Genomic DNA, 57,671 nt, shown 5'->3' with positions numbered 1-57,671 from the left:
GCCGCTCAAGTTCTTCTACCGCGACGACGCCGGCGACCTGCGGTTCGGGATGCATGTCGACGGCTATTCCTTCGAGCGCGACCCGAACACGCTGCGCAAGGTCTTCGTGCGCGATCCGGAGAACCGTGTCGACGTGGGCCTCTTCGTCAGGGGCGAGCCCTACACGCTCCTCGGCGTCATCCGCAGCGACCGGCACCTGATCGGCCCGGTGGACGCCTCAGAGCCCTTTTACCTGCTCGGCTCCGACCGGCTCGGGCGCGACGTGTTGAGCCGGCTGATCTTCGGCACCCAGATCTCCACCTCGATCGGCCTCGTCGGCGTGACGGTCAGCCTTGTGCTCGGCATCGTGATCGGCGGCGTGTCCGGCTATTTCGGGGGCGCCATCGACACCGCGATCCAGCGGCTGATCGAATTCATCATCTCCATCCCCACGATCCCGCTCTGGATGGGGCTCGCGGCGGCTATTCCCGTCACCTGGTCGCCGGTGCTCGTCTATTTCATCGTCACGATCATCATTTCGCTGATCGGCTGGACCTCGCTCGCGCGCGAGGTGCGCGGGCGCTTCATGTCGTGGCGCAACGAGGCCTTCGTGCTTGCCGCGCGGCTCGACGGGACGAGCGAGTTCCGCGTCATCCTGCGCCACCTCCTGCCGGGTTTCGTGAGCCATATCATCGCCTCGGTGACGCTGGCGATCCCGGTGATGATCATCGCCGAGACCTCGCTCTCCTTCCTCGGGATCGGCCTGCGGCCGCCCATCGTGAGCTGGGGCGTGCTGCTGCGCGAGGCGCAGAACATCCGTTCGCTGGCCGAAGCGCCGTGGCTCCTCGCGCCGGGGGTCATGGTGATCGTCACCGTGCTCGCCATGAACTTCCTCGGAGACGGTCTGCGCGACGCGGCCGATCCCTATACGACCTGACTGCCATGACCACACCCATTCTCACCATATCCGGGCTGAAAACCCATTTCGCGCTCCGTGCCGGCACGGTGAAGGCCGTCGACGGGGTCAATCTCGAAGTGCCGCGCGGCAAGACGCTGTGTATCGTCGGCGAGAGCGGCTCCGGCAAGTCCATCACCGCGCGCTCCGTGCTTCAGATCGTGGCCGAGCCGGGCAGGGTCGTCGGCGGCGAGATCCTGTTCCGTCCCAAGGGCGCGCCGCCGGTCGATCTCGCGACGCTCGACCCGAGGGGCAGGCAGATCCGTGCGATCCGCGGCCGCGACATCGCGATGATCTTCCAGGAGCCGATGAACTCGCTCTCGCCGGTGCATACGGTGGGCGCGCAGATTGTGGAGAAGATCCGCCTGCACGAGAAGGTCAGCGTCCGCACCGCGAAGAAGATGACCATCGAGGCGCTCGACCGCGTCGGCATCCCGGACGCGGCGCGCAATTTCAACAGCTATCCGATCGAGATGTCGGGCGGGATGCGGCAGCGGGCGATGATCGGCATGGCGCTGGCCTGCCGGCCGGAGTTGCTGATCGCGGACGAACCGACCACCGCGCTCGACGTCTCGACCCAGGCCAATATCCTCGACCTGATCCGCGGCTTGCAGGACGAGACGCAGATGTCGGTGATCTTCATCACCCATGATCTCGGCGTCGTGGCGGAAATCGCGGACGAGGTCGCGGTGATGTATCTCGGCCGGATCGTCGAGCGCGGCGATGTCGACGCGATCTTCTACGACCCGCAGCACCCCTATACCCAGGCGCTGCTCAATTCCATCCCGCGTCTCGGCGCCCGGCGCGCGGCGGGCAAGCGGCTCTTCGCCATTCCCGGCATGGTGCCCCATCCGCTCGCCCGGCCGAGCGGCTGCCCCTTCCGGACGCGCTGTCCCGAGGCGCGGGCGGGTCTGTGCGACGTGCTCGAGCCGCCGCAAGTGACGTTCGGGGACGGGCATGTCGCCTATTGCCATCTCCGGACGCCGGCGGCGGTGAAGGAAAAAGAGGAGGCATTGACGAAATGACCATGACGGACACGCTTTCGCCGGCCTCCGCCGCAGCCGTTCCCGCCGCGCCCGAGGTGCTTCTCGAGGTCCGCGATCTCAAGGTGCATTTCCCGGTCAAGCGCGGGATTCTCCAGCGCGAGGTCAACCGCGTGAAGGCGGTCGACGGCATCAGCCTGACGGTCCATGCCGGCGAGACGCTGAGCGTCGTGGGTGAGTCGGGCTGCGGCAAGTCCACGCTGGGCCAGGCGCTCGTGCGCATCCTGGAACCGACCGAGGGAGAAATCGTCTTCCACACCCGCGGCGGCCGCGAATTCGACGTGGCGCATCTGGAAGCCGGGGATCTCAGGACCTATCGCGACGACGTGCGCATGGTGTTCCAGGATCCCTTCGCCTCGCTCAACCCGCGGCGGCGCGTGCTCGACCTGATCGGGGAGAGCCTGCGCAACGCCGGGATGAGGAAGGGGCGCGAGGTCCGCGAAAAGGTGGCGGAACTGCTGCGCAAGGTCGGGCTGAGGCCCGAATACATCGACCGCTATCCCTATGCCTTCTCCGGCGGGGAGCGGCAGCGGATCTGCATCGCGCGGGCGCTGTCGCTCGACCCGCGGCTGGTGATCGCGGACGAATGTATCTCCGCGCTCGACGTCTCCATCCAGGCGCAGATCCTGAACCTGCTGCTCGACCTGCGCGACCAGCTCAACCTGTCCTACCTGTTCATCTCCCACGACATGAGCGTGGTGGAATATATCTCCGACCGCGTGGCGGTGATGTATGCCGGGCGGGTGGTCGAGCTAGCCGAGACCGAGGCGCTCTTCAGCGCGCCGAAACATCCCTATACCGCCGCGCTCCTGGCCTCGGTGCCGCGCCCCGATCCGCGGACCGCGCGGCGGGAGAAGCCGCGGCGGCTGACGGGCGAGGTGGCGAATCCCGCCAACCGCCCCTCCGGCTGCGCCTTCCACCCGCGCTGTCCCTTCGCCACCGACCGCTGCAAGGCCGAGGATCCGGCGCCGCGCACTGTCGCGGGGCACGAGGTGGCCTGTCACTACGCCGAAACTCTCGAACTAGAAGGAACCCGAGCCAGTGCTTGACAACACAGCGACTTCGACAGCCCTGTCCTTCAAGGACTGGTACAGGAAGCCGTATCGCCTGATCCAGACGAACCTGCGCCAGATGGACGTGCTCTACGACCAGCGGGCGCTGGCGCGGGAGGCACGGGAGTTCGGGGCGACCGCTCTGCTCTACAACATCGGCGGGATCTATGCCTTCTATCCCTCGAAGCTCGAGCTGCAACTCGTCAATCCGGTGATGGAGGGCGATGCGCTGGGCGCGGCGATCGAGGCCGCCCATGCCGAGGGCCTGTCGCTGATCGGCCGCTTCGACGTGTCCAAGGCGTCGAAGAAGGCGTATGACGCGCATCCCGAATGGTTCGCGCGAGGCCAGAAGGGCGAGCCGCTGGAATATAACGGCACCTACCAGGCCTGCGTGAACGGCGGGTGGTATCAGGATTACGCCTTCCGCATCATCGAGGAGGCGCTGTCGCAATATGACGTGGACGGCGTGTTCTTCAACATGTTCGGCTACCGCAATTCGAACTATTCGGGCCAGAGCTTCGGCCTCTGCCGCTGCGAGAACTGCCAGCGGCGGTTCCGCGAGATGTACGGGCAGGAGTTGCCGAAGACCGCGGATTTCTCCGACCCGGCCTATGCCGATTATCTCGAATTCCAGGACCGCACCGCCCTCGATCTCCAGGTCCGCATTTATGAACACGTCCACAAGGTCTCTCCGCAGACCGCGATGTTCGGGCGGCGCGGCAAGCGCGATGTGCTGCGCTGGGAGGTGCAGCGCGCCATCGAGCGGCCGCTGCCGGAATGGCCCTACCAGTCGGGCGAGCAGGCGCGCTACCTGCGCGCGCTCGGCCCGGATCAGATGGCGGCCTCCACCTCCGCGAATTTCATCGACTTCGCCTGGCGCTTCCATTCGGAGACGGCCGCCTATAACGAGCTGCGCTTCGCCCAGCAGCTCGGGGTCGGCGCGACGCTCGATCTCTATCTGCTCGGCGTGCTCGACCAGGCGGACAAGAGCGCGCTGCCGCGGATCAGCGAGCTGTTCCACTGGCACAGGGGGGTCGAGGGGCATTACGAGAACCTGCGCTCCGCGGCGACGGTCGGCCTCTACCATTCGTTCAAGACCGAGCGGTTCCGCAGCCGCAACGGCACGCCGGACCCGCGGAACACCGCGTTTCGCGGGGCCTACCGCGCGCTTCTGGAGGCGCGGATCCCGTTCGATTTCGTGCTCGACGAAAAGGTCGAGGCCGAGGGCGGGGGAGAGCTGCTCGACCGCTACGACGCGCTCGTGCTGCCCTCGGTCACCTGCCTGTCAGACGCGGAGGCGGCGGTGCTCGACGCCTTCGTGCGCGGGGGCGGCACGCTGCTGACCACGGGCGACAGCGCGCTCTGCGGGCCGAAGGGTGAATTGCGCGAGGCGCCGGCGCTCGACTGCCTCCCGATCGCGGGGATGCCGGTGCGCCATGCGCCGATGAAGGGCGCCTACCTGACCTTCGGGGAAGGCGATCTGCCGCTGCCCGGCACGCGGCTGATGATGCTCGACGGCGAATTTCTCGAGGCGCCGGAAAAGGCGGGGGCGGAGCGGCTCATGCGCCTGCTGCCGCCGCAACGTTTCGGCCCGCCGGAGCTGTGCTTTCCGGAGGAGGAAAGCGATCTGCCGGGCGTGCTGTCGCAGGACTACGGCGCGGGGCGGGCGGTGTGGCTGCCCTGGAACCCGGACCGCCAGTATTACCGCGACAGCCTTCCGGCGCATCGCACCCTGATCGCCGATCTCGTCACCCGCAACAGCCCGCCCATGCCGGCGCGGCTCACCGGGCTCGGCCATGCCGAGGTGACCGTGCAGGCGCAGCCGGCGACGGGAACGCTCAAGGTCCATGTCATCAACTACGCCGGCCAGCGCGGCAACCTCTACGAGGACCCGCCGAAGCTGACCGGCCTGAAGCTCGGCCTGCGCGGCGTGGCGGGAGAGGCCGCCGCGCTCGTCTCCGGGCAGACCGTCGCGAGCAGCGGCCCGGCGGATGCCGACGGCTACCTGTGGTTCGACCTGCCGCCCGTCGGCGCCTTCGAGGTGCTCAGCATCGCGACCGCATGACATGCGTGCGGCTCCGGCGGCAGGCCGGGTCCGCGCAAGACAACGGAGGAGGAGTAAAATGGAGGAGAAAATGACCAGTTCTCACAAGATGCCCGCCTGGCGGCTGTCGCTCATCGGCATGGCCGGCGCGTCCGTCTTCGCGGCCGCAGCGGCATTCGCCCAGGCGGAGCCGCCGATGCTTCAGGACCGGGTGGATGCCGGGGAGCTTCCGCCGCTGGCCGAACGCCTGCCCGACGCGCCGATGGTGGTCGAGCCGCTGAACGAGGTGGGTCAGTACGGCGGAACGTTCGACATCCTGATGATCGGGGCGAGCGACACCGGAACGCTTCAGACCACGATCGGCTACGAATTCCTGACCCGCTTCGACACCTGGACGCCGGAGAACACCGGCACCGGCATCGCGCCGGACGTGAAGCCGAACGTGGCCGAGAGCATCGACGTCAACGACGACGCCACCGAATTCGTGTTCCACCTGCGCCCCGGCATGAAATGGTCGGACGGCGAGGATTTCGATGCCGACGACATCATGTTCTGGTATGAACATGTGATGGCGAACCGCGACCTGTTCGGCGGTCCGCCGCGCTGGGCGCAGGCGCCGGGCGGCGGCACGATGACGGTGGAAAAGATCGACCAGTATACCGTCAGCTTCAATTTCGACCAGCCCAACGGTCTGTTGCTGACCTGGCTCGCGGCCCCGACCACGCCGCGCCTGCCTTCGCCGAACCTGCCGACCTCCTATCCCGAGCATTATCTTTCCCAGTTCCACAAGGACACCGGCGAGGAGGCGGACACGCTCGCGCAGCGGGCGGGGTTCCAGGGCTGGGTGGATTATTTCCACTATCAGGCCGATCCCTGGCGCAACCCGGATCTGCCGGTGCTGAGCCCCTGGGTCATCACCGAAGGCATCGGGCAGGGCACGGGCGAGCACCTGAGCGCCGTGCGCAATCCCTATTACTTCAAGGTCGATCCCGAGGGGAACCAGCTGCCCTATATCGACGAGGCGGCCGTGTCCGTCATCAGCGATCCGCAGGTGGCCCTGCTCGAGGCGGCGAGCGGGACCTTCGATCTCGTGGACAACTACATCGGCAACATCACGACGCCGGAGAACCGCGGAACCTTCTACGAAAACCAGGAACGCGGCAATTACCACTTCTACGAGGTGCTGCCGAACCGCGCGAACCTCAACATCGTGTCGTTCAACCTCAATCACCGCGATCCGGTGAGGCGCGAGCTCTACCGGAACAAGGATTTCCGCATCGCGATGAGCCATGCGATCAATCGCGAGGAAATCATTGATCTCGTCTATCTCGGGCAGGGCGAGCCCTACCAGGTCGTCGAACGCCCGGAGAGCCCGCTGTTCGACGAGGAGATGGCGACGCAATACACGGAGTTCGATCTCGAGAAGGCCAACCGGATGCTCGACGATCTCGGCCTGACCGAGCGCAACGGCGCGGGCATCCGCCTGCTGTCCGACGGCCGGCCGCTTCAGATCACCATGGACATCGCGGTGATCCGGCCGGAATGGATCGACGCGGCCGAACTGATGCGCGGCTACTGGCAGGACGCGGGCGTCGGTCTCGTCATCAACACGATGGAACTGACCGCGCTCATCGAGCGGGCCGCGAGCGCGTCGCATGACGCGTCGATCTTCTCGGCCTCCTCGGGTGTCGATACGCTGTTCCAGCCGCGCTACTACGTGCCGACCGACGGGTTCAACCTCTATGCGCCGGACTGGGGCCAGTGGTATGGCAACGGCCGCATCGAGGAGAACCGTCCCGAGGACATCCCCGATGCGATCGTCCGGCAGATGGACCTCTACGACGAGGCGCTCTCCACGCCCGACGACGCCCGCCGCACCGAACTCATGACCGAGCTCATGCAGATCACCAAGGAGAACCTCTGGAACATCGGGGTCATGCAGCCGGGCGCGGATTACGGTCTCATCAACAACGCCCTGCACAACGTGCCGGAGACGATGATGGCGAGCACCAACTTCCCGCATCCCGGCTCCACCAACCCCGAGCAGTATTACTTCTCGGAAGAGTGATCTCCCAACAGCCCCCGTGCGGCCGGCCCCCGGCCGCACGCCCCCAAGACCGGAGCTTCTGACAGTGTTGGCTTTCATCACAAGACGTCTGATCTACATGGTGTTCACCCTGATCGCCATCTCGATCATGTCCTTCGCAATCATCCAGCTTCCGCCCGGCGACTTCGTCACCTCCATGGCGGCCAAGCTCAGCCTCGAGGGCGACAGCGTCGATCCCGCCTTCATGCAGGCGATGCGGGCGCGCTACGGCCTCGATCAGGGCTTCTTCGTCCAGTATTGGAAATGGGTGTCCAACATCGTGCTCTACGGCGATTTCGGCTTCTCCCTCGAATGGCGCCGGCCGGTAGCCGATCTCGTGTGGAACCGCATCGGCATGACCTTCCTGCTCGCGCTTTTCACCCTCGGCTTCATGTGGCTGCTCGCGATCCCGATCGGCATCTATTCGGCGGTGCGCAAGAATTCCCTGGGCGACTATCTCGCGACCTTCATCGGCATGATCGGCCTCGCGATCCCGAATTTCCTCTTCGCGCTCGTGCTGCTCTTCATCGGCTTCGATTTCTTCCAGGCCGACTGGAGCGGCATGTTCTCCGACCGTTTCCAGAACGCGCCATGGTCCTTTGCCCGGTTGCTCGATTTCCTCCAGCACATGATCCTGCCCATCGTCGTGCTCGGCACGGCGGGCACCGCGGCGCTGATCCGGGTGCTGCGCGCCAACCTGCTCGACGAACTGCACAAGCCCTATGTCGTCACCGCGCGCGCCTACGGCCTGTCGGAAAGCCGGCTGCTGTTCAAATATCCCGTCCGCGTCGCGATGAACCCGCTCATCTCCACGATCGGCTGGCTGCTGCCCACGCTGATCTCCGGGGCGACGATCACCGCCGTGGTGCTGAACCTGCCGCTGACCGGTCCGCTGCTGCTGAACGCGCTGCTGACGCAGGACATGTATCTGGCGGGCAGTTTCATCATGCTCATGAGCGCGCTCACGGTGATCGGCACGCTGATCTCCGACCTTCTGCTCGCCTGGGCGGACCCGCGGATCCGCTATGCCTGAGCCGGGGACGGAGACCGCCGCGCGCCGGACCGCGCGCGCCGACCGCGACCTGCTCGCGCGCCTGTTCGGGGCGGCGGTGGCGGCGGCCGATCCGCGGCGCTGTCTTGCCGCCCATCTGCCGCAAAAGCCGCGCGGGCGCACGGTGGTGATCGGTGCGGGGAAGGGCGCGGCCCAGATGGCGGCGGCGCTCGAGGAGCTGTGGGACGGCCCGCTCGGCGGCGTGGTCGTGACCCGCTACGGCTATGCGGCGCCCTGCCGGCAGATCCGGGTGCTCGAAGCCGGCCATCCTGTGCCGGATGCCGCCGGCGCGCGGGCGACGGAGGCGCTGTTCGGCGCGGTGTCCGGTCTCGGCGAGGACGACCTGGTGATCGCGCTGATCTGCGGCGGCGGCTCGGCACTTCTGCCGGGGGCGCCGGAGCCGCTGACGCTCGCCGACGAGATCGAGCTGAACACCTGCCTTCTCGCCTCCGGTGCGCCGATCTCCGCAATGAACGCGATCCGCAGGCAGGTGAGCCGCGTCAAGGGCGGACGGCTCGCGCAGGCCGCCCATCCCGCGCGGGTGGTGAGCCTCGTGGTCTCCGACGTGCCGGGCGACGATCCGGCAGAGGTTGCCTCCGGCCCGACCGTGCCCGGCACCTCCGGCCTCGCCGCCGCCCGTGCCGCCATCGACGGCTGGAGGATCGACCTGCCGCCCCGCATCCGCGCCTGTCTCGACCGCGCGCCGGCGCCGGCCCCCTTGCCGGACGATCCGGCCTTCGCGCGCGACGAGGTGCATCTCGTGGCCTCGTCGGCGCTCTCCCTGGCGGCGGCGCACCGCCGCGCCCTCGCGGAAGGGATCGGTGCGGTCATCCTGTCCGACGCCCTCGAAGGCGAGGCGCGGGAGGTGGGCAAGGTGCTCGCCGCCATCGCCACCGGCTGCCGCGCGCCGGGCGGCGCCTTCGCGCGGCCCGTGGTGCTGCTGTCGGGCGGGGAGACGACCGTGACGCTCGGGCAGGCAACGGGGCCGGACACCGGGCAGGGCAGGGCGCGGGGCGGGCGCAACGGCGAATTCCTGCTCTCCTTCGCGCTCGGCATCGAGGGGCAGCCGATCACCGCGCTCGCCGCCGACACGGACGGCATCGACGGGTCGGAGACCAACGCCGGCGCCTTTTGCGACGGCGACACCGCCCGGCGGCTGCGCGCGCTCGAACACGATCCCGCCGCGCTCCTTGCCCGGCACGACAGCTGGGGCGCCTTCTCTGCCGCCGGCGAACTCTTCGAACCGGGGCCGACGGGCACGAACGTGAACGATTTCCGCGCGATCCTCGTCCGCTGAGGCGAAGCTCGCGCCCCACATCAACCGGCACCCGTGACGCATCCGGCGCAGCGGGGCCCAGACAGGAGGTTTTGCCACCATGCCGCGTTATTCCGCGAACCTGTCGATGCTCTACACGGAGCACGACTTTCTCGACCGTTTCGCCGCCGCCGCCGCGGACGGGTTCACCGGGGTCGAATATCTCGGACCCTACGACGTCCCGGAGGCCGATGTCGCCGATGCGCTTTCCTCCGCCGGGCTGACGCAGGTGCTGTTCAACCTGCCCTCCGGCGACTGGGCCGGCGGGGAGCGCGGGATCGCCGCGCTGCCGGGCCGCGAGGAGGAATTCCGCGACGGCGTCGGGGCGGCGCTGCGCTATGCGCAGGCGCTCGGCTGCCGGCAGATCAACTGCCTCTGCGGCAAGCTCCCCGAGGGTGTCGCGCGAGCGGAGGCGGAGGAGGTGCTGGTCGCCAACCTCGCCCATGCCGCGCCGCGCCTCGCCGAGGCGGGCATCCGCCTGCTGGTGGAGCCGATCAACAGCTTCGACATTCCCGGCTTCCTGCTGACCCGGCCCGACGAGACGCTGGCGCTTTTCGATCGGGTGGGCGCGGACAATCTCTGGCTGCAATACGACCTCTACCACATGCAGCGCATGCAGGGTGAGCTGATGGCCACCTTCGAGCGCCTGCAACCGCGGATCGCCCATGTGCAGATCGCGGACAATCCGGGCCGGCACGAGCCGGGCACCGGGGAAATCAACTATGGCTACGTGCTGCCGCGGCTCGACGCCCTCGGCTACGAGGGCTGGGTGGGCTGCGAATACGTCCCCGCCGCGGGCACCAGCGCGGGCCTGACCTGGCGCAACGACATCTGAAGGAGAAAACAGCATGAATATCGGTTTCATCGGTCTCGGCGTGATGGGACGCCCCATGGCGCGGCATCTCATCGACGCGGGTCACACGCTTTACGTCAACCGCGTGAAGGCGGCGTCGCAAGCGCTGGTGGAGGCCGGGGCGATCGCCTGCGACACGCCCGCCGAGGTGGCGCGCCGGTCCGAGATCGTCATCACCATCGTGCCCGACACCCCCGATGTGGAGGCCGTCCTCTTCGGCCCGGAGGGCGTGAGCGAGGGATTGCAGCAGGGCGCGCTCGTCATCGACATGAGCTCGATCTCGCCGGTCGCGACGAAGGCCTTTGCCGAGCGCATCCGCGCGGGCGGCGGCGGCTATGTCGATGCGCCGGTCTCCGGCGGCGAGGTCGGCGCGAAGGCCGGCACGCTGACGATCATGGCCGGCGGGTCGGAGGCGGATTTCGCCCGCGCCAGACCGCTGTTCGAGATCATGGGCAAGACGATCACCCATGTCGGCGAGGTGGGCGACGGGCAGACCACCAAGGTCGCCAACCAGATCATCGTCGGCCTCAACATCCAGGCCGTGGCCGAGGCGCTCGTCTTCGCGAAGGCCTCCGGCGCCGACCCGGCGAAGGTCCGCGAGGCGCTGATGGGCGGTTTCGCGGACAGCACGATCCTCAAGGTGCATGGCGAGCGGATGATCAACCGGACCTTCGATCCCGGCTTCCGGCTGCGGCTGCACCAGAAGGATCTCGATCTCGCGGTGAATGCCGCGCGCAACCTCAACCTGGGTCTTCCGAATACGTCGACCGTCGCGCAGCTGATGAACGCCGCCGTGGGCCACGGCGAAGGCGAGCGCGACCATTCGGCGTTGATCGAGGTGGTCGAACGGCTGTCCCGGCCCTGAGACCCCTCAGCGGACGGACCGGTCCCGCGGCCTTCCTCCCCTGGGGCCGGTCCCGACGTGACGGAAACAGGAGATCTTTGGAAAATGCGACAGACGGCCTCTCCCACTGTCCTGTTCACGGATGAAATCGACGACACGCATCTTGCGGAACTGCGGGAGGTCGCGCCGCGGGCACGGCTTTGGCGCTGTGCCGATGCGACGGAGATCTCCGCCCGGATCGGGGAGGCGGATGTCGTGGCGGGGTTCGTCGACCGCGCGGCGCTGGCGCGGGCCGGGCGGCTCGCATGGGTCCATAGCTGGGCGGCGGGGCCGAACCGGCAGCTCTATCCCGAATTCGTCGCCCATGGCGCGATGCTGACGAGCAGCAAGGGCAACGGCGCGATCCCGCTGGCCGAACATGCGATGATGCTGATGCTGATGCTCAACCGCGGCGCGCTGCGCTGGCTCGACGGCCAGCGGGAGCGCCGCTGGGCGCCGTTCCTCCATGGCGAGCTCACCGGTCTGACGGCGGGGCTTCTGGGCGTCGGCCACGCGGGCACGGAACTCGCCCGGCGATGCCGGGCCTTCGGCATGGAGGTGATCGGGCTGCGGCGGAGCGGCCGTCCCGCCGAAGGCGTCGGGCGCCTCTATCCGCAGGCGCAGCTTCACGACTTTCTCGCGGCCTCCGATTTCGTCGTCGTGACCGCACCGTTGACGCCGGAGACGCAATCCATGCTGGGCGAGGCGGAGTTCCGCGCGATGAAGCCGTCGGCGCATTACATCTGCGTCTCGCGCGGGGGCATCGCGGAGGATGCCGTGCTCCTGCGCGCGCTGCGCGAGGGCTGGATCGCGGGGGCGGGGCTTGATGCCCACGGCACCGAACCGCTTCCGCCCGACAGCCCGTTCTGGTCCCTGCCCAATACCATCGTCACGCCGCATAACGGCGCGACCACCGCGCTGACCAGGATGCGGGGGCGGGAGATCTTTCGCGACAACCTCGCGCGCTTCGTGTCCGGCGGGCCGCTTTTCAACCTGGTCGACACGCGGGCGGGATACTGAGCCGGCGGCCGGGAGTGCCGGCGAGCGCGCGCGTTGCGGTTGCCCTCGCGCTCCCGAGCGGTTTCAATGCGAGGCATGCGCCGGGGCGATCCCGGCCGCCCCCGACCGACGCCTTCCGGACCCGCCGCCACCATGACCTGCGAGACGCCCGACATCCCCGAGATCCTGCCCGCCGGCCCGGACGGGCTCGTGCTGCGCTTTTCGCTGCGCCCCGAGCCGGAGGCGATGGCGGCGAAGGAGGCCCTTCTCGCCGCGCTGGCGGAGACACCGCCCGACGGCGTGGTGGAGATCTGTCCCGCGCTCGTCTCCGTCTTCCTGCGGTTCGATCCCGCGCGGGTGCGCCGCGCCGGGCTGGCATCGGAGCTGCGCCGCCGTGCGCGCGCCGTGCTTGCCGCGGGCGCGCCCGCGCCTGTGCCGGCGCGCCGCTGGAGGATCCCGGTGGCCTTCGGCGGCGACAACGGGCCGGAGCTCGCGGAGGTGGCGGCGCGGACCGGCCAGCGGCCGGAGGCGGCGGTTGCGGAGATCTGCGCGGCGGACCTGCGCGTCCTGGCCATCGGTTTCGCGCCGGGCCAGCCCTATCTCGGGCTCCTGCCCGAGCGCTGGGACGTGCCGCGCCTCTCCGAGCTCGCGCCGGAGGTGCCGCAGGGCGCGGTGACGGTCGCGGTGCGCCAGATCGTGATGTTCACCGCGGCGGGCACGACCGGCTGGCGCATGGTGGGGCGTGCCGCCTTCCGCAATTTCATGCCCGAACGGGAGGAGCCGATCCTGCTGCGCGCAGGCGATGCGATCCGGTTCGTACCCGCCTCGGCGGAGGAGATCGCGGCGCTTCGGGACGCGCCGGACGGGCTCGGCGGTGCGCGGCTGGAGGTGCTCGGATGACGGTGCTGGCGGTCGAGCGGGCGGAGGGGCTCTTGAGCGTGCAGGATCTCGGCCGGCCCGGCCATCTTGCGCAGGGGGTCGCGCGCGGCGGGGCGATGGACCGGCAGGCGCTGATCGAGGCGGCCGCGCTGCTCGGCGCGGAGACGGCGCTTGCGGCGGTGGAACTGGCGGGCGCGGGCGGCAGGTTCCGGGTGGAGGCGCCGACTCGGATCGCGCTCACCGGCGCGCCGATGCAGGCGACGCTCGATGGTCAGCCGCTCGAATGGAACCGCACGCATCTTATGGCGCCGGGCCAGACCCTCCGCCTGGCGCGGATGGAGGCGGGGCTCTATGCCTATCTCACCCCCGCGGGCGGCATCGCGACGCCGCCCTGGCTCGGGAGCCGCGCCGCCCATCTCGCGATCGGGATCGGCGCGCGGCTCGGGGCGGGGGACCGGCTCCCCTGCGGCGACGATCCCGATCCGCAGGCGCCGGCCCGCGCGATCGCGGTCGCCCCGCGCTTCTCCGGCGGCACGGTGCGGATCATGGACGGACCGCAGAGCGGGCTTTTCGACGCGCAGACCCGCGCGCGTTTCCTCTCCACGCCTTTCCTGCGTGCGCCCGAGGGCAACCGGCAGGGCCTGCGGCTCGAGGCGCCGGAGCCGTTCCGCTCCGACCATGCGGCAGGGCTCGCCTCCGACGTGATCGGGCCGGGCGACATCCAGATGACGGGCGAGGGCGTGCCCTATGTGCTGATGGCGGAATGCCAGACCATCGGTGGCTATCCCCGGATCGGCACGGTCCTGCCCGCCGATCTTCCCGTCGTGGCGCAGGCGCGGCCGGGCGCGCCGCTGTCCTTCCGGCATGTCGCGCTTGCGGAGGCCGATGCGCTCTGGCGCGACGGGGCGGCGGCGCTGCGCGAGGCCGCGGGCCGGTGCCGCCCGGTGATCCGCGATCCGGCGACGATCAAAGACCTCTTGTCTTATCAGCTCATAGGCGGTGTAACCGCAGGCGACGATCTCGACCGCGAGACATGAGCCGCGCGCGGTCCTGCGACCTGAAGGAGTGACCCATATGGCCCCGACCCTCGATCTCAACTGCGACATGGGCGAAAGCTTCGGCGCCTGGCGGATGGGCGAGGATGCGGCGATGCTGGAGCTCGTCACCTCCGCCAATGTCGCCTGCGGCTTCCATGCCGGCGATCCGGTGGTGATGCGGCGCACGATCCGCGATGCGCGCGCCGCCGGAGTGCGTGTCGGTGCGCATCCCTCCTTCGCCGATCTCTACGGGTTCGGGCGGCGGCGGATCTCGGGCGAGCGGCCCGAGGATCTCGAGACCCAGCTGATCTACCAGATCGTCGCGATGCAGGGCATCTGCGCACTCGAGGGCCATGCGATGACCCATGTGAAATTCCACGGCGCGCTCAACAACATGGCCGCCGAGGACGCGGATCTCGCCGCGCTCTGCGCCCGCGCGGTGAAAGCGGTCGATCCCGCGCTCGCGCTCGTGGCCATGCCCCATACCGAGGCCGAGCGCGCCGCGCTCCGGGCCGGGCTTCGCGTCGCGCGGGAGATCTATGCCGACCGCAGCTACACGCCCGAGGGGCGGCTCACCGCGCGCAGCCTGCCGGGTGCCGTGATCCATGATCCGGAGGCGAGCGCGGCGCAGGTGCTCGCGATGGTGCTCGAGGGCCATATCCCGTGCAGCGACGGCAGCCGCCTGCCGGTCGAGGCGGACACGCTCTGCATCCATGGCGACACGCCCGGTGCGGTGGAGATCGCGCGCGCCCTGCGTGCCCGGCTGGAGGCGGCGGGGGTGGAGATCGCGCCCTTCGCGCCGTCCTGAGGGCCGCGGGGGAGACGCACGGAGGCCACAGAGTCGCGGCGCCCGCTCAACGTTGCCTTTCCTCCGCATGTGCGGCGCACTAGATTGGCGGCATGACCGTTTCGAATACCGCCATGCCGTCCACCTCTGCCGCGCCGCCTGCCGCCCGTTTCGCGGCGTCGGATCTGCACGAGCTTCTCGCCTGTCCGGCCTGCGACGCGCTGCTGCGCGAGCCGGATGTGGCGATCGGGGAGACCGCGCGCTGCCCGCGCTGCGGCGCGGTGATCGAGGCGCCGCGGGCGCTGGCGATGACGCGCATCATGATGCTGGCGCTTGCCGCGCTCATCCTGATGATCGCGGCCATCTTCTTTCCCTTCCTCGAACTCGAGGCGGCGGGAATGATCCGGCGCAGCTCGCTGCTCGACACGGTCATGGCCTTCTCGAGCGGGCTCACCGCGCCGCTCACGCTCGCGATGGCGGCGCTCATCGTGGTGCTGCCGACGGTCCGCTTCGCCGCGCTGATCTACGTGCTCGCGCCGATGGCGCTGGGCTATCACCCGGCGCGCCATGCCGCCCCCGCCTTCCGCATCGCCGAGGCGATGCGCCCCTGGGCGATGGCGGAGGTCTTCGTGGTCGGCGTCGCGGTGGCGCTGGTCAAGGTGGCGGGGCTCGCGCATATCTCCATCGGCCCGGCCTTCTGGGCCTTCGTGGCCCTCGTCATCGTGACGGTGATGAAGGACAATTTCATGAGCAGAGTGACGGTTTGGAAAACGCTGGACGCCCGACGCAGATCCTGACCGCGCACGAAGCCGGGCTCGTGGGGTGCACTCATTGCGGCAGGGTCTCCCCTCCGGGGGTCGGGATCTGCGACCGCTGCGGCGCGCGGATCGCGCCGCGCGACGGCTCGAGCCTGCAACGGGTCTGGGCGTGGTTCTTCGCCGGGCTCGTCGTCTACATCCCGGCCAACCTCTACCCGATGCTGCGCACCACGCAGCTCGGCAAGGAGGTGGACAGCACCATCTTCGGCGGCGTCGTGCAGCTCATGCATCACGGCGATATCGGCGTCGCGATCATTGTCTTCGTCGCCTCGATCGTAATCCCGGTGGGCAAGTTCATCGTCATCGCCTATCTCGCGCTCAGCGTGTCCCGCCGCGTCAGGCTTTCCGCGCATCGCCGTCATATGCTTTATGAGGTCGTGGAATTCATCGGTCGCTGGTCGATGATCGACGTCTTCGTCGTCGCGATCCTGTCGTCTCTCGTGCGGCTCGATTTCGCGGCGACGATCTCGCCGGGCATCGCGGCGGTGAGCTTTGCGCTGTCGGTGGCCTTCACGATGCTGGCCGCGCTGAGTTTCGATTCGCGCCTGATCTGGGACGCGGGGGACTGACACCGGACATGAACAGGAATGCACAACAAAGAGGACAACGGCCGCAATGACAGAGCCTGAGCCCGCAAGCACCGTGGTCGAGGGACCGAAGAGATCGTTCTGGCGCAACCTGTCGCTCGTCTGGCTCGTGCCGCTCGCCGCCCTGGCGGTGACGCTGTTCATCGCCTGGCAGAGCTGGGCGGAACGCGGCACGGTGATCGAGATCTCCTTCGAGAATGCCGCGGGCATCACGCCCGAGGAAACGCTGATCCGCTATCGCGACGTCAATATCGGCGTGGTCGAGGATGTGAGCTTTTCCTCCGACCTCGCCGCGGTCGTCGTCCATGCCCGGATCGACCGCACCGTCGCCGGCGTCCTGCCGGAGAACGCGCAGTTCTGGGTCGTGCGTCCCGAAGTGTCCGCAAGCGGCATTACCGGCCTCTCCACGGTGCTGTCGGGCGTCTATATCCAGGCCGCCTTCTCCCCGCAGGAGGATGCGCGGGCCGACCGGTTCGAGGGGATGGAGGAGGCGCCGCTGGTGCTGCCCGGCATGCGCGGCACGCGCGTCACGCTGCGCACGCGGGACGGCGGTCAGATCACCGCCGGCGCCCCGATCTATTACCGCGGCATCGAGGTGGGCAAGATCGAGGCGCCAAGGCTCGACCGCAACGGCGAGGAGGTGATCGTCGACGCCTTCATCAACGCGCCGCACGACCGCCGGCTCACCACCGCCACGCGCTTCTGGCAGACCTCCGGCTTCTCGGTGAATTTCGGGCCGCAGGGGCTCGACCTCTCGGTCGGATCCATCGCCGGGCTGATCCGGGGCGGGCTGTCGTTCGACACCGTCTTCTCCGGCGGGCAGCCGGTCGAGCCGGGGCAGATCTTCGATCTCTACGAAAGCGAGCAGGAGGCGCGGTCGTCCGTCTTCAACGAGGCGATCGAGAACCCGGTCGACCTCAGCGTCGAGTTCGAGCAATCGGTGGCGGGGCTGACCGTCGGCTCGCCCGTGGTCTACAAGGGGGTGCGGATCGGCGCGGTCTCGACCCTCGGCGCCTTCGTCGAGGGGGAGGGCGAGGATCAGACGGTGATCCTGCGCGCCGTGATCTCCATAGACCCCGGCCGGCTCGGCCTCGATCCCGAGGCGCCGCCAGCCGAGACCATCGCCTTCTTCGCCAATGCCGTCCATAACGGGCTGCGCGCGCGGCTCGTTTCCCAGAGCATCTTCTCGCGCACGCTCGCGGTGGAGCTCGCGGAGATCCCGGAGGCCGCACCCGAGACGCTCGGCATCTTCGCCGCCACGGCGCCGCTGCTGCCGTCGGTCGTCAGCAACCTGCCGGATGCCGCGGCCACGGCCGAGGGGCTGCTCAACCGCGTCGACAACCTGCCGGTGGAGGAGCTGATGGATCAGGCCATCGCCACGCTCGCTTCCATCGAAACCCTTGCCGGCGACGAAAACCTGCGTGCCGCGCCCGATGCCTTCGTCGGGCTGATGAACGATGCCCGCGGGATCGTGGGCAGCGACGATGCGCAGGCGCTTCCGGGCGAGTTGCGCGCTATCATCGGGGAATTGCGCGGCGTCGCCGAAGAGCTGCGCGCGGCCGAGGCGGTGAACAGGCTCGTCGCCGCGCTCGATGCTGCCTCCGAAGCCGCCGATACGGTGAGCGAGGTGGCCGGCTCCTTCGACGACAAGACCTCGGCCGTGCCGCAACTGCTCGAGGATCTCGACACGCTCACGCAAAAGGCCAATTCGCTCGAGGTCGAGCAGTTCCTCGCCATGGCTTCCGCCTTTCTCGACGGGGCGGACCGGCTGATCGACCAGGAAAGCACGCGGGCGCTGCCCGAGAGCCTGACCGGCGCGCTCGACGAGGCGCAGGCGGCACTGGCGGAATTGCGCGGCGGCGGCGTGGTCGAGAATGCCAACGCCACCTTCGCCTCCGCCCGCGAGGCCGCGCGCGCCGTCGAGGAGGCGGCCGCCGACCTGCCGGCGATCGCCACCCGGCTCGACGGTCTCGTGGGCGAGGCCGAGGGCGTGCTCTCGGGCTATGGCCAGAACTCGCGCTTCAACCGCGAGACGCTCGAGGCGCTGCGCGAGCTGCGGTCCGCGGCCCAGGCGCTCTCCAGCCTCGCGCGCACGCTCGAGCGCAATCCCAATTCCATTCTGTTCGGACGGTAACCATGACACGATTTGCTCCCCTGCTCCTTCTCGCCCTTGCCGCCTGCGGCGACAACGACCCGCGCTATCTCATCGCGACGCCGCCCGCGACGGAGGCGCCCGCCGCCCGTGCGGCGCTCCGTGTCGCGACGCTCGAGGTGCGGCAGGTGAGCCTGCCCGCCTATGCCGCGGCCGACCAGATCCTGCGCGAGGAGGAGGCGGGCGGGGCGCTCCGGCCGGTGAAGAGCGCGCTCTGGGCCGACGAGCCGTCGCGCGCGATGACCCAGCGCCTTGCCGACCGGATCGCCGCCACGAGCACGGCCGAGGTCGCCGCCGAGCCCTGGCCGCTCGCCCGCCCGGCACAGGCGGAGGTGGACGTGCGCGTCTCCGAGCTGGCCGCGCGCGCCGACGGGCGGCTGCACCTGAACGGCCAGTTCGCGATTTCCTCCTATGACATGGTGGTGCGCGAGCGTATCGTGCCTTTTGCCATCGCCGTGCCGATGAACTCCGACGCGCCGGGGGCGATCGCCCAGGCGACGGGGGCGGCGGTGAACGCGCTTGCCGCGCGGATCACCGGCACGCTGGCGCGCTGAAGCGGCGGCGGACAGGAACGGATGAAGCTACGGACATACGGGATTGAAAGGAGACGGAGATGAAGAAGAGACCACTCGGCACCACGGGATTCGAGATCGCACCCGTCGTCTTCGGGGGCAACGTGCTCGGTTGGACGGCGGACGAGGCGGAGAGCTTTCGCGTGCTCGACGCGTTCGTCGATCACGGTTTCGATGCCATCGACACGGCGGATGTCTATTCCGCCTGGATCGAGGGCAATTCCGGGGGCGAATCCGAAACCATGCTCGGCAAATGGCTCGCGGCGCGTCCCGGCATGCGCGAGCGGGTGACGATCTTCACCAAGGTCGGCTCGGACATGGGCGGGCCCGACCGCAGGGGGCTGTCGAAGCGGTGGATCGCGGAGGCGATCGACGCGTCGCTCGACAGGCTCGGGATCGGGGAGGTCGACGTCTATTTCTCGCATCGGCCGGACCCGGAGACGGATCAGGCCGAAACGCTTTCCGCCTATGACAGGCTCATCCGGGAGGGCAAGGTGCGGAGCATCGGCGCGTCGAATTTCGACGCGGATCTCCTCGGCACCGCCTTCGACATCGCCGAGCGGGAGGGCCTGCCCGCCTATCAGGTGATCCAGCCGGAATACAATCTCTACGACCGGGACGAATTCGAGGGACCGCTGCGCGACCTGTCGCTTCAGCGGGATCTCGGCGTCGTCACCTATTTCAGCCTCGCCTCGGGTTTCCTGTCCGGCAAATACCGCAGCAAGGACGACCTGAAGGGGCGCAAGCGCGGCAATTTCGTCGAAAAATATCTCGATGCGCGCGGTCTGCGCCTGCTCGATGCGCTCGGGGAGGTCGCGGCGGAGAAGGGGGTCGAACCGGCGGAGGTCGCACTGGCCTGGATCCTGCACCGCGACGGCGTCACCGCCCCGATCGCGAGTGCGACGAGCGTCGCGCAGGTGGAGAGTTTCGCCACGGCCGCCACGCTCGCCCTGAGCGAGGAGGACATGGCACGGCTGACGGGGGCGGGCGACTGAGCGCCGCCGCCCGCCGGTCCGCCGGGGGCATCAGCCCTTCCGGGCGAAATTCGCCTTGATCCGCATGTCGAGATAGTCGCCCGCCGTCATCGGCGGGTACTTTCCGAGCGGCCCTTCCATCAGCACGTCGCGGTTCGCCTGGCAGAAGAAGGGCAGGGACAGGCGCCGGCCCATGTATTCGCCCTCCCGCGGCATCCGCACGCGGTGCAGGGTCGACTGGAGCTGGTCGTCCGACCAGCGCATCAGCATGTCGCCGATATTGCAGGTGATATGCCCGGCCTTCGGCGGCACCTCGGTCCATGCCCCGCTTTCGGCATCCTTTCCGGGGCAGACCTGCAACCCGCCTTCGCCCTCCTTCTGGTGCAGGATGGTGAGGCAGTCGAAATCCGAATGCGCCCCGGCGCGCCAGAAGGTGAAATCCTCCGGCTTCGCCTCCTCCATCGACATGTAGTGCAACAGCCGCAGCGTGGACTGGTATTGCGGCGAGGCGCGGTCATGGGCGCGGGTGAAGAAATCCTCGTCGAACCCGAGCTTCAGCGCGAAACAGGACAGGATCCTCATTCCGAGTTCCCAGTTCAGCCGCTCGAAGCGCAGCGCCCTGTCGCGAAAGCCCGGCAGCGCCGTCTCCGCCGGCCAGAGCCCGTCCATCTTCGGCAGCGTGATCTGGTAGCTTTCCTTGTTGTCCGGCGTGCCGGTGGAGGGGCGCACCTGCGCCTTGAATTCCCAGCCCGCGTTCACGCCCTTCGGCATCGCGACGGTCGCCTTCACCTCCTGCGGCAGGTTGAAGAAATCCCAGGCGGTGTCGAAGGCGGCCTCGATCTCCGCCTCGGGAATGCCGTGGTTGGTCACCTGGAAAAACCCGCTGCCGGTCGCCGCCTCCCAGAGTGCCTCGGCGATCTCCGCCTTGCGCGTCTCGAAATCCGACAGGTCGATCACCGGCACGTCGCGTGCGATATCGGTGCCGTCGCCGCCTATGGTGCTCTCGCGGGTCAGTTCGGCCAGTGCGTAAGGATCTTTGGTCATGGATGTCTCCTGTGCGAAACGGCGCTCTCCGCCTGCGGGATGCGCAGCGGGAGCGGGGTGTCATGGCTTTGGTCAGGGATGTGAGAAAGGGTCTGCGACATGGCGGTGTGCACTCGACTGGATCAGGGACTGTCCGTCGAGCAATGCCCAGGCCCCGTGGCCCGACCGCTTCTACTCGCTCTCAAAGCCTAGCCCGCCCCGCGCCGGAGGCGAAGCGTCACGAGGGGGGCGGGACGCGGTCTTTCCCGGTCTGCGGATAAAACGGGCGGAAATCCCGCCCGATGACGCCGAAAGGATCAGAGTGGGAACGGGGAGGAGAGCCAGAGCCGCCGCTCCGGCCGAAAAGGGCCGAAAAACGGCCATGCCGGGGCGAGAGGGTGAGGGCCTCAGGACGACGTGCGCTCTCCGATCCAGTCGCGCGTCCCGGTGGCGACGGCGTCATGGACGGCACGGCCGAGCGCCTCGCCCTGGGCGGTATGAAGCCCGGCAAAACGCATCTCCCCCTCGGGCGCGGCGACGGCAATGCAATCCGTGCCGGTGCCGGTGATCCGCCCGGTCTCCAGATCCGGGCCCAGCTCCACGAGCGCCGCGGTGCGTGCCTCGGCCACGAGGCTCAGCGCCTCGATCAGCGCCGGCCGGGCAAGCGGCAGATCAAGCTCCACGGCGATGTTGATCGTGCCCCAGCTCGCCGGATCGTAGACCCGCCGCGCGCCGATCCGTTCGCCGTTTGACAGGCCGACCGTGGCCACGCAGCGCGCGGTAACCTGGTCGACGGTGACGCGGGTCTCGACCATGCGGCGGATGTCGCGCGAGGTGAGAAAGCAGGGCGCATCCGTCATGTCCTGCGCGGCGAGCTCGCCCGCGAGCCAGTCCGCCACATCGAGCTCCGGCGTCAGGTCGGCATTGCACACCTCGCGCCAGAGGAGGCGGTCGGCGGTGACGAAGCCGGGGCGGTTCAGCGTCCAGCTCAGCACCTCGCGCGGCGCGGCGAAGCGCATTTCGAGCCAGGGCCGGGCGAGGCGCAGGGCGGGGCCGGTCACGGGACCACCGCGAGTGGCTGGAACACCGGGCCGTCCGGTGTCTGCGCGAAATGCGCGGTGATCCCGAAATGGGTGCGCAGCGTCTCGGGCGTGAGCACATCCGCGGGCCGGCCCTCCGCCGCGATCCGGCCGCCGGAGAGCAGGACGAGACGGGTGCAGTGCCGCACGGCGAGGCCGAGATCGTGGAGCGAGACGAGGAGCGACCGGCCCTGCCGCGCGAGATCTGCGAAGAGCTGCATCGTCGCGATCTGATGCGCCGGGTCGAGCCCCGCCACGGGCTCGTCTGCGAGGATCAGCGGGGTCTCCTGCGCCAGCGCCCGCGCGATCAGCACGCGCGCCTGTTCTCCGCCCGACAGCCGCGTGGCGGTGCGCCCGCGCAGGGTTTCGAGCCCCATCCGCGCGATGGCGCCCTCGACCGCGGCACGGTCCGTTTCCGAAAGCCGCTGCCCCGCCCCGAGATAGGGCACCCGGCCAAGCGCAATCACCGTCTCGACGGAGACGGGCCAGGCGATCTCGCGCGTCTGCGGCATCCAGGCGGCGGCCCTTGCGCGGTCGGTGGCCGGCAGCGCGGCGAGCGAAGACTGCCCGTCGAAGGGCACGAGGCCGAGGCTCGCGCGCATCAGCGTCGTCTTGCCCGCGCCGTTCGGGCCGATCAGCCCGACGAATTCGCCCGCACCGAGGTCGAGGGAGATGTCGCGCAGGATCGTGCGGCCGCGCAAGGTGACGGAGAGATGGTCGAGCGACAGGCGGGTCATCGGATGTCCCTCCGTGTCCTGTAGATGAGATGCAGGAAGAGCGGCGCGCCGACGAGCGCCATCACCACTCCGAGTTTCAGATCCTTCGTCGGCAGGACGACCCGCACCGCGATATCGGCGGCGAGCACCAGCGCGGCGCCGCCGAGCGCGGAGGCCCAGAGCAGCGCCGAGGGGCGCGCGCCGACGCGCTGGCGCAGAAGATGCGGCACGACGAGCCCGACGAAGCCGATGGCGCCCGCGACGGCGGTGGAGGCGCCCACGGCGCAGGCGGTGCCGAGCACGAGCAGGAGCCGCATCCGCCCGAGGTCGATCCCCATTGCCGCCGCCGCATCCTCGCCCAGCGTCAGCGCATCGAGCCCGCGCCCGAGCGAGGCGAGGATCAGCCAGCCCGCAAGGGTGAAGGGCAGGGCAAGCCAGACATGGGTCATCGAACGGTCCGCGAGCGATCCCATCATCCAGAAGACGATCTCGCTGGCCGCGAAGGGATTGGGCGAGAGGTTGAGCACGAGCGAGGTCAGCGCGCCCGCCAGCGCGGAAATCGCGATGCCCGCGAGGATGAGCGTGAGCGAAGAGCCGCGCGGTCCGGCAAGGGCGAGGATCAGCCCGACGCCCGCCAGCGCGCCCGCGAGCGCGCCGAAGGGCAGGGCGAGCGCGACCGCGGCGGCAAGTCCCGTCTGGATCGTCAGGACCGCGCCGAGCGCCGCCGTGCCGGAGATGCCGATGAGGCCCGGATCGGCCAGCGGATTGCGCAGGTAGCCCTGCATCGCCGCGCCAGAGAGGCCGAGGCTCGCTCCGACCATCAGCGCGAGCAGGACACGGGGCAGGCGGATCTCGCGCATCACGATGGTGAGCGCCGTCCCGTCGTCGCGGACGAGCGCACGCAGGCTCTCCGCCGGACCGATCCCCGCCGGGCCGATGGTGAGCGCGATGACGGCCAGCAGGGCGGCAAGCGCGATGAGTGTCAGTGCCGGAAGCCTCATTGCGCCGCTCCGTTCAGCACGGCGCGGCGCGTGTCTCCGAGCGCTGCGATGGCCTCGAGCACGGCGGGCGTGCCGCAGAGCCAGTCGCGGTCGGACATCGTCGCGGAGGCCGCGCCGCCGCGCAAGGTCGTGAGGGCGGGATGGATCAGAAGCTCCTCCGCCCGCGAGGCGCCGGGGTGCGGTCCGCTGGTGATCAGCGCGTCGGGATCGGCGATCACCATGGCCTCGAGCGGGACGAAGCCGCCGCCCGCGACGCCGATCTCGGCGGCGACATTGCCGAAGCCGGCGGCCTCGAGGATATCGCCCGCGAGCGTGGAGCTGCCGGTGGTGTAGCCGTTGGGATAATAGAGCGCGGCACGCGGACGGGGGGCGCCGGAGGCGGCGATCTCCGCCTCGGCCTCCGCCCTCAGCGCCGCAAGCCGCGCGTTGAACTCGTCGATCACGGCCTGCGCCTCCGCCTCGCGATGCAGGGCGGCGCCCATCTGCGCGATGCGGGCGGGCACGTCGGCAAGCGAGGTCGCGGGGGAGAAGCGCATCACCGGAATGCCGAGATCCTCGAGGATCTGCATGGTTTCGCGCGCGGTATAGCTGCCGGAGACGACGAGATCGGGCGCGAGCAGGTAGATCTCCTCGGCGCGGGCGTCGTTGCGCGGATAGGCGCGCGCGGCCTCCGCCATGGCGGAACTGTGCGGGTCGGCGGCGAGCCCGGAGACGGAGACGAGCTGTCCCGGCGCGGCGAGCAGCATGGCGAGCTGATCGGTGCACAGGTTCGTCGAGACGACGCGCAGCGGCGCGGCCCCCGCCGCGCAGAGCGGCAGGCAGAGGGCGGCGACCAGCGCCGCCGCCCGGATCATGCGCTCAGAAGGAGGCACGGACACCGACATAGGCCGAGCGGCCCGGTGTGTTGTAACCGTCCGCGGTCTCGTAGTCCTCGTCCCCGAGGTTCTCGAGGCGCAGGGTGAGATCGGTGGCCGCCGTCAGCGCATAGGTGAACCCGGCGTTGACCAGCGTGTAATCGCCCACCTTGTGATCGGCCGGCGCGTAGGAGGAGGGGATGACATCCGCGACGTGCTGCACCTCGACCGTCCCGGTGAGACGGTCCGACAGCAGCGTGTCGAGCCCGAGGACGAGATCGTGACGCGGCACGCGCTCGGCGCGCTGCCCCTCGGTTTTCGCGTCGGTATAGGTATAGTTCCCCCGGAGCGCGAGCGCGGGGCCGACCCCGTAGCGGCCCGACAGCTCGATGCCCCTGGACACCGTGGTGCCGTCGACCTGCGCGTAGCAGCCGGGGCCGCCGACGCAGGCGGTCGAGGCGGTGTCGAAGTCGATCCGGTCCTCGATCTCCGTGTAGAATGCCGTCGCCTTCGCGAAGCTGTCGGATCCGAAGCGGCGCTCCGCGCCCAGTTCGAAGCTCCTGCTCGTCTCCTCCTCGAGGCCGGGATCGCCGTAATCGCTGTAGCGTTCGAAGAGCGAGGGCGCGCGGAAGCCGGTTCCGGCGACGGCGCGGATCGTCCAGTCCGGCGCCGCGCGCCAGGCGGCGGCAAGCCGGCCGGAGACATGGGAGCCGAAATCGGAATGGTCGTCGTAGCGCAGCGCCACCGACAGATCGACCGTCGGGGCGGCAGCGTAGAGCCATTCGCCACTCACCGACCAGCTGCGGTCGTCCGCGTCCCATCCGTCGATCTCGAACTCCTCCTCGGTATAGTCGAGCCCGACGCTCAGCGACGAGATGTCCGACAGCTCCGCCGTGCCGAGATAGGCGAGGTTGCGGCGGCGGCCCGAGTAATCTTCGGTATATCCGCCGGGATAGCTGCGCTCGGTCTCGAACAGGCTGGCGCTGAATTCATGATGCATCGCGCCGCCCGTCACACGCGCGAAGGCACGCAGGCCGGTTTCGTCGCGGCTGGTCTCGCCCTCGGGATCGGTGTCGGAGAGATCGTAGTCGGTCTCGGAGGTGCGGTAGAGGCCGGAGAGGCCGAGGGTCAGCCCGTCGCTCACGTCCTGTTCGAGGCCGAAGGTGAGGAAGGTCTGTTCGAACCCGTCGTCCTCGTCATCGCTCGCGCGCGAGGAAAATCCGTCGGTGCTGAGATGGGACAGGGTGAAGGAAAGCTTTCCGCTGTCGCTTTCCATCACGGTGGAGATCCCGCCGGCATAGGTGCCGTAGCTTCCGGCCTCGAAGGCGGCGGTCGAGGTGTAGCCCGGCCGCACCGCCTCGTCGGTGCGGATGTCGATCAGCCCGGCGATCGCCTCGGAGCCGTAGAGGGCGGATTGCGAGCCCTTCAGCACCTCGACGGAGGAGATGCCGAAGGACAGCAGCCCGCCGAAGTCGTACTGGCTTTGCGTTTTCGAGGGATCGGCGACGTCGATGCCGTTGATGCGCACGCCGACATATTGCGCGCCGAGACCGCGGATATACAGGTTTGTGGAGGCGCCGGTGCCGCCGTTGCGGGTAAAGCTCACGCCGGGCAGGCTGCCGAGCCGTTCGGAGACCGGCCGGGCCGCGGCGGTGAGCGCGTCGGCGTCGAGCTTTTCGACGGTGGCGCCGGTCCTGCCGGCCTCGACCGGCGTCAGGCTGCCGGAGACGATGATCTCGTCGAGCTCCAGGACGTCCTGTGCGACGGCCGGCAGGGCGAGGGTGGCGCAGAGCGCGGTGGAAAGCAGGTGGCGGGTCGTCAAGATCTTCATCCTTGTCCCATCGGTGCGCCGCATGAAATGCGGCCTGCAAGTGTCAGACGGTGCTCGGAAAAAGGTCCTTCAGGATTCCGAGCACGGCGATGTGCCACCACGACGGAAGACCGTAGCCCCGGCACGCCCCGCGCCCGGACTGGGTGAACACTTCGGCAGGTCTCCTGACTTGCGGGTCGCTGCTTGGCCGGGCCTTCCCGCGGGCCGTGAGGCGCCACAGTGGCTTTGTCCGGCTTCGCTCTCCGCCTACAGTTGCGGGGGCAGTCGCGGAATGGGCCCTGTCGCAGGGCGGACCGCGTTCCCTTTTATCCGGTGGTATCTCCCGGACCGAAGCGCTCACCTCCTAGCGCAGAGATCACGCGCCTGTAAAGGGGCGTCGGGCGCGGCATGGTGCCCGCCCGGCCGCGAGACCGGCGCCTCCAATTTGCGCAGTTGTCTGGAAAACATGCGGCGCGGCGGCGCGTTTTCGCGGCGGGCCCGCGCATAAGGCGCGTCGCGGCGGATCTTGGCTTGGAGGCGGCGGGGCGACCATGCAAGATATCCCGTGGAGAGGGTGGGTCTCTCCGCGCCCGAGGGCGCTGTCTTGATCTGTTAACGAGTATCCGGGGACGAGAGGAAAATCCGTGAAACCAATGCGTGTGGGTGCCTATGTTCTGGGCGGGCTGGCGGGGGCTGCGGCGCTCGTCGGGATCGGGGTCTGGGGTGGCTATGAGCTGAACAACCAGATGCAGGACCGCTGGAGCTTTTTCGCGACGCGATATTACAAGCTCCAGGGGGTCTACAATTCAATGTTCAACGCGGATGCGCCGCCGGAGGTGGAGCGGCTGGTCACGAACCGGGCGGTGCTGAGCAAGCGGACGATGTACCTGCCGGCGAGCGCGCGCGATTTCGCGGGCGGCATCGCGCCCTTTCTCGACCGCTCGCTCCTGCTGACCGACCGGCTCGGCAAGACCTTCCATATCGACGGGGAGACCGTCACCGAGCTTTCCGTCGCGCCGCCCGACGCAAAACGCGCGGAGCTGCAACAGCAGCTCGGCGAGGGGCTCCTGGGCGAGATCGAGGTGGATTTCAACTGGATGCGGTACAACGACGTGCTCTTCGTTCCGCGCGACGGCGGAGGCGGATCGCTCCTGATGTCCTTCACCGACTGGCGGCCCGAGGGGCTCTGCTTCGGCTCGACCCTCGCGCGGCTCGTGGTGGACAGCGACCGGCCGGAAGACTGGCAGGCCGGGCCGGAGGACTGGGAGGTGGTCGCGCAGACCGAGCCCTGTATCAAGCCCTTCACCTCCGGCAAGGGGATCTACGGCCTCGAGGCGGGCGGACGCATGGCGCCCCTGCCCGACGGGCGGGTGGTCTGGACCTCCGGTGTCTATGAGCGCGACGACCGCCACGAAGGGCTCGATTTCTCCACGGCGCTCGCCCAGACGGACGAGGGCGATTACGGTAAGGTGATGCTGGTCGACCTCGACACCGGCGAAAAGGAGATCGTCGCGAAGGGCCTGCGCAACCCGCAGGGCGTCACGGTCGATGTCGCGGGCGAGATCTGGGTGACGGATCACGGGATGGAGGGCGGCGACGAGCTGAACCATGTCTTCGAGGGGGCGAATTTCGGTTTTCCCGCGGTGAGTTACGGGGTGAAATACAACCGCAAGCCGGCCGGAAACGGCGACAGGCACGCCAATCACGACGGCTATGACGAGCCGGCGATGTCCTGGGTGCCGTCGATCGCGCCCTCCTCGGTGATCGCGGTCAACGGCTTTCACTACGCCTGGGACGGCGATTTCATCGTCGGCGGTCTCAGCGGCGCGCTGCACCGCGTGCACCTGCGCGACGGGCGCGGGGTCTATGACGAGGCGATCCAGTTCGGCCAGAGGATCCGCGACCTCGCGACGCTCGACGAGGGGCGCACCATCGTGGTCTATACCGACGACCGGCGGATCATCACGCTCGCGGCCGATACCGGCCCGGACCCGATGGCCCGGTTCGAGGCGCTCCTGCGCGAGGACGCGCCCTCGCCGGAGATCTTCGCCTCCGCCGAGAGCACGATGAATGCCTGCCTGCAATGCCACAGCCTCCTCGAGGGCGTGGACGAGGGCGCGGGGCCGACGCTGCACGCGGTCTGCGGGCGCGGACCGGGGGCGACGCCCTTCGACGGCTATTCCGGCGCGCTCGACGGCGTGGCCGGGGTCTGGACGCAGCAGACGCTCGCGGCCTTCATGTCCGACCCGGTGGCGCTCGCGCCGAACACCAACATGGCGTGGAGCGGGATGGAGGATGCGGCGGCGGCGGACCTGATCTCCGGGGTGCTCTGCAAGATGTGAGCGCGCGCGTCCGTCCGCCCCTGCGGCCGGCATGAGAAACCGCGCCCCTCGCAGGGCGCGGTTTTTGCGCGGATCCGGTGCCGGAGGGCGGGAGGCGTCAGGCCGTCGCGTCGTTCGTGAGCACGAGGCCCAGGTTGCGCGCATTCGCGTTTCTCGCCACCTCGAGCGGTTCATGCAGCTCGCCGCCGGTGAGCGTGCCCGCGCGCACCACGAACAGCTCGATGTCCATCTCCTCGAGCGAGGTGAAGGCGTCGGTGAAATCCTGCGCCGGGGGCAGGTCGAGGATGACCGTATCGAACTGCCGCGAGAGCGTCTGGAGGATCTGGCGGAACCGCTCGGTGTCGAAGACCACGGAGGGGTCGGAGGCCATTTCCTCGCACGGCACGAAGCTCGCGCCGAACCGGGGCAGGCCGGTGATCGCCTGGCCGATCTCCGTATCGCCGTAGAGCGTGGAGGCGAGGTTGCCCGCCGGCCGGCGGTATTCGAGCAGGCCCGACAGGTTGGCGGTGCGGGTGTCGGCGTCGACCACGACGCAGGAGCGCCCCTTGCGGCTCTGCGCCCAGGCGAGGAGCATCGCCACATGCACCTTGTCGTCGCGCGCCGTGTCGGAGGCCACGAGAATGGTCCGCGCCGCCCCGCCCGCGCGCATGTCGGCATTGTTGGCCAGCCTCAGCGCGATCTGGGACAGCTTGCCCTCGGGATCGCGGTTCAGCTCGCGGGCCAGTTCGTGCAGCGTCATCTGTGCGCCGAGATCGCGCATCCGGCCGTAGACGCCGATGCCCGTCGCCCGCGCGAGGGCTTCGGGGGTGGACAGTTTCTTCGGCAGCATCTCGGTCAGGAGCACATAGGCGAAGGCGATGAAGAAGCCGCCGACGCCCGCCATGATGACGGAGAGCTTCTTGCGCGGGTAGACCGGCGCGGAGGGCGGGTTGGCGTAGGAGATGATGTCGGCGTCCGGCGTCTGGAGGTTCTGGATCTCGCTCACTTCCTTGAACCGGGCAAGGAATTCCTGGTAGACCACGCTGTTCGCCTCTGCGACGCGCTGGAGCTGGTTGAGCTGGATTTCCTCGCTCGACTGGTCGAGCATCTGGCGCGACAGTTCGTTGAGCTGGCTGTTGAGGGAGGAGACGACGACCCGCAGCACCTCGCGCTGGTTCTGAAGCCGGTCGAGTTCGCGGCGCACCTCGAGCTCGATCGAGGCTTCGATCACGTCGATGGAGCGGCGGATGGAGGCGACCTGCGCGGATTGCTCGCCGAAGGAGCCGACCGCGAAGGCCTCCCGCTGGATCAGTTCGGAAAGCTGCTGGCGGTAGTCGAGCATCGCCTCGGAGGAGGACATGTCCTGCGCGGCGAGCGGGCCTCCGGTCTCGATGGTCGATCCCATCTTGTCATACATCGCCTCGACCTGCGCGAGCTCCGCGCGCCGGTCGATGAGCCGGGTGGTGAGTTCGGTCATCTGCTGTTCGAGCCGGGTGCGGTTGTCGGCATCCGCCTCCATCCGCGCGCGGTAGTCGAAGACGTCGCGCTCCGAGCGCTCGAGCGTCACGGCGAGATCGGCCACGCGGGTCTCGAGCCAGGCGGTGAATTCCTGCGCGGCGTTGAAGCGCTTGTCGGTCAGGAAGCCCATGTATTCGTCCATGAGCGTGTTGGTGATCGCGGCGGCGAGATCGGGATCCTCGGAGACCGCGGAAACCTGCACGACATAGGAGGTGCCCTGCTGGTTCACGCGGATCGCCTGGCGCAGCTTGCCCACGATGTCCTTGTAGGTGCCGAGCTGCTGCGCGCCGGCGCCGGCGGCGACCGCGACGCGCGAGGGCGCGTCGTCCGGCAGGTCGGCCTCGCCGCCGCCGCCGAAGCTCGGCAGCAGCGATTTCACCCGTTCCGCGATATCCGACAGGACGGAGCCCTGTTCGTCCTCGGGGATGGCCTCGGGATTGAATTCGGGAACGGTCTCGAGCTGGAGCGTCTCGGCCACGCGGCGCAGCAGCGCGTTGGACCGCAGCACCGCCAGCTCCCCCTCGATGACCGAGCTCGTCAGGCTCTGCTGTTCGACCAGATCGAAGCTGTTGCGGGCGCTGAGCCCCTGTTCGCCGAGCAGCATCTGCGAATAGGCGACATAGCGCGGCGTCGCGCCCGTCACCAGCAGCCCGGTGCCGAACATCAGGATCAGCGGGATGCGGATCAGCGACCTGTGGCGGCGGCGCAGCAGCTTCAGCAGATCGGAGGGCCGGAGCGGAGCCGGCCCGTCGGGAGGCGCGGATACGGAGGGTTTCGTGGGAAACTCGCCGGGCGGGCGGCGAAGATGCGAGATCTGATTCATACCAAAGCCCCTTTCCCGGAGCGGACACTGGAAAACACACATGCCCGCAGGGGCACGAGGACACGATACCTTCGGCTCCCGCACTCGGCAAGGATGCGCCTATCCCGCCCAGAGCTTTCGCGGACACCGGCGGAAACGCAAGGTCTAGTTTCCTCCGCGCAAGGGGGCGGGCGGTTTTGGCTAAGATTTGGGCAGCCCGCGGCCGCTCCGCCCGGCCGTCGCGCCGCGGCCGGTCGCCGGGGGTGCGGGCGCGCGCTCAGACCGCGCCGGGATCGATACCCGCCCTGTCCCGCGCCTCCATGAGCGCGCCCATGTAGAGGATCATCGTCATCTGCGCGAAGGCCGTCATCAGCCCCGGCTCGGTCATGTTGCGCACGAGCATCATCGCCGCGATGGAAAAGAAGAAGGCCTGCGGCATGTCGATCCTGCGCAGCAGCGCGACGGTGGTCTGCCAGACGCCGAAGCCGAAGGCGAGCAGGGCGAAGGCGAGGCCGATCAGCCCCTGGTGCACCGCCACCTCCAGATAGGCGTTGTGGAAATAGAACCGCGCCGAGAGCGCCATGTGGAAATCGACATAGATCTTGCGCGCGAGCGACGTCCAGTCGTAGGGCCGCCAGAACCCGCCATGCCCGACGCCCAGAAGCGGGTTCTCCCGGATCTGGTCGAAGGCATAGCCCCACAGGACGGTGCGTCCGGTGAGGGTCGCGTCCTTTCCGAATTTCTCGAGTATGATCCCGGCGACGTCGACGCTCGAGGTCGACAGGAAGAGCGCGCCGCCGAAGATGAGCACCCCGAGGCCGAGCGACAGCGTCAGCATCACCTGCGGATGGAGCAGGCCGCGCCCGCGCAGCAGCAGGATGAAGCCCACGAGCCCCAGCAGCCCGAAGGCGAGCAGCACGGCGGTGGCCGACTGGGCGATGAAGACGAGGTTGAGCGAGAGCGCCGCGAGGACGAGGGCGAGGATGCGGAAGGCCCGCCGCTGTCCCGGATCGAAGAGCACGCAGAGCGCGGCGAGCCAGAGCATCACCATGTTGAGCCCCATCTGGTTCTTGGACCCGAAGATGCCGCGTTCCGGCGGTCCCGGCGCCGCGAAGCGGCTCAGCACGGCAAAGACCCCGGCGGCGATCATGAACGAAAAGACGAGTTGTCGCTGTTCGAGCCGGAGCGCGGCGCAGAAGGAGATGAGCACCGTGAGATAGAGTTGCAGCGAGGATTTCACGATCAGCCCCGCCTCGAGCCCCCAGAGCACCGAGAGCGTGCACCAGATCGGGAAGGGGAAAAGCATCCATCCGCCGCGCTTCAGCACCGGGAAGAGCGCGTCGATGTCGCGTGCGAAGGCACAGGCGAAATAGAGCGCGAGCGGATAGAGCACGAGCTCGTCCATCGGAAACTGCTTGAAGGTGGCGAGAAACCAGATTGTCACGAGGATCTGGTCGCGTTTCTGGGCCGTGAGGCCGGGGATATAGAACCGGGAACCGATCCGGAGGTACGTGTCAACCGCGGCCAAAGGGCGCTCCTACTCTTTCACACAGGGCCGAAACAGCGGAATATTTGGGCAGGCCCGCCATCGGCGATCTGCCGCCCAAGAAAAACGTTGAGCGGCGTCCAAGGCAGGATAGCATGAAACCAGGCGTCGCGGGCCATGCCGAAATCGACATTTCGCCGCGCCGGCCCCGTCCTTCAGTGGCAGGTCGATGAGATATTATGCAACTTTTCGCGCTTCTGAGCCGATCCGCCCCGCCGATGCCGTCTCTGCGCGAGGCTTCCGGAGGGCGTGACGCGCCGGCGCAGGAGTCGTCGCCGGAATTCGTCACGGCGATGTCGCCGCCCGCGGGGGACCGCCGCACGGGAATCGCCTATCTCGGCTGCGGCTATGTCGCCGATTTCTACCAGCAGACCTTTGCCAATCACCGCGACGAACTGGTGCTGCGCGGGGTCTGGGATGTCTCGGCCGAACGGCTCGCGCGATTCGTGCACCTCCATGGCCTGTCGGCCTATGCCGATTTCGACGCGCTGCTCGCGGATCCGGGGGTGGAGATCGTCGTCAACCTCACCAATCCGCGCCACCATTACGACACGACGAAACGCTGCCTGCTCGCCGGCAAGCATGTCTATTCGGAAAAGCCGCTCGCGCTCGCGCTCGCGCAGGCGGAGGAACTGACGGCGCTCGCGCAGGCTGCCGGGCTCCAGCTCGTCTGCGCGCCGTCGAGCGTGCTCGGCGATGCCGCGCGGACGATGTGGACGGCGGTGCGCGAGCGTCGCCTCGGCGCCCCGCGTCTCGTCTACGCGGAGATCGACGAGGGCATGATCCACCGGCTCGGCTTCGAGGACTGGATCAGCCCCTCGGGCGCCCCCTGGCCTGCGGAGGACGAGTTGCGGACCGGCTGCACGCTCGAACATGCGGGCTATATGCTGTCCTGGCTCGTCGCGATGTTCGGCCCGGTGGAGCGGGTGGTGTCGGTGGCCGCGCTCTGCATCGAGGACAAGGGGCCGAAGACGCCCGCGGAATATCGCACGCCAGATTTCTCCTGTGCGCTGCTGAGCTTCGGGGAGGGGGTGATCGCGCGTCTGACCAATTCCGTCGTCGCCCCGCACGACCACCAGCTGCGCATCTTCTGCGACGAGGGCGAGCTGCGCGCGCGCGAGGTCTGGGATTTCAATACGCCCGTGCATGCGATCCCCCTCGCCGCGACGCGGACCCAGCGGCGGCTGAAGAAATGGCTCAACTTCTCGCGCACGTGGCGCTTGAACGGCCGCCGCGACCGCCGGATCGCCTTTGCCAAGACCGCGCATCCGATGAACTTCGCGCTGGGCATCGCCGACATGGCGCGCGCGATCCGTGCCGGGCGGGCGGCGCGTCTCGGGGGCGTCTTCGCGCTCCATATCACCGAGGTGACGCTCGCGATCCAGTATCCCGATGTCTACGGCACCGAATACGTGCCCAAAAGCCGCCCTGCGGCCTTTTCACCCCTGGTGCCCTGACCGCGCGGCACGCGCCATCGCGGCCATCGTCCGCATCATCTCCGGCGGCTCGACGAAGACCTCCTGCGGCAGCGCGGCGAGGGCGGCGCGCCGGGCATGGAGCGGCGCGGGATCGGCGAGGAGCGCGCCCACCGCCTCGACGAGCCGCTCCTCCACCGGCTCCGGGACGAGCAGGCCGCAGCCGTGGTCGGACAGCCAGCGCGCCGTCTGGGTGCCGTCGGGGGCGAGGGCGGGGACGCCGAAATAGCCGCCCTCGTAGATCCGGTTCGGCAGGAGCCAGAGCGAATTGTGCCCCGCCTCGTACCAGTCGCCCGCCCAGACCGCGTCGACCTCGCCATAGATCCGCGCCAGATCCTCCGGCGCGCGGTAGCGCCCGTGCCAGGCGATATTGGCGAAAGGGGCGATCTCGCCGTCGAGATCGGGAATGACCGACAGGGCGGGATAGCCGCGCAGCACGATCTCGAGACGGTCGGGATAGGCGCGCGCCAGCCGCTTCATCAGTTCGAGCGAGCGGCGGCAGCGCAGGTTCCCGAACCAGCCGAGGCGCAGCTTTCCCGGCTCCGGCGTGGGGAACGCCTCGGGGCGCGGTCCGTAGGCATCCCCCGCGATGAGCCGGTTCTCGACCAGAAGGTGCCGGTAGCGGCCGGGATAGTGACGGCGGAAATGCTCTTCCTCGAAGCGGGGCGAGGAGACGACGAGAAGATCGGAGGCCGCGGTGAGCCGCCCCTCGATCCCGCGCAGGAGCCGGGCCGCGGGCCCGTCGCCCGTCAGCTTGTGATGCACGTCGAGGCATTCGTAGACCACCGGCACATCGAAACCGCCGCGCCGGCGCAGCAGGAGCGCCATGGCCAGCATGTCGAGGTTGCGCGCATAGAACAGATCGGCGCGTGCCAGCAGGTCGCGCTGCGCCAGCGCCCGGCGCGCACCCGAGAAGACCGAGCCGATCCGCCGGGCATAGGCGTTGTCCTCCGTCTCCCCGAGATCGACGAGGGCGAAGGGTGCCTCTGCCGCCGGGCCGCGCCGGGGCATGAAGCCCGTCACCTCGAACCCCGCGCGCTGCATGGCGACGGCGCGGCGGCGCACGGCGGCGTCCTTTGCGTTGTGGCCGAAGAAGGCGATGTGGCCGGCCGGGCCGTCGCGGCGCATCGCTCAGCCGAGCCCGCGCACGGGCATCGCCGCCTGCGGCCGTCCCCTGCCGGCGCCCCAGAGGAACCCGAGCCCCCAGGCCGTGTGCATGGTCGCCAGGGCAGGCAGCGCGACGAGCCCGCAGAGGCTGCGGTGCCGGAGGGCCATCGCGACGGCGACGGCGGAGAGGAGCCCGGCATAGAGCACCGGCCAGAGCCAGCCCCAGGCGGTGAAGGGCAGGGCGAGGAGCGACAGCGCGAGCAGGACGACATGGATCACGGGGATCATCTGGCGCAGGGCGGGGCGGTCGCCGTGCTTGAGGCAGTTGCGCGCGCGCCCGACGCCGTAGCGGAAATACTGTTTCCACAGGCCGGCGATCGTGTCGCGTGGATAATAGCCGATGCGGATCGAGCTTTCGAGCCAGATCCGGCGGCCGGATTTGCCGAGGCGGCGGTCGTATTCGGCATCCTCATTGGCGATGAATGAGGTGTCGTAGCCGCCGAGGATGCGGAAGGTTTCGAGCCGGAAGGCGGCGTGATGGCCGTGATCGACATAGCCAGAGGCGGTGCCGCCGCGATGCGGAGACCCGCCCGCCCCGAGCTTCGTGTCGGCGACATAGGCGAGGCCGCGGCGGAAGCAGGACTCCGTCGGCACCGCGTCCATCGGGATCACGACGGAGGCGACACCGGGCCGGGCGTCCAGTTCCGCGACGAGGCGGGAGACGAAGTCCCGCGGATATTGCGCATGGGCGTCGACCCGGATCGCGACGGTCGTCCCGGCGAAATCCGGTTTCAGCAGCATGTTCATCGCGTGGGCCTGGGTGCGCTTCGGATTGTCGATGAGGCGCAGGTTGCGGTAGCGCGTCGCGGCGAGATCGCCGACGATCTCCGTCGTGCCGTCGGTGGAGCCGCCATCGGCGACGATCACCCGCGCCCCCTGGGCAAGGCGGTCCTCGGAAAGGATCTGGTCGAGGACGCCGGCGATATGTGCCGCCTCGTTGAGGGTCGGGATCAGGATCACGACCTGATCGGCGGGCGTCGGGGTCACCATGCGTAGGCCTCCAGCGGAAGGGTGTCGCGCTCGCGCAGCGCGGGATCGGCGGTTTCGGGGATCGGATCCGTGGCCGGTGGCACGGCGGCGAGGAAGGCGGCGATTCGCATCGCCTCGCGCGCCTGCCGCGCCTCGACCGCCGCGCGCAGCCGCCAGAGGGCACCGCGCCCGAGCCAGCGGGTCAGCGACCGTCCCGCCCTGCCGGAGCGGGCGATGCGGCGCAGGCTGCGGCGGCGTTCCGGGGCGAAGACCTCGTCGGCGCCGTGTTTCGCGGCCATCGCGCGCACCGCGATCCGCGCCTCCTCGACACTCAGGTCGCAGGCCGGGGCGAGGCGCGCCGCCGCCTCGAAATCCTCGAGCGCCGCTTCCCAGTCGCGGCGGCGGGCATAGACCGCGCCCCGCTCGAGCAGCGCCGCGCGCCGCCTGCGTCCGGGATCGCCGGTCTCGAACATCGCCTCGTAGAGCGACAGCGGCAGGTCGTGGCGGAAGCGGGCGAAGATCTCCCTGTCGGTCTCTCTCCAGACCTCCTCGGATCTTGCCGCGGCATGTTGTTGCCCCGCCGGGCCGCGCGCGCCGTCGTGCTTGCGCTGGAGAAAGATCACGTCCTCGATCACCTGCGCGGGGAAGCGCGCGAGGAGCCGCACCGTCATCTCATAGTCGATCGAGCGCGTGAGCGTCTCGTCGAACGGGCCGACGCAGTCGTAGCAGTCCCGGCGCACGAGCGTGGCGTTCTGGAAGAAGAAGATGTCCTCGAGCGTGTGGCGCAGCGCGCTGCCCCGGCTCAGGTCGGGCCAGTAGCCCGTGCCGTCGAGCACCGGCTTGCCGTCCGGCCGCGTCGAGAACCGCTCGTGGCGCCCCGCGACCACGCCCAGCGTCGGATCGGCGTCGAGATGGGCGGCGAGCTTTGCGGTGGCCTCCGGCAGGGCGATGTCGTCGTCGTCGCAGATCCAGATGTAGTCGCCCGTCGCCTTGCTCAACGCCCGGTTGAGCGCGCGGGACTTGCCGCCGTTTTCGGTGCGTTCGTAGTGCAGGCGATGCCCCTCTGCGGCCACAAGAGGTGCCACAATTTCGGGCGTTTCGTCGGTGGAGCCGTCGTCCTGGACAATAATCTGGTCGACCGGCCTTTTTTGCCGCAGAATTCCGGTTAGTGTTTCTGCGAGCATCGCACCTCTGTTGAAGGTCGGCACGATGGCAGTGATGGTGTGTCCCATTGGGCGCTGTCCCCGTGTTGAACAAACGATCCTTCCGCGCTGGAGAATGCGACGTCAGGTTACTAGTACTGGGACAAGGGTGGTTCCTATGCCGAAACAAGTCCAGCCTCTCCGGCTGTTTCAGGCGATATCGCGGCAGTGTATTGTGCTCGCGACATTTTTTTGTGCAATCCCGCCGCTTCTTGCGGCCGGACCTGCGCTGACGCAGGAGGCGGGTGCGGCGATTGCCGCGCCGGCAGACGACGTGCTCGGCTCCGGGGACATGCTCGAACTCCGGGTCGTCTCCTGGAGCGAGGAGGCGCTCGAATACCGCGCCTGGGACGCGGTCTCCGGCGAATACCGGATTCGCGAGGACGGGCGCATCGCCCTGCCGCTCGTCGGGCGATTCGAGGCGGGCGGGAAGGCGCTGTCGCAGCTCATCGACGAGGTGACCTTTGCCCTCCAGGAGCGCACGAAGATGGTGGAGCCGCCCTCCGTCGCGATCGAGGTGCTGGAATACGGACCGTTCTTCGTGCTGGGCGACGTCGCCCAGCCCGGACAATACGAGGCCGCGCCGGGCCGCACCGTCTATCAGGCCTTCGCCCTCGCCGGGGGCGCGCCGCGCGTGGCGGGCGGGGCGGATGCGAATATCCGCGCGCTGATGACGGATTCGGGCAACCTGTCGCAGCTCCGCCGCGAGCTCACCCGCGCCGAAGTCAAGGCGGCCCGCTATCGGGCGCAGCTCGCCGATGAGGAGGACATCGCCTTTCCCGACGGCCTCGCCCATCCCGACGGGGCGGGGGCGCTCGCCGCGCTGATCGCCGGCGAACGCGCGCTCTATCATTCCGAGCGCGAGGCGCGGGCGCTCGAGGTCGAAAATCTGGAGGAGCTGAAATCGCTGCTCCGCACCGAGATCGAGATGCTCCAGTCGAAGCAGGACGGGCTCGCGACCCAGATCGACCTCGCCCGCGAGAACCTCGCCAACATCGAATCGCTGCGCGAGAGCGGCCTTGCGCGCTCGGTGCAGATCCGCGACGCGCAGGAAGCCCTCTTCGAGGTGGAAAGCCAGGAGATCGACCTCGAGACCGGCATCTTCCGCGCCCGGCAGCGGCTCAAGGAAGCCGACCGCGACATCCTCGCGCTCAAGTCGCGCTATCAGGTGGAGGCGGCGCGGGAGTTGCAGACGGTGAACGGCACGCTCGAGGAACTGCGGCTCCGGCGCAGCATGCTCGCCGGTCTCGTCGAGGCGGCGGGAGGCGAGGCGACCACCGATCTCGACAGCGTGGAGACGCTCTATTTCCTGACCCGCGCGGGCGATGCGGCGGGCGAACGGCCGGTGATGCCGGACACGGTGATCGGGCGGGGCGACGTGCTGCGCGTGGAGCGGCTGCTGTCCGGCCGCGATCCCTTTGCGATGGAGACGGCCGCGGCGGAGCCGGCGCCGGTCGTGCTGCCCGGTGCCGCCATGGCGGAGGCCGGGGGGACGGACCTGGCGGAGGCCGGGGGGGCGGAGCCGGCACCCGCCGCCGCGCCGGGGCCCGAGCCGCTCGCCGCGTCCGAGGCCGGGACGCCGCCGGCCCTGCCGCAGGAGATCTGGGAGGTGATGCTCGACGGGAGGGTCGAGGAGGGGCTGTTCGGCACCGGCGAGGCCCTTCCGGGACGGTTCAGCCCCGACAGCCTCGCCCTCGCCCCCGATGCCTATGTCGAGGGCGTTCCCCTCGACACCAGGGCGATGGAGTGAACCGGTGCGCGGGCCCGTCTCACAGCGAAGGGCGGCCCATGCGTTTCGCCGCCGCCTCGCGCAGCCGCTGCACCACGAGGCCGCGGGCGTTGCGGAAGCGGACGAAATCGCGCAGCGCGGGACCGAGGCGGCGGTTCTTCAGGTGGTGCATGATGGTTTCCGTGTCCCGCAGCCGTTCGAGCGCCACGCGGCGCCGGGCGAGAAGCGCACCGAGCCGCGGAGAGGCCCGCTCTCCGAGCCGCGTCTCGAGCGCCGCGTCGGCCTTCAGCAGGGCGCTGACATAGCTCGGCGGAATGACGGAGGAGATCGACCCGCCGGCGACGCGATAGAGATAGTCGGGCTCCGGCGCGATGACGACCCGCCCGCCGTCCTCGAGGATCCGCGCGACGATGTGGAAATCCTCGCTGTTGCGGAGCGACAGGTCATAGCGGATCCCGTGCTCGAGAAGGAAGTCGCGCCGGAACATCGGCTTGAGATAGCCCAGCGACCGCTCGCCCTCCTGCATCAGATTGCTCGCGACATAGTCCTCGAGGGTGATCGGGCGGGCCGGATCGACGGTTCCGGGATCGAGGAAGGCCCCGTCTTCGAGCGGTGCGCCCGCCGCGTCCACCCGGCGGAAGTTTCCGAGCACCGCATCGGCCCCTGCCGCCTCGGCATGGGCGAGGAGCGTCGCGAGCCGGTCGGGCGCCATCCCGTCATCGGCATCGAGCACCGCGATCCAGCCGCCCGTCGCCGCCTCGATCGCGGCATTGCGCGCGCCCGAGGGTCCGGCATTCTGCGCGAGGCGGATATAGGTCACGTCCGGGTAATCCCGTGCCATCAGATCGGCCGTATCGTCGGGCGAGGCGTCGTCGACCACGATGATCTCCACCGCGACCCCGGTCTGTGCGCGGGCGGAGGCGATCGCCGTGGGCAGGTCTTCCTGAGCGTTATAGGCGGCGATCATGATCGAAACCGGCAATGTCATGGGTATTTTTCCGCTGCGCTACAAGTGTCAACTCTCGAACGAATAACTGGTTCAATGGTAAGGCGATGGTCTATGTCACACAATCCTAAGTCTCCGCTCCCGCTCGATTTTCTCTCATGCCGAAACATTCTGCTCCTGGCCTTGGGCTGCGCGGTCCCGATCCCGGCCGCCGTCGCCCAGGAGGATGCGGTCCCGACCGAGGCCGCGGCCGACGCCCCGCCGGACTATGCGCCGCCCTTCGAGCCGACCGGCGCCTTTCTCGAAAGCTTCGTGCGCGAGGAGGCGGCGGACCGTTTCTATGTCTCCGACTTCGATTTCGGCGGCGAGGGGGTGGTGACCGGCTACCGGCGCGACAATGTCGAATTCTCCTCCGCCGTGAGCGACGGGATCGGCGGCTTCCGGCTGAAGCTCACCGCCGCCCCAGAGGAGGACGACAAGCCCTTCTACGGCGGCGAGGTGCAGATCGACGCGGGCTTTTCCTATGGCGATTACGAGGTGGTGATGCGCCCCGCAAAGGCGAGCGGCGTCGTGTCCTCCTTCTTCACCTACACGGGCGGCACCTTCGGCCACCCGCATCACGAGATCGACATCGAATTCCTCGGCAAGGACACCACGGGGCTCTACGTCAACATCTACTATGACGGAAAGCCGCAGATCGGCAAGCTCGTGCCCCTGGGCTTCGACGCCTCCACGGATTTCCATGTCTATCGCTTCGAATGGCGCGAGGAGGGCGTGACCTGGTATGTGGACGGCGAGGAGATCTATCGCGTGAGCGCCGGGGAGGTGCCGATCCCGAGCTATCCGGGCAAGCTCTACGCGAATCTCTGGGCCGTCGCGCCGGGGCAGGAGGGCTGGGCGGGGAAGGTCGATCCCGCGCTCACCGTGACCGCCGACTACCGCTGCATGTCCTTCGTGCCGCTGGGCGAGGACGCGCGGCAATGCTCGGACCTGTGGAACTGAGGCGCGGGAATGGCTCCGATCACACCGGCCGCGCCCGCCGCCGCGATCGACGTCTCCGTCCTGATCGCGGCCTATGACGGGGCGGCGACGCTCGAACGGGCCGTCGCCTCGGTGCTGGGGCAGGTGGGCCTGTGCGCGGAGGCCATCGTGATCGACGATGCCTCCCGCGACACGACCCATGCGCTCGCCCTGAGGCTCGCGGCGGAGAGCCCGGACCGCGTGAGGGCCCTCACGACCGGCGTCAACGGCGGGCCGTCGAAGGCCCGCAACCTCGGCCTCCGATCGGCGCGCGGCACCTTCGTGACCGTGCTCGACTGCGACGATTACATGGAGCCCGGCCGCCTCGCGCGGCTGCTCGCCCATGCGCGGGAAACGGGCGCGGATTTCGTGGCCGACGATCTCTTCAAGGTCGTGGAAGGGGCGGAGCGGGGGCCGCGGGACCGCCTGCTCGGACTTCCGCGGGAGGGGGAGACGGTCCTGGCCGTCGATCTCGCGGAGTTCACCCGTGGCAACATGACCACCTATAACGGCGCGCGCGGCGAGATGGGGTTTCTCAAGCCCCTGATGCGGCGCGATTTCCTCGAACGTCACGGGCTCCGGTATCACGAGGACATGCGGCTGGGCGAGGATTTCGCGCTCTACGCCGAGGCGCTTCTCGCCGGCGCCCGTTTCGACATCGTGCCGCCGGCAGGCTATGTCGCCGTCGTCCGTCCCGGTTCGCTCAGCGGATCGCACGGAACCGCCGAGCTTGCCGCGCTCGCCGCCCGGATCGGGGCGCTGCGCCGGGCCGGAGGGTGTCGCGGAGGCGCGCGGGCGGCGATGGACGCGCTCTGGCTCGACACGATGAAGCGCTATTCCTGGGCCCGGCTCATCGACGCGGTGAAGGCGCGGAACCTGCGCGAGGCGGCCGCCTGTTTCGCCGCGCCGCCGGCGGTGGGCGCCCATCTCGCCGCCTGCCTCTGGGAGCAGGTGCTGGTGCGCGGGCGGGCGCGGCTCGCCGGTGCGCGGGCCTGACCAGCTCGGCCGCTGCCCGTCTCGCCGCGGCGCAGCGTGCCGCCCGTGACAGCCCTGCCCGTTTTCCGGGCGAGGAAGCTGTTTCTTTCGGAGCGGCTTGCGCGTTTTCGCCTTAAAATGAGGCAGCTCGCCCTTTCCGCTTCGGCGTTTTCGCAGGGAGTGCTAAGGGTTGCGGGGCGGCTGGTGTATCTTGCGGTCGAGCCGGTCGTCGCCGGTTCGGGAACGGATCACCCGGACGGAATGCCGGGCCCCGCGCTGTCGGGCAAGGGGCCTCCCAGGGTGAATGGTAATTGGTGGGACGCGGGACGGTCGGGCGGGCCAGGAGCCTGACACGGACCGGACCGTCCCGGATGTCGGACAGACGAGGGGTACGAGTGCATGAATATTCCGGTCGAAACCACGAAAGCGCGTCTTCCCGTGGAGGAGGCGGTGCTTCTCTCCGTCGGCATCTGCACCTTCCGTCGCCCGTCGCTCGGGATGACGCTGCGCTCCGTCGCGGCCCAGACCCTGCCCGACGGCTACCGGATCGAGGTGATCGTCGCCGACAACGACGGCGAGGCGACGCTCGGCGCGCAGATCGGGGCGCTCGCCGCGGAGACCGGGCTCGAGATCCGCTATGTGCATGCGCCGGAACGGAACATCTCCATCGCGCGCAACGCCTGTCTGGAAGCGGCGGGAGGCGATGCGCTGATCTTTATCGACGACGACGAACTGGCCGAGCCCGACTGGATCGCGCGCCTCGTGGAGACCTGGCGCGCCAGCGGGGCGAACGTGATCTTCGGCCCCTCCCATGCGGTCTATCCCGAGGGCACGCCGGACTGGATGGTCGCCAACGACGTGCATTCCAACATCCCGCTGTCGCGCGGCGGCGTGGTGGAGACGGGCTACAGCTGCAACGTCCTTCTGGACCGCCGATCGCGACGGGTGCGCGAGGCCCGGTTCGGCGAGGAATTCGGGCGCACCGGCGGCGAGGACACGGATTTCTTCTTTCGCCTGCACCGCGCCGGGGTGCGCATGGGCATCGCCATGGAGGCGGTGGTGCGCGAGCCGGTGGCGCAGGCGCGCCTCTCGACGGAATGGGTGCTGCGCCGCCGCTACGCGACCGGGCAGAACTACGGCCATTGCGTGATGAGCGCGGGGCTCCGTGTCTCCCCCCTCGACCGCGCGGAACTGGCGCTGCGCTCGGCGGCGAAGGTGGCCTTTTGCCTTGCGCGGGCGCTCCTCGCCGCCTTCCGCGAAAGGCGCCGCCTCTTCTGGCTGTCGCGCGCGATCTTTCACGCCGGGGTCGCCCATGGCGCCCTGCGCCCGCCCCGGAGGGCGCATTACGGCGGAGCGGAAACATGAGATCCGCGCCGCGCACCGTCGCGCTCTTCTATGACGGATACGAGGCGCAGGCGAATGACGGGCGCTTCGGGCGGCTCCGGTCGGACCTGCGCGGCGTGCTGCGCCAGACGTCGCGGCGGATCCGCAATCTTCAGCCCTATACAGGCTTCTACACCGCTTTCCTCAACCTCCGGCGCAGCCTCGAGGTGGCGGGGATCGAGGTGCGGGTGAACGATTTCGCCTATGCGCGCGCCAATCCGTCCATGCCGGTCGGCATCACCGGCTTTCACACCGTCTTCGACAAGGTGCGCCTGCCCAACCCGGCGATGTTCGGGCCCGGCGAAGTTCCCGATCCGCTCGACACGCCGCCGGTGGTGGAGGCCTGTCACCTGAAGATCGTGACCCAGCCCTGCGAATGGTACTGCGACATCTGGCGCCCGGTGCTGGGCGATATCGTCAAGCCGATGTTCGTCGCCATCGACACGGAGAAATGGGCCGACCAGTCGCATCATCCGAAGGATATCGACGTCATCGTCTACGACAAGATCCGCTGGTATCGCGAGGCGCGGGAGGCGGATCTGCTGACGCCGCTGCTCGCGCATCTGGAGGCGCGGGGGCTGAGCTATGTCGTGCTGCGCTACGGCTTCCACCATCTCGCACAGTTCCGCGACGCGCTGCGCCGGGCACGCGCGCTCGCCTTCCTGTGCGAACACGAAACCCAGGGGCTCGCCTATCAGGAGGCGATGGCCTCCGGCGTTCCGGTCTTTGCCTGGGACGACGGGCAGCTCGTCTCCCCCCATGACCGGGAGGTCGCGCCGGAGGGGCTCGTGGTCTCCTCGGTCCCCTATTTCGACGCGCGCTGCGGGCTCAGGTTCAGGAAACCCGAGATGACGGAAGCCTTCGACAGGTTTTGGGAGCAGGTCGGCCGCGGAACCTACCGGCCGCGCGACTATGTCTGCGACTGCCTGTCGCTCGAGAAGGGCGCGGGACGATATCTGGAGCTTTTCGGAACGCTCGACGACGGTCGACCGTGACCGGACGGCCCGCATTCCGCGCGAAAGGGCAGGTTGTGAAAATGGACATTCCGCTCGACAAGGATCCGGCGACGCGCCACGGCGAGAGGGCGGCGGCGACGTCCCGTTGCCCCGGGGTCCGCCGCCTCCGCCCGCGGGGACTGGCCACAGGGCGCCTCCCTGCGCCGGGGCCGGGGCCGCGGACGGGCGCCTGCCTCACCCGCCGCCCGTCCGGCCGCGCCGACGAGCTTTCCGCGGTCCGGCCAGGTTTCGAAGGGTAGCGCATGGCCATGGTCGATCTCGATATCCTGCTCGTCTCCGACCCGCGGTTTACCGGCGGCACCTCGGCCGCGCTTCTGGCCGATGTCGCCGCCTTCCGCGCGCTCGACCTGCGGGTGGGGCTCATGGCCGTCGACTCCGGGTTCTTCGCCCGCTCCGGGGAGCCGCCCAATCCCGCGGTGCTCGCCCTGTTCGACGCCGGGGTCGTGCCGGTGCCCGACGGGCAGAGCGTGCGGGCGCAGAGCGCCTTCTTCCATCATCCCATGGCCTTCCGCGCCGGCCTGCGCGAAGGGCTCGACCTCCGCGCCGGGACCGCCGTGCTCGTCGCGCATCATCCCTGTTTCCGGGGGGACGGATCGCTCGAATACAATCCCGTGGGGACGGCGGGGGTGATCCGCCGGCAGTTCGGCGTGACCCCGGTCTTCGCGCCCGTCTCCGGTGTCGTGCGCCAGCAGCTCGCCTCCTTCGCGCCGCTCATCCGTCTGACCGCCGAAAACTGGATCAACGTCTTCGACGTCGAGAGCTGGACACCCCGGCGCCCGGTCTTCTCGGACGCGGTGCCGGTGGTCGGACGCCACGGCCGCCCCGATGCGCTGAAATGGCCGGACCGCCCCGAGGACGTGGTCGCCCCGCTCACGCCGGGACCGGACTGGCGGACGCGGCTCATGGGGGTGCCGGAGCGGGATCTTGCCGCGCTGGGCGTCGACCTGACGCCGTTCGAGGTGGTCGGCTTCGGCGAGGAGCCGGTGCCGCAGTTCCTCGACAGTCTCGACGTCTTCGCCTTCTTCCATCACGCCCGCTGGGTGGAGGCCTTCGGCCGCACGGTCGCGGAGGCGATGCTGATGGCACGGCCCTGCGTGCTCGACCGGCGGATGCAGCCGACTTTCGGTCCTCTCGCCTATTACTGTCGCCCGGCGGAGGCGCCGGCGCTGATGGAGCGGCTGCGCGCCGCGCCGCTGGCGACGCGGGCACGGGCCGAGCGGGTGCGCGAGGTGGTGCGCCTGCGCTACAGTGCCGCCTCCGTCGCCGGCCGGCTCGCGCGGCTCGAAGCCGGGCGCGGGCGGGCGTTCGACGTCGGGCCGCGGGCGCAGCGGCCGCATGTGGTGCTGCGCAAGGTTCTGGGGCTGATGCGGCGGAGCCGGGCCGCGACCCCGGTCTGAGCCCGCGCGCGCCGGCCGCGCCTCATTCCGCGGGCGCAGGCTCCGCCCGGAACGCGCCGAGCGCCGCGCGGGTGCGCTGGTGGTCGATCAGCAGCGTGAGCCCGACGCCCGACAGCCCGAGCACGGTCGCCAGCCCCATGTTCATCGCGTCGGAGATCTGCCAGAGGGTGTTGAGCGTCAGATAGGCACCGCTGAAGATCCCCGCGGAGATCAGCGAGGGCACGAAGGTAGCCAGACAGCCCGCGAAGGTGATCGGCACATGGCGCGCGCCGATCTGCCAGTTGCGCGGCACCATGATGAGCGCCCAGATCGTGAGCGAGGCCGCCACCGCCTCGAGCCCCATGAACACCGCGCCGAACACGAGCACGAGGCGCAGCACCACGCCTTCCACCGTCAGGCGCAGGACCAGATCGGTGCGGGAGATCGCGCGGAACAGCGGGTTCAGGAAGTAGATCGCGATGGATTCGAGGACGATCCCGCCCACCGAGAGCACGAAGACCGGCGCGGTCGGTTTCCATTCGGGGGAGAGAAACGTGGCGAAGATCGGCTGGCTCGCCACCGCGATCACCGCGCAGGTCGGGATGAGCAGGGCGGAGAGCAGGCGCATCGAGGCATAGTAGAGATCGCGCAGCTTCTCCGGCGAATGCTGCGCCTTCGACATCCGCACGTAGACGACGGAGGCCATGGGGCCCGCCAGGCCGAATTGCGGCAGGCGGGTGAATCGCGCGCTCATCGTGAAATAGCCCAGCGGGATCTGCCCGAGCACGCGGGAGATCATCACGATCGGCAACTGGTCGCGCGCCACCGTGACCACCGAGGCGGCGATGGTGTCGCGCGCATAGATCAGGTGCGGGCGCAGGGAGGCGGTGGAGAAGGCAAGGACGGGCCGGAACTGCGACATCCAGAGCGTGCCCGCGGTGCGCACGCCGGCAAGGAGGATCTGCTGGGCGACCAGCGCCCAGATCCCGAACCCCGCCAGCGCCCCGATCACCGCGGCCGCCAGGCCCGCGAGGGTCGAGGCGACCTCGATCCGGGCGATGCCGGCATAATGTTCGCGCCGCTCGATCTCGGCATTGGGGGCGGCGGCGACAGCCTGAAGCAGCGGCACGACCGACATCACGAGAAGGATCGGCACGATGGCGGGACTGTCGAAATAGCGCGCCGCCAGCGGCGAGATCGCGCAGATCAGCAGGGTGAAGGCGAGCCCGACCCCGACCATGACCCACGAGACCGAGGACCATTCGACGATATCGGCATCGCGGGTGCGGATGAGCGACCGGCCCAGCCCCCCGTCGGAGAGCGTATTGGCAAAGATCACCACGGTCATCGCAAGGCCCATGAGGCCGAATTCCTCGACCGTGATCTGCCGCGCGAGGATCGGCAGCACCATGAGCTGGGACACCGCCACGAAGGCGCGTGCGGAGATCAGCGAGCCGATGCTGACCAGAAAGCCCCTGAGGCCGGAGGAGGGGGGCATGGGCGTGGTCATCGCCTGCGCCCCTGCACGTCATGCCGCGCACCGGGGCGGGAACCGTTACTCATCATCTACACAACGCCTTCACAGAGGAGGCCCGAGACTCGCCTCCGTCCTGACATTGTTGCGCGGGAAATGGCCGTCCCCGCAAGCGGCTCCCTGCTCACCGGCGCAGAATCGGCGCGGCCAGAGGGGGACGATCCGGCGGCATGGCGCAGATTGCCTTAAAATTGGGCAGGCAGACCGGCGGCGCCTCCCCGCACGGTCGGCGGACCGTCAGTCCCGCGAGGCGAGGAGGCTGCCGGCGAGAAAGAGCAGGAGCAGCCCGGCGCCGATGAGCCCGTAGAGCGGAATCGCCCACCACCAGGACAGATCCAGACCGATGATCGCCAGAACCGTGAACGCCAGCGCGAACGGCACCGACAGCAGCGCCGCGCCCTTCGCGGAATAGGGCCGCTTCCGGGGAGTCGCCTTCTGGCGGCGATCCTTTTCGGCGTGCCGGCCCTTGAGCGTTTCGGTTTTCACGAGGTCGGACCTTTCTGTCGGTCTGCGGGTCGGGGTCACTGTTCTAGCTTTGCATTTTCAGCACCGGGGCAGGGTGCGGGTGCGGAGGGTATTTTGCGGATTGGGTCCAGGCGCGGGCTGGGCGGCGGGTTTCCGCTGGCGGACGCCGGGACGGTTGCGGGCGCGTCCTGCCTCTGGAGCGAACGCGCGGGGGCGAGATTGGGTTCCGAAGTTCCGTCCATATTGGCATAGACTCGTGCGACCGTCCTTTCCCGCCGGCCGGACCAGGATCGGAGACATTCGGCTTACTCGCCTTCCGGTTGCGCAGAGTTTCGCGCAAAACGCGAATGGGGGAAAGGGGAAATATCCGAGCGTGGGGCATGACTTCGCGTCGCGGCACGAAATCCGTGCCGGGACGGCCTCCCGGAGCGCCCAAGGGAGCCGGATGCCGCCGGATTACACGCGAAAGTGAGTCGGCAAAAGCCGGCGATGGCATGGCCTCGGCCCTCCCGCACCCCGGCTTTTGCCGTGACAGTGCCGTCCGATTCGTTGACAGCCGGTCCAAAAATGAGGCAGCCGCGCAGAATGCAAGCAGATCGCCTCGGCGGTTTTTTGCGAAACGGGAGATTTCTCTCGGTAGGTTTTCGCCGAATTCCCCGTGGTAAGCCGCTGAAAATCCGCTCGAAAACCCGAGTTGGCGGAACTGTGGCGGGATTATGGCCGAGTGCGGGTTTTTCTGGCCGATCAAATGAGGACATCCTATGGTCTTGTCAGGCAGTGCATGGGGCACGGCAGTGCACGCGCCCCTATTGTTAAAGAAAGAATTCGCCTGCGTCGTCAAGGAATCGGACTGCGTCGCAGGTTTTCTCAACCAGAACGAAGGGTTACTTCGCTGTGACGTTATACGAGTATCGCAACGCCTCAGGAGTGGACAAAATCCATGCCGAATACCAGTTCCCAAAGTACGAGTACCATTGAGCGCGCCGCGACAGAGTGCCGAACCCCTACAGCCGTCTATGCAGGCTCTCTGAAACGCAGCTTCGACATTCTGATGTCGCTTCTCCTTCTCCCCATCCTCGCCCCGGTGATCGCCGCGCTTTACCTCGCGGCGCGTCTCGAGGGCGGGCCGGGCTTCTTCGGACACGCCCGTGTCGGGCGGGACGGAAGGTCCTTCACCTGCTGGAAGATCCGCACCATGGTGGTCGACGCGCAGGAGCGCCTCGATCATCTGCTTTCCAGCGATCCCGTCGCCCGCGCCGAATGGGAGCGCGACCGCAAGCTGCGCAACGATCCGCGCATCACCCCGCTCGGTGATTTCCTGCGCAAGACGAGCCTCGACGAACTGCCGCAGATCTGGAACGTGCTGCGCGGCGAGATGAGCCTCATCGGCCCGCGCCCGGTCACGGAATCCGAACTCGAGCGGTATGGCGCCCAGGCCTGGGTCTATATCGCCCTGCGCCCCGGCGTGACCGGTCTCTGGCAGGTCTCCGGCCGCAACGACGTCTCCTATGCGGAGCGCGTGCGGATGGATGCGGTCTATTTCCACGGCCTGTCCTTCGGAACCGACCTGCGGATCCTCGCCCGCACCGCCGGTGCGGTGCTCTGCCGGACAGGGTGCTGAGCCCTCCTGCCGGTGCCGTCTTCCGCCCCGCAGTGCCTGTGCCCCGGCGCGCGTTTCGCGCTCCGGGGTGCTTTGGTGCGTCGGGCGCGGATCGGCCGCGAAACGCGCGCCCCGGACCGGGATGTCTTGAAATCGACATGAAATCGCGGAACGATTGCGCGATGAAATTTTGTCCACAAGCTTTAACCCGGCGCAAAGGCCGCAGCCGGAACAGAACCGCCGCTTGCATGTTCTTGTCAAAGTGACTTACCAAAAACGTGAAGCCTGACATCGGACGGATGTCAGAATTCCACATATTCCGAGGTGCCTGATGGCCGCGACTTCCCGTTCCTCCGCCGTTCCCGATTTGAAAGACGCTCTTCTACAGCACCTCACATACACGATGGGCAAGGACCCGGAGCACGCGAAGTTCTTCGACTGGCGGATGGCCCTCTCCCACGCGATTCGCGACCGGATCGTCGACCGCTGGGTGGCCTCGACGCGCCGGACCTACGAACAGGACGGCAAGCGCGTCTACTACCTCTCGATGGAATTCCTGATCGGGCGGCTGCTCGAGGACGGGATCGTCAACCTCGGTCTCGTGGAGGAGGTCGGGGAGACGCTGCGGACCTTCGGCATAGACTACCGCTCCGTGCTCGAGGACGAGCCCGACGCGGCGCTCGGCAACGGCGGGCTCGGACGGCTCGCCGCCTGTTTCCTCGACAGCCTCTCCACCATCGGATGCCCGGCCATGGGCTATGGCATCCGCTACGAGAACGGCCTCTTCAAGCAGTCCTTCGTCGACGGGCGCCAGGTCGAGAGCCCCGAAACCTGGCTCCAGGAGCCGCACCCCTGGGAATTCGGCCGCCCCGAGGTCCGCTTCACGCTCGGATTCCGCGGCGAGGTGACGACGGAGAACGGCCGGACCGTCTGGAAACCCTCCGAACTGCTCCAGGCCGAGGCCTTCGACACGCCGATCGTCGGCTGGCAGGGCCGCTGGGCGAACACGCTGCGCCTCTGGGCGGGGCGGGCGGTCGATCCCTTCGATCTCGACCGGTTCAACGCCGGCGATTTCGCCGCGGCGGCCGAGCACGAGGCGTTGGCGCGCACGATTTCCCGCGTCCTCTACCCCGAGGACAGCAACGAGGCGGGCAAGGAGCTGCGCCTCAAGCAGGAATTCTTCTTCTCCGCGGCCTCGATCCGCGACATCCTGCGCCGGTTCGAGGGCCAGCACGAGGACCTGCGCGCGCTGCCGAAGAAGGTGGCGATCCAGCTCAACGACACCCACCCGGCCATCGCCGGCCCCGAGCTGCTCCGCATCCTGCACGACGAGCGCGGCCTGTCCTTCGAGGAGGCGCTCGAGATCACCCATGGCTGCATGAACTACACCAACCACACGCTGCTGCCCGAGGCGCTCGAACGCTGGGACGAACGGCTCTTCGGCCGGCTTCTGCCGCGCCATCTCCAGATCATCGACCGGATCGACGATGCCCATTACCGCGCCAACCCGACCCGCCTGCTCTCGGCGCGCTCGGACGGACAGGTGAAGATGGGCGAGCTGTCCTTCATCGTCGCCAACAAGGTGAACGGCGTCTCCGCGTTGCATACCGACCTGATGAAGAAGACGGTGTTCAAGGATCTGCACGGGCTGCATCCCGACCGGATCGTCAACGAGACCAACGGCGTGACCCCGCGCCGCTGGCTGCATTCGTGCAACCCCGGCCTCTCGTCGCTCATCACCGACAGCATCGGGGACGGCTGGATCGCCGACCTCGAACAGCTCGAACGCCTCGAACCCTTCATCGGCAAGGACGACTGGCTGCATCGCTTCCGGGCGGTGAAGGCGGAGAACAAGGTGACGCTGTGCGACTATATCGCGGAGCGGCATGGGATGCGGCTCAACCCGGACGCCATGTTCGACATCCAGATCAAGCGCATCCACGAATACAAGCGCCAGCACCTCAACATCCTCGAGGCCATCGCCCACTGGCAGGAGATCAAGGACACGCCCGGCGGCGACTGGGTGCCGCGGGTGAAGATCTTCGCGGGCAAGGCCGCGCAGGGCTATCATTTCGCCAAGGACATCATTCACCTGATCAACGACGTCGCGAAGGTGGTGAATGCCGATGCGGAGACGCGCGACAGCCTCCAGGTGATCTTCCTGCCGAACTACAACGTGACGCTTGCCGAACATCTCATCCCGGCCGCCGACCTGTCCGAACAGATCTCCACCGCCGGCAAGGAGGCCTCGGGCACGGGCAACATGAAATTCGCGCTCAACGGGGCGCTCACCATCGGCACGCTCGACGGTGCCAATGTGGAGATCCGCGAACGGGTGGGGGAGGAGAACTTCTTCCTCTTCGGGATGCTCGCCGACGAGGTGATGCAGCGGCGGATGATCCACGATCACGCGCAGCAGGCCATCGCCGCCGACCCGCGTCTCGCCCGCGCGCTCGAGGCGATCCGTTCGGGCACGTTCAGCCCGCAGGATCCGGGGCGCTACGTCCATATCGCCGACAATCTCACCTGGTCCGACTATTTCCTCGTCTGCTCCGATTTCAGCGCCTACTGGCAGGCACAGCGGGAGGCGGATCACGCCTATCGCGACCCGGATCTCTGGGCGCGCAAGGCGGCGCTCAACGTCGCGCGCTCGGGCTGGTTCTCCTCGGACCGCACGATCCGCGGATACATGTGCGATATCTGGGGAGCTGAAAGCCTGCTTGCCCCATAATCGGAGAGTTGAACGCAGGGTCGAATCTCCTAAAGCTGTTTGTGCGCAAAGGGAAACCAGATGCTTCAACCGATCGAGACAGATTTTGCAGAGCCGGGCGTGCTTTCCCGGATCTGCGCGGGCACCTTCGACGACCCTTTCGCGATCCTCGGTCCACACAGGAAGGGCAGGGTGCGGCATGTGACCTGCTACGATCCGGGGGCGGAGGAGATGACCGCCATCTCCGCCGGCAAGGACTATCCGCTCGCGCCGGTCGCGGGCTTCAGGGGCATCTTCCACGGCAAGGTTTCCGGCACCAAACCCTACCGGCTGCGCGGCAGCCGGGGCGCGGAGAGCTGGGAGGTCGACGATCCCTATCGCTTCGGCCCGGTGCTGGGCGAGATCGACGAATATCTCCTGGGCGAGGGCACGCATCGCCGGCTCTGGCGCGCCCTCGGCGCCCATGTGACCGAGCATGAGGGCACCCGCGGCACCCATTTCGCCGTCTGGGCCCCCAATGCCCGGCGCGTCTCCGTCGTTGCCGGGTTCAACGGCTGGGACGGGCGCCGGCATGTCATGCGCCGGCGCGGCGCGACCGGTGTCTGGGAGTTCTTCATGCCCGGCATCGGCGAGGGGGAGGCCTATAAATACGAGATCCTCGGCGCCCACGGGGAGTTGCACCTGAAGTCCGATCCGGTGGGGTTCGGCGCACAGCACCCGCCCGAAACCGCCTCCGTCGTGCGCGACATCTCGGGCTATGGCTGGCACGACGCGTCGTGGATGGAGCGGAGGGCGGCCACGTCCCGGCGCGACAGGCCGATCTCGATCTACGAGGTGCACCTGGGAAGCTGGCGGCGCAAGGAGGGCGGCCGGTCGATCTCCTACAAGGAGGCGGCGGTCGAGCTCGTCGACTACGCGAAGGACATGGGCTTCACCCATATCGAGCTCATGCCGATCTCCGAATATCCCTTCGACGGCTCCTGGGGCTATCAGCCCGTCGGCCTCTATGCCCCCACGATCCGCTTCGGACCGCCCCACGAATTCCGCGATCTGGTGGACGCCGCCCATGCCGCGGGTCTCGGCGTGCTCGTCGACTGGGTGCCGGGACATTTCCCGACCGACCCGCACGGGCTCGGGCGCTTCGACGGCACGCCGCTCTACGAACATTCCGATCCGCGCGAGGGATTCCACCACGACTGGAACACGCTGATCTACAATTACGGGCGCACGGAGGTGAAGAACTTCCTGACCTCGAACGCGCTGTTCTGGCTCGACGAATACCATCTCGACGGGCTGCGCGTGGATGCCGTCGCCTCGATGATCTACCGGGACTATTCGCGCAAGGAGGGCGAGTGGATCCCCAACGCCCAGGGCGGGCGGGAGAACCTCGAGGCGATCGAGATGCTGCGCGCGATGAACACGCTGGCCTATGGGGAAATTCCGGGGATCTTCACCGTGGCCGAGGAATCCACGGCCTTCGGCGGCGTCTCGGCACCGGCGGACGCGGGCGGGCTCGGCTTCGGCTACAAGTGGAACATGGGCTGGATGAACGACACGCTCGACTACATCTCGCGCGACCCGATCCACCGCAAGCACCATCACCACCAGATGACCTTCGGCCTGCATTACGCCTTCTCGGAGAATTTCATCCTGCCGATCAGCCATGACGAGGTGGTGCACGGCAAGCGGTCGATGCTCTCGAAGATGCCCGGCGACGAGTGGGAGAAATTCGGGAACCTTCGCGCCTATTACGGGTTCATGTGGGGCCATCCGGGCAAGAAGCTCCTGTTCATGGGGCAGGAATTCGGCCAGTGGCAGGAATGGAACCACGATGCCGAAGCCGACTGGGCCTGTCTCGTCTACCACATGCACCGGGGCGTGCAGGATCTCGTCCGCGATCTCAACCGCCTCTATGCCGACACGCCCGCCCTGCATGCGAAGGATTGCGAGCCGGAAGGTTTCCAGTGGATCGAGGCCGGCGATGCGGACGCTTCCGTCTTCGCCTGGATCCGGCGCGGCGGACCGGAGGATCCCGAGGTCGTCGTGGCCTGCAATTTCACGCCGGTCGACCGCAGCTATCGCCTCGGCTTTCCGCAGGCCGGGCGCTGGCGGGAGGCGATCAACACCGATGCGGACTGCTACGGAGGAAGCGGGCGCGGCAATCTGGGAGGGATCGTCGCGACCGCGGGAGACTGGCAGGGCCAGCCGGCGCAGGCACAGATCGCCCTGCCGCCGCTTTCGACAATCATTTTCGTGAAGGACGCGGGCTGACCCCTGTGGAAAGGTGGAGGAGATGGCAAGACCGACAAACAGACTCGCGCCGCGCACGATGGCCTTCGTTCTGGCGGGGGGGCGCGGCTCGCGGCTTCGGGAGCTGACGCACAACCGGGTGAAACCCTCCGTCTATTTCGGCGGCAAGAACCGCATCGTGGATTTCGCCCTGTCGAACGCGCTCAACTCCGGCATCCGCAAGATGGCGGTCGCGACGCAATACAAGGCGCATTCGCTGATCCGGCACATCCAGCGCGGCTGGACCTTCTTCCGGGCGGAGCGCAACGAATTCCTCGACATCCTGCCCGCCTCGCAGCGCTACGAGGAAAGCACATGGTATCGCGGAACCGCCGACGCGGTGGCGCAGAACATCGACATCATCGACAGTTACAACGTGGATTACATCCTGATCCTCGCCGGTGACCATATCTACAAGATGGATTACGAGGTGATGATCCGCCAGCATGTCGAAAGCGGCGCGGATGTCACCATCGGTTGCCTCACCGTGCCCCGGCGGGAGGCCACGGCCTTCGGCGTGATGGGGGTGGACGAAACCGACCGGATCACCACCTTTCTCGAGAAACCCGCCAACCCGCCCGGCATCCCCGGCGACGAGGATCACGCGCTCGCCTCGATGGGGATCTATGTGTTCGACTGGACATGCCTGCGCGAGCGGCTGCTCGCGGACATGGCCGACCCGCATTCGAGCCATGATTTCGGCAATGATCTCATCCCGGAGATCGTCGCCCGCGGCAAGGCCCAGGCGCATCGCTTCACCGACAGCTGCGTGCGCCATCCGGAGGCCGAACCCTACTGGCGCGACGTGGGCACGCTCGACGCCTACTGGCGCGCCAATATCGACCTCACCGACTTCACGCCGGAGCTCGACCTGTGGGACCGCGACTGGCCGATCTGGACCTATAGCGAGAACACGCCGCCGGCGAAGTTCATCCACGACCGCCCCGACCGGCGCGGCTCGGCCGTCAGCTCGATGATCGCGGGCGGCTGCATCATCTCCGGCACGGAAATCCGCGAAAGCCTGCTGTTCACCCATGTGCGGACGAATTCCTATTCCTCGCTCGAACGTGTCGTCTGCCTGCCGCATGTCAACATCGCGCGGCATTGCCGGCTGAAGAACGTGGTGATCGACCGCGGCGTGCAGATCCCGGCGGGGCTCGTGGTGGGCGAGGACCCGGAAGTGGACGCCAAGTGGTTCCGCGTCTCCGAGGGCGGCGTCACGCTCATCACCCAGGACATGATCGACCGGAGGGACGGCGGCCTATGACGCGGGTACTTTCCGTGACCTCGGAATGCGTCCCCCTGGTGAAGACGGGCGGCCTTGCCGATGTGGCGGGCGCGCTGCCGGGGGCGCTGGTGGAGCACGGGGTGGAGATGCGCACGCTGCTGCCGGGCTACCGGCCGGTGCTCGCGGCCCGGCCCGACGCGCCCGTCGTCTTCGACATTCCCGACCTGTTCGGCGGTCCGGCCAGCATCCGCTCCGCCCGGCTCGGCAGGACCGTGCTCTACATCCTCGACGCGCCGCATCTCTTCGACCGCGACGGCTCGCTCTATCTCGGCCCGGACGGCTACGACTGGCCGGACAATCCGCAACGCTTCGCCGCGCTGTCGCTGGCGGCGGCGATGGTCGCGGCCTACGGCATCGAGGACTGGTTTCCCGAAATCCTCCACCTGCACGACTGGCAGGCGGGATTCACCCCCGTCTACCTGCGCGAACTTGGCGCGGCGGAACGGGTGAAGACGCTGATGACGATCCACAACATCGCCTTCCAGGGCTGCTCCCCCGGCGACACGGTCGGCGCGCTCGGCCTGCCGCCGCAGGGCTTCACCCAGAGCGGGTTCGAATACTGGGGGCAGGTCTCCGCGCTGAAGGCCGGGATCGTCGGCGCGACGAAGGTCTCCACCGTCTCGCCCACCTATGCGCAGGAGCTGATGACGCCGGAATTCGGCATGGGGATGGAGGGCGTGCTCGCCGGGCGCGCCGCCGATTTCGTCGGCATCCTCAACGGCATCGACGAGGAGGTCTGGTCGCCGCCCTATCGCGCGCCGGCCGCCAAGAAGAAGCTCAAGGCCGCATTGCGCGAGGAGCTGCACCTGCCGGAAAGCGACGGGCCGCTCTGCGTCGTCGTCTCGCGCCTCACCGGGCAGAAGGGCTTCGACCTGCTGCTCGAGGCGCTGCCGGCCCTGATCGAACAGGGCGGGCAGCTCGCGCTCCTGGGCTCCGGCGACCCGTGGTTCGAGGGCGCCTTCCGCGACGCGGCGCTGACCCATCCGGGCGTGTCCGTGCGCATCGGCTATGACGAGGAATTCGCCCGCCGGCTCATCGAGGCGGGCGACGCGATCCTCCTGCCGTCCCGCTTCGAACCCTGCGGCCTCACCCAGCTCTACGCGCTGCGCTACGGCACGCTGCCGCTCGTCTCGCTCACCGGCGGGCTTGCCGACACGGTGATCAACGCCAATGCGGCCGCGCTGGCGCGGGGCGTGGCGACCGGCCTGCAATTCCACCCGACCACCGCGCTCGCGCTCCGGCAGGCGCTCACCCGGCTCTGCACCCTCTACCGCGATCCGGCGCTCTGGGCGAAGATGGCGCGCAACGCGATGGCGCAGCCGGTCGGCTGGTCGGCCTCCGCCGCCGCCTATGCCGCCCTCTTTGCGGAGATGACCGCCGTGGACGACGCCGGATGAGGGAATATTCCATTCTCGCGGGGCGTGCCGCGCCGCTCGGGGCCACGTTCGACGGCGAGGGCGTGAACTTCGCGGTCTTCTCCCAGCACGCGCGCAGGATCACGCTCTGCCTGTTCTCGCCAGACGGAAAGACCGAAACCCACCGGCTCGATCTGCCGGAACGGGACGGGGACGTCTGGCACGGCTACATCCCCGGCCTCCGCCCCGGACGGCTCTACGGGATCCGCGCCGACGGACCCTATGCGCCGGAAGAGGGCCATCGTTTCAACTCCAACAAGCTGCTGCTCGACCCCTATGCCAAGCGCATCACCGGCCATCCCGACTGGCACGACACGCTGATGGGCTACAAGGTCGGGCACGGGCAGGCGGACCTGTCCTTCGACAAGCGCGACAA

At 68.6% G+C, this 57,671-nt stretch carries 46 protein-coding genes and 1 riboswitch (2 of these 47 running past the window's edge); of the genes, 32 read left to right on the top strand and 14 right to left on the bottom strand.

What is annotated here, in order from left to right; genetic code table 11:
- The 18 genes from P73_RS15655 to P73_RS15570 all read left to right on the top strand — a co-directional run.
- Nucleotides 1-916, top strand: the 3' portion of a protein-coding gene (locus tag P73_RS15655) for an ABC transporter permease (protein WP_245629184.1). Its footprint begins 236 nt before the window's first position; only the last 916 of its 1,152 coding nucleotides appear in the window; its start codon lies beyond the left edge, outside the window; its stop codon occupies nucleotides 914-916.
- Between the two features lie 5 nt (nucleotides 917-921).
- On the top strand, nucleotides 922-1,959 hold the full coding sequence (locus P73_RS15650) for an ABC transporter ATP-binding protein (protein ID WP_052453335.1): 1,038 nt from the start codon (nucleotides 922-924) through the stop codon (nucleotides 1,957-1,959).
- On the top strand, nucleotides 1,956-3,026 hold the full coding sequence (locus P73_RS15645) for an ABC transporter ATP-binding protein (RefSeq protein ID WP_245629183.1): 1,071 nt from the start codon (nucleotides 1,956-1,958) through the stop codon (nucleotides 3,024-3,026). The genes P73_RS15650 and P73_RS15645 overlap by 4 nt, the downstream gene beginning before the upstream one ends.
- On the top strand, nucleotides 3,019-5,094 hold the full coding sequence (locus tag P73_RS15640; protein WP_043870292.1) for an alpha-amylase family protein: 2,076 nt from the start codon (nucleotides 3,019-3,021) through the stop codon (nucleotides 5,092-5,094). Before P73_RS15645 ends, P73_RS15640 begins: the two co-directional genes overlap by 8 nt.
- 70 nt (nucleotides 5,095-5,164) lie before the next feature.
- Entirely contained in the window at nucleotides 5,165-7,141 is a 1,977-nt protein-coding gene (locus P73_RS15635) for an ABC transporter substrate-binding protein (RefSeq protein WP_139267055.1), read from the top strand.
- Nucleotides 7,142-7,205: 64 nt separating this feature from the next.
- Nucleotides 7,206-8,192: an ABC transporter permease gene (locus tag P73_RS15630; RefSeq protein ID WP_043870290.1), complete on the top strand. Its 987-nt coding sequence runs from the start codon at nucleotides 7,206-7,208 to the stop codon at nucleotides 8,190-8,192.
- Nucleotides 8,185-9,507, top strand: coding sequence for a glycerate kinase type-2 family protein (locus tag P73_RS15625; RefSeq protein WP_052453334.1), 1,323 nt, complete (start codon nucleotides 8,185-8,187; stop codon nucleotides 9,505-9,507). The genes P73_RS15630 and P73_RS15625 overlap by 8 nt, the downstream gene beginning before the upstream one ends.
- Before the next feature lie 79 nt (nucleotides 9,508-9,586).
- Nucleotides 9,587-10,360, top strand: a complete 774-nt coding sequence (hyi, locus tag P73_RS15620) for a hydroxypyruvate isomerase (protein ID WP_043870289.1) — start codon at nucleotides 9,587-9,589, stop codon at nucleotides 10,358-10,360.
- 13 nt (nucleotides 10,361-10,373) lie between these two features.
- Entirely contained in the window at nucleotides 10,374-11,243 is an 870-nt protein-coding gene (locus P73_RS15615; RefSeq protein WP_043870288.1) for a 2-hydroxy-3-oxopropionate reductase, read from the top strand.
- Nucleotides 11,244-11,327: 84 nt separating this feature from the next.
- Nucleotides 11,328-12,281: a D-2-hydroxyacid dehydrogenase gene (locus P73_RS15610; RefSeq protein ID WP_043870287.1), complete on the top strand. Its 954-nt coding sequence runs from the start codon at nucleotides 11,328-11,330 to the stop codon at nucleotides 12,279-12,281.
- Between the two features lie 132 nt (nucleotides 12,282-12,413).
- Nucleotides 12,414-13,160: a 5-oxoprolinase subunit B family protein gene (locus tag P73_RS15605; protein ID WP_043870286.1), complete on the top strand. Its 747-nt coding sequence runs from the start codon at nucleotides 12,414-12,416 to the stop codon at nucleotides 13,158-13,160.
- A complete protein-coding gene (locus P73_RS15600) occupies nucleotides 13,157-14,176 on the top strand; it encodes a 5-oxoprolinase subunit C family protein (protein ID WP_043870285.1) in 1,020 nt (339 codons plus the stop codon). Before P73_RS15605 ends, P73_RS15600 begins: the two co-directional genes overlap by 4 nt.
- A gap of 37 nt (nucleotides 14,177-14,213) precedes the next feature.
- Nucleotides 14,214-14,984: a LamB/YcsF family protein gene (locus P73_RS15595; protein WP_043870284.1), complete on the top strand. Its 771-nt coding sequence runs from the start codon at nucleotides 14,214-14,216 to the stop codon at nucleotides 14,982-14,984.
- Nucleotides 14,985-15,097: 113 nt separating this feature from the next.
- Complete coding sequence (locus tag P73_RS15590) at nucleotides 15,098-15,760, top strand: paraquat-inducible protein A (RefSeq protein ID WP_052453584.1); 663 nt, start codon at nucleotides 15,098-15,100, stop codon at nucleotides 15,758-15,760.
- A complete protein-coding gene (locus P73_RS15585; protein WP_043870283.1) occupies nucleotides 15,727-16,350 on the top strand; it encodes a paraquat-inducible protein A in 624 nt (207 codons plus the stop codon). The genes P73_RS15590 and P73_RS15585 overlap by 34 nt, the downstream gene beginning before the upstream one ends.
- 46 nt (nucleotides 16,351-16,396) lie before the next feature.
- Nucleotides 16,397-18,502 carry an MlaD family protein gene (locus P73_RS15580; protein WP_043870282.1) on the top strand — a complete coding sequence of 702 codons (2,106 nt, stop codon included), beginning with the start codon at nucleotides 16,397-16,399 and terminating at the stop codon, nucleotides 18,500-18,502.
- A gap of 2 nt (nucleotides 18,503-18,504) precedes the next feature.
- A complete protein-coding gene (locus P73_RS15575; RefSeq protein WP_043870281.1) occupies nucleotides 18,505-19,074 on the top strand; it encodes a PqiC family protein in 570 nt (189 codons plus the stop codon).
- A 59-nt stretch (nucleotides 19,075-19,133) separates the two neighbouring features.
- Nucleotides 19,134-20,087, top strand: a complete 954-nt coding sequence (locus P73_RS15570; protein WP_043870280.1) for an aldo/keto reductase — start codon at nucleotides 19,134-19,136, stop codon at nucleotides 20,085-20,087.
- A 30-nt stretch (nucleotides 20,088-20,117) separates the two neighbouring features.
- Here P73_RS15570 and P73_RS15565 read toward each other — a convergent pair whose 3' ends face one another.
- From P73_RS15565 to P73_RS15540, 6 genes are all read right to left on the bottom strand, one after another.
- Complete coding sequence (locus P73_RS15565) at nucleotides 20,118-21,110, bottom strand: isopenicillin N synthase family dioxygenase (RefSeq protein ID WP_043870279.1); 993 nt, start codon at nucleotides 21,108-21,110, stop codon at nucleotides 20,118-20,120.
- A gap of 386 nt (nucleotides 21,111-21,496) precedes the next feature.
- A complete protein-coding gene (locus P73_RS15560) occupies nucleotides 21,497-22,150 on the bottom strand; it encodes an adenosylcobinamide amidohydrolase (protein WP_245629182.1) in 654 nt (217 codons plus the stop codon).
- A complete protein-coding gene (locus tag P73_RS15555; protein ID WP_043870278.1) occupies nucleotides 22,147-22,905 on the bottom strand; it encodes an ABC transporter ATP-binding protein in 759 nt (252 codons plus the stop codon). The genes P73_RS15560 and P73_RS15555 overlap by 4 nt, the downstream gene beginning before the upstream one ends.
- The gene (locus P73_RS15550; RefSeq protein WP_043870277.1) at nucleotides 22,902-23,885 is read right to left on the bottom strand and encodes a FecCD family ABC transporter permease; all 984 of its coding nucleotides are present in this window, start codon (nucleotides 23,883-23,885) and stop codon (nucleotides 22,902-22,904) included. Before P73_RS15550 ends, P73_RS15555 begins: the two co-directional genes overlap by 4 nt.
- Nucleotides 23,882-24,739, bottom strand: a complete 858-nt coding sequence (locus tag P73_RS15545; RefSeq protein ID WP_043870276.1) for an ABC transporter substrate-binding protein — start codon at nucleotides 24,737-24,739, stop codon at nucleotides 23,882-23,884. Before P73_RS15545 ends, P73_RS15550 begins: the two co-directional genes overlap by 4 nt.
- Before the next feature lie 4 nt (nucleotides 24,740-24,743).
- Entirely contained in the window at nucleotides 24,744-26,570 is a 1,827-nt protein-coding gene (locus tag P73_RS15540) for a TonB-dependent receptor plug domain-containing protein (protein ID WP_074743080.1), read from the bottom strand.
- 137 nt (nucleotides 26,571-26,707) lie between these two features.
- Nucleotides 26,708-26,917: riboswitch (cobalamin riboswitch) on the bottom strand.
- 285 nt (nucleotides 26,918-27,202) lie between these two features.
- Here P73_RS15540 and P73_RS24510 point away from each other — a divergent pair.
- A complete protein-coding gene (locus P73_RS24510) occupies nucleotides 27,203-28,891 on the top strand; it encodes a PQQ-dependent sugar dehydrogenase (protein ID WP_052453332.1) in 1,689 nt (562 codons plus the stop codon).
- 97 nt (nucleotides 28,892-28,988) lie between these two features.
- Here the strand turns inward: P73_RS24510 and P73_RS15530 are convergent, their stop codons facing one another.
- Together P73_RS15530 and P73_RS15525 are read right to left on the bottom strand one after the other, a co-directional pair.
- Complete coding sequence (locus P73_RS15530; protein WP_043870275.1) at nucleotides 28,989-31,211, bottom strand: GumC family protein; 2,223 nt, start codon at nucleotides 31,209-31,211, stop codon at nucleotides 28,989-28,991.
- Between the two features lie 256 nt (nucleotides 31,212-31,467).
- Nucleotides 31,468-32,718 (bottom strand): O-antigen ligase family protein, encoded by a 1,251-nt coding sequence (locus P73_RS15525; protein ID WP_052453331.1) that lies wholly within the window; start codon nucleotides 32,716-32,718, stop codon nucleotides 31,468-31,470.
- 197 nt (nucleotides 32,719-32,915) lie between these two features.
- Here P73_RS15525 and P73_RS15520 point away from each other — a divergent pair, with 197 nt between their 5' ends.
- On the top strand, nucleotides 32,916-34,193 hold the full coding sequence (locus P73_RS15520; RefSeq protein WP_052453330.1) for a Gfo/Idh/MocA family protein: 1,278 nt from the start codon (nucleotides 32,916-32,918) through the stop codon (nucleotides 34,191-34,193).
- Here P73_RS15520 and P73_RS15515 read toward each other — a convergent pair.
- From P73_RS15515 to P73_RS15505, 3 genes are read right to left on the bottom strand one after another with little or no spacing between them, the layout of a single operon-like run.
- Nucleotides 34,176-35,339, bottom strand: a complete 1,164-nt coding sequence (locus tag P73_RS15515) for a glycosyltransferase family protein (protein WP_052453329.1) — start codon at nucleotides 35,337-35,339, stop codon at nucleotides 34,176-34,178. The two genes, P73_RS15520 and P73_RS15515, sit on opposite strands and share 18 nt — an antisense overlap.
- Before the next feature lie 3 nt (nucleotides 35,340-35,342).
- Nucleotides 35,343-36,368 carry a glycosyltransferase family 2 protein gene (locus P73_RS15510; protein ID WP_043870274.1) on the bottom strand — a complete coding sequence of 342 codons (1,026 nt, stop codon included), beginning with the start codon at nucleotides 36,366-36,368 and terminating at the stop codon, nucleotides 35,343-35,345.
- Nucleotides 36,362-37,579, bottom strand: coding sequence for a glycosyltransferase family 2 protein (locus P73_RS15505; protein WP_043870273.1), 1,218 nt, complete (start codon nucleotides 37,577-37,579; stop codon nucleotides 36,362-36,364). The genes P73_RS15510 and P73_RS15505 overlap by 7 nt, the downstream gene beginning before the upstream one ends.
- A gap of 145 nt (nucleotides 37,580-37,724) precedes the next feature.
- Here P73_RS15505 and P73_RS15500 point away from each other — a divergent pair, with 145 nt between their 5' ends.
- Nucleotides 37,725-39,299: a polysaccharide biosynthesis/export family protein gene (locus tag P73_RS15500; RefSeq protein WP_043870272.1), complete on the top strand. Its 1,575-nt coding sequence runs from the start codon at nucleotides 37,725-37,727 to the stop codon at nucleotides 39,297-39,299.
- Nucleotides 39,300-39,318: 19 nt separating this feature from the next.
- Here P73_RS15500 and P73_RS15495 read toward each other — a convergent pair whose 3' ends face one another.
- Nucleotides 39,319-40,266: a glycosyltransferase family 2 protein gene (locus P73_RS15495; protein ID WP_043870271.1), complete on the bottom strand. Its 948-nt coding sequence runs from the start codon at nucleotides 40,264-40,266 to the stop codon at nucleotides 39,319-39,321.
- 72 nt (nucleotides 40,267-40,338) lie between these two features.
- Between P73_RS15495 and P73_RS24505 the strand changes: the two genes are divergently transcribed.
- The 5 genes from P73_RS24505 to P73_RS15470 all read left to right on the top strand — a co-directional run bounded on the left by P73_RS24505 (nucleotide 40,339) and on the right by P73_RS15470 (nucleotide 46,015).
- Nucleotides 40,339-41,226 (top strand): family 16 glycosylhydrolase, encoded by an 888-nt coding sequence (locus tag P73_RS24505; protein ID WP_052453328.1) that lies wholly within the window; start codon nucleotides 40,339-40,341, stop codon nucleotides 41,224-41,226.
- Between the two features lie 9 nt (nucleotides 41,227-41,235).
- Nucleotides 41,236-42,240 carry a glycosyltransferase family 2 protein gene (locus P73_RS15485; RefSeq protein ID WP_052453327.1) on the top strand — a complete coding sequence of 335 codons (1,005 nt, stop codon included), beginning with the start codon at nucleotides 41,236-41,238 and terminating at the stop codon, nucleotides 42,238-42,240.
- 378 nt (nucleotides 42,241-42,618) lie between these two features.
- Nucleotides 42,619-43,584: a glycosyltransferase family 2 protein gene (locus P73_RS15480; protein ID WP_052453326.1), complete on the top strand. Its 966-nt coding sequence runs from the start codon at nucleotides 42,619-42,621 to the stop codon at nucleotides 43,582-43,584.
- Nucleotides 43,581-44,597: a glycosyltransferase gene (locus P73_RS15475; RefSeq protein ID WP_074743043.1), complete on the top strand. Its 1,017-nt coding sequence runs from the start codon at nucleotides 43,581-43,583 to the stop codon at nucleotides 44,595-44,597. Before P73_RS15480 ends, P73_RS15475 begins: the two co-directional genes overlap by 4 nt.
- A gap of 263 nt (nucleotides 44,598-44,860) precedes the next feature.
- Nucleotides 44,861-46,015 carry a glycosyltransferase family protein gene (locus tag P73_RS15470; protein WP_043870270.1) on the top strand — a complete coding sequence of 385 codons (1,155 nt, stop codon included), beginning with the start codon at nucleotides 44,861-44,863 and terminating at the stop codon, nucleotides 46,013-46,015.
- Between the two features lie 22 nt (nucleotides 46,016-46,037).
- On the opposite strand, the gene P73_RS15465 is transcribed toward P73_RS15470, so the two are convergent.
- Both P73_RS15465 and P73_RS15460 read right to left on the bottom strand, forming a co-directional pair.
- Nucleotides 46,038-47,504 carry an oligosaccharide flippase family protein gene (locus P73_RS15465; RefSeq protein WP_043870269.1) on the bottom strand — a complete coding sequence of 489 codons (1,467 nt, stop codon included), beginning with the start codon at nucleotides 47,502-47,504 and terminating at the stop codon, nucleotides 46,038-46,040.
- A 261-nt stretch (nucleotides 47,505-47,765) separates the two neighbouring features.
- Nucleotides 47,766-48,014 carry a hypothetical protein gene (locus P73_RS15460; protein WP_043870268.1) on the bottom strand — a complete coding sequence of 83 codons (249 nt, stop codon included), beginning with the start codon at nucleotides 48,012-48,014 and terminating at the stop codon, nucleotides 47,766-47,768.
- A gap of 1,030 nt (nucleotides 48,015-49,044) precedes the next feature.
- Between P73_RS15460 and P73_RS15455 the strand changes: the two genes are divergently transcribed.
- The 6 genes from P73_RS15455 to glgX form a co-directional block, all read left to right on the top strand.
- Nucleotides 49,045-49,614, top strand: coding sequence for a sugar transferase (locus P73_RS15455; protein ID WP_043870267.1), 570 nt, complete (start codon nucleotides 49,045-49,047; stop codon nucleotides 49,612-49,614).
- Nucleotides 49,615-49,924: 310 nt separating this feature from the next.
- Nucleotides 49,925-52,324: a glycogen/starch/alpha-glucan phosphorylase gene (locus P73_RS15450; RefSeq protein ID WP_043870266.1), complete on the top strand. Its 2,400-nt coding sequence runs from the start codon at nucleotides 49,925-49,927 to the stop codon at nucleotides 52,322-52,324.
- Nucleotides 52,325-52,384: 60 nt separating this feature from the next.
- The gene (gene glgB, locus P73_RS15445) at nucleotides 52,385-54,574 is read left to right on the top strand and encodes a 1,4-alpha-glucan branching protein GlgB (protein WP_043870265.1); all 2,190 of its coding nucleotides are present in this window, start codon (nucleotides 52,385-52,387) and stop codon (nucleotides 54,572-54,574) included.
- A gap of 22 nt (nucleotides 54,575-54,596) precedes the next feature.
- Complete coding sequence (gene glgC / locus P73_RS15440) at nucleotides 54,597-55,859, top strand: glucose-1-phosphate adenylyltransferase (protein WP_074743041.1); 1,263 nt, start codon at nucleotides 54,597-54,599, stop codon at nucleotides 55,857-55,859.
- Nucleotides 55,856-57,277, top strand: a complete 1,422-nt coding sequence (glgA, locus tag P73_RS15435) for a glycogen synthase GlgA (protein ID WP_043870263.1) — start codon at nucleotides 55,856-55,858, stop codon at nucleotides 57,275-57,277. The genes glgC and glgA overlap by 4 nt, the downstream gene beginning before the upstream one ends.
- Nucleotides 57,274-57,671: the 5' portion of a glycogen debranching protein GlgX gene (gene glgX / locus P73_RS15430; RefSeq protein WP_043870262.1), read on the top strand. Its footprint extends 1,693 nt past the window's final position; 398 of the gene's 2,091 nt are visible here — the first part of the coding sequence; it begins with the start codon at nucleotides 57,274-57,276; its stop codon lies off the right edge, out of view. The genes glgA and glgX overlap by 4 nt, the downstream gene beginning before the upstream one ends.

The sequence above is a fragment of the Celeribacter indicus genome (assembly GCF_000819565.1).
GTDB classification, from domain to species: domain Bacteria; phylum Pseudomonadota; class Alphaproteobacteria; order Rhodobacterales; family Rhodobacteraceae; genus Celeribacter; species Celeribacter indicus.
This window is presented reverse-complemented; position numbering and strand designations above follow the sequence as displayed.

Coding starts and splice junctions, on each gene's coding strand:
- P73_RS15450 (WP_043870266.1), top strand. CDS start 49,925: ATGGCCGCGACTTCCCGTTCCTCCGCCGTTCCCGATTTGAAAGACGCT.
- P73_RS15580 (WP_043870282.1), top strand. CDS start 16,397: ATGACAGAGCCTGAGCCCGCAAGCACCGTGGTCGAGGGACCGAAGAGA.
- P73_RS15505 (WP_043870273.1), bottom strand. CDS start 37,579: ATGGGACACACCATCACTGCCATCGTGCCGACCTTCAACAGAGGTGCG.
- P73_RS15565 (WP_043870279.1), bottom strand. CDS start 21,110: ATGACCAAAGATCCTTACGCACTGGCCGAACTGACCCGCGAGAGCACC.
- P73_RS15635 (WP_139267055.1), top strand. CDS start 5,165: ATGACCAGTTCTCACAAGATGCCCGCCTGGCGGCTGTCGCTCATCGGC.
- P73_RS15645 (WP_245629183.1), top strand. CDS start 1,956: ATGACCATGACGGACACGCTTTCGCCGGCCTCCGCCGCAGCCGTTCCC.
- P73_RS15495 (WP_043870271.1), bottom strand. CDS start 40,266: ATGACATTGCCGGTTTCGATCATGATCGCCGCCTATAACGCTCAGGAA.
- glgC (WP_074743041.1), top strand. CDS start 54,597: ATGGCAAGACCGACAAACAGACTCGCGCCGCGCACGATGGCCTTCGTT.
- P73_RS15485 (WP_052453327.1), top strand. CDS start 41,236: ATGGCTCCGATCACACCGGCCGCGCCCGCCGCCGCGATCGACGTCTCC.
- P73_RS15650 (WP_052453335.1), top strand. CDS start 922: ATGACCACACCCATTCTCACCATATCCGGGCTGAAAACCCATTTCGCG.
- P73_RS15545 (WP_043870276.1), bottom strand. CDS start 24,739: ATGATCCGGGCGGCGGCGCTGGTCGCCGCCCTCTGCCTGCCGCTCTGC.
- hyi (WP_043870289.1), top strand. CDS start 9,587: ATGCCGCGTTATTCCGCGAACCTGTCGATGCTCTACACGGAGCACGAC.
- P73_RS15540 (WP_074743080.1), bottom strand. CDS start 26,570: ATGAAGATCTTGACGACCCGCCACCTGCTTTCCACCGCGCTCTGCGCC.
- P73_RS15530 (WP_043870275.1), bottom strand. CDS start 31,211: ATGAATCAGATCTCGCATCTTCGCCGCCCGCCCGGCGAGTTTCCCACG.
- P73_RS15555 (WP_043870278.1), bottom strand. CDS start 22,905: ATGACCCGCCTGTCGCTCGACCATCTCTCCGTCACCTTGCGCGGCCGC.
- P73_RS24505 (WP_052453328.1), top strand. CDS start 40,339: ATGTCACACAATCCTAAGTCTCCGCTCCCGCTCGATTTTCTCTCATGC.
- P73_RS15615 (WP_043870288.1), top strand. CDS start 10,374: ATGAATATCGGTTTCATCGGTCTCGGCGTGATGGGACGCCCCATGGCG.
- P73_RS15550 (WP_043870277.1), bottom strand. CDS start 23,885: ATGAGGCTTCCGGCACTGACACTCATCGCGCTTGCCGCCCTGCTGGCC.
- P73_RS15595 (WP_043870284.1), top strand. CDS start 14,214: ATGGCCCCGACCCTCGATCTCAACTGCGACATGGGCGAAAGCTTCGGC.
- P73_RS15475 (WP_074743043.1), top strand. CDS start 43,581: ATGAGATCCGCGCCGCGCACCGTCGCGCTCTTCTATGACGGATACGAG.
- P73_RS15575 (WP_043870281.1), top strand. CDS start 18,505: ATGACACGATTTGCTCCCCTGCTCCTTCTCGCCCTTGCCGCCTGCGGC.
- P73_RS15610 (WP_043870287.1), top strand. CDS start 11,328: ATGCGACAGACGGCCTCTCCCACTGTCCTGTTCACGGATGAAATCGAC.
- P73_RS24510 (WP_052453332.1), top strand. CDS start 27,203: ATGCGTGTGGGTGCCTATGTTCTGGGCGGGCTGGCGGGGGCTGCGGCG.
- glgA (WP_043870263.1), top strand. CDS start 55,856: ATGACGCGGGTACTTTCCGTGACCTCGGAATGCGTCCCCCTGGTGAAG.
- glgB (WP_043870265.1), top strand. CDS start 52,385: ATGCTTCAACCGATCGAGACAGATTTTGCAGAGCCGGGCGTGCTTTCC.
- P73_RS15605 (WP_043870286.1), top strand. CDS start 12,414: ATGACCTGCGAGACGCCCGACATCCCCGAGATCCTGCCCGCCGGCCCG.
- P73_RS15510 (WP_043870274.1), bottom strand. CDS start 36,368: ATGGTGACCCCGACGCCCGCCGATCAGGTCGTGATCCTGATCCCGACC.
- P73_RS15600 (WP_043870285.1), top strand. CDS start 13,157: ATGACGGTGCTGGCGGTCGAGCGGGCGGAGGGGCTCTTGAGCGTGCAG.
- P73_RS15520 (WP_052453330.1), top strand. CDS start 32,916: ATGCAACTTTTCGCGCTTCTGAGCCGATCCGCCCCGCCGATGCCGTCT.
- P73_RS15590 (WP_052453584.1), top strand. CDS start 15,098: ATGCCGTCCACCTCTGCCGCGCCGCCTGCCGCCCGTTTCGCGGCGTCG.
- P73_RS15480 (WP_052453326.1), top strand. CDS start 42,619: ATGAATATTCCGGTCGAAACCACGAAAGCGCGTCTTCCCGTGGAGGAG.
- P73_RS15515 (WP_052453329.1), bottom strand. CDS start 35,339: ATGCGCCGCGACGGCCCGGCCGGCCACATCGCCTTCTTCGGCCACAAC.
- P73_RS15455 (WP_043870267.1), top strand. CDS start 49,045: ATGTCGCTTCTCCTTCTCCCCATCCTCGCCCCGGTGATCGCCGCGCTT.
- P73_RS15465 (WP_043870269.1), bottom strand. CDS start 47,504: ATGACCACGCCCATGCCCCCCTCCTCCGGCCTCAGGGGCTTTCTGGTC.
- P73_RS15570 (WP_043870280.1), top strand. CDS start 19,134: ATGAAGAAGAGACCACTCGGCACCACGGGATTCGAGATCGCACCCGTC.
- P73_RS15625 (WP_052453334.1), top strand. CDS start 8,185: ATGCCTGAGCCGGGGACGGAGACCGCCGCGCGCCGGACCGCGCGCGCC.
- P73_RS15470 (WP_043870270.1), top strand. CDS start 44,861: ATGGCCATGGTCGATCTCGATATCCTGCTCGTCTCCGACCCGCGGTTT.